This is a genomic window from Streptomyces durhamensis (assembly GCF_000725475.1).
Lineage (GTDB): Bacteria > Actinomycetota > Actinomycetes > Streptomycetales > Streptomycetaceae > Streptomyces > Streptomyces filipinensis.
The window spans coordinates 57,672-112,974 of record NZ_JNXR01000016.1; the positions used below are offsets into that span (position 1 = coordinate 57,672).

General features: G+C 72.3%; 52 protein-coding genes and 1 pseudogene (2 of these 53 only partly in view). 23 read left to right on the top strand and 30 right to left on the bottom strand.

Features of this window, described 5'->3' with window-relative positions:
* Positions 1–985 carry the start of a glycoside hydrolase gene (locus IO33_RS0124615; RefSeq protein WP_245235875.1) on the bottom strand. Its footprint begins 1,010 nt before the window's first position, so the window shows 985 of its 1,995 coding nt (coding positions 1–985); its start codon is at positions 983–985; the stop codon falls past the left edge of the window.
* A gap of 185 nt (positions 986–1,170) precedes the next feature.
* Between IO33_RS0124615 and IO33_RS0124620 the strand changes: the two genes are divergently transcribed.
* Complete coding sequence (locus tag IO33_RS0124620; protein ID WP_031168651.1) at positions 1,171–2,052, top strand: SDR family oxidoreductase; 882 nt, start codon at positions 1,171–1,173, stop codon at positions 2,050–2,052.
* A 50-nt stretch (positions 2,053–2,102) separates the two neighbouring features.
* Here IO33_RS0124620 and IO33_RS0124625 read toward each other — a convergent pair whose 3' ends face one another.
* Positions 2,103–2,528, bottom strand: coding sequence for a hypothetical protein (locus IO33_RS0124625; RefSeq protein WP_157857896.1), 426 nt, complete (start codon positions 2,526–2,528; stop codon positions 2,103–2,105).
* 436 nt (positions 2,529–2,964) lie between these two features.
* Here IO33_RS0124625 and IO33_RS0124630 point away from each other — a divergent pair, with 436 nt between their 5' ends.
* Positions 2,965–3,528, top strand: a complete 564-nt coding sequence (locus IO33_RS0124630) for a GNAT family N-acetyltransferase (RefSeq protein WP_031168655.1) — start codon at positions 2,965–2,967, stop codon at positions 3,526–3,528.
* A 61-nt stretch (positions 3,529–3,589) separates the two neighbouring features.
* On the opposite strand, the gene IO33_RS0124635 is transcribed toward IO33_RS0124630, so the two are convergent.
* The 3 genes from IO33_RS0124635 to IO33_RS0124645 form a co-directional block, all read right to left on the bottom strand.
* The gene (locus tag IO33_RS0124635) at positions 3,590–3,808 is read right to left on the bottom strand and encodes a hypothetical protein (protein ID WP_157857897.1); all 219 of its coding nucleotides are present in this window, start codon (positions 3,806–3,808) and stop codon (positions 3,590–3,592) included.
* Between the two features lie 368 nt (positions 3,809–4,176).
* Positions 4,177–5,001 (bottom strand): ABC transporter permease, encoded by an 825-nt coding sequence (locus IO33_RS0124640; protein ID WP_031168659.1) that lies wholly within the window; start codon positions 4,999–5,001, stop codon positions 4,177–4,179.
* Positions 4,998–5,918: an ABC transporter ATP-binding protein gene (locus IO33_RS0124645; protein ID WP_031168661.1), complete on the bottom strand. Its 921-nt coding sequence runs from the start codon at positions 5,916–5,918 to the stop codon at positions 4,998–5,000. The genes IO33_RS0124640 and IO33_RS0124645 overlap by 4 nt, the downstream gene beginning before the upstream one ends.
* Positions 5,919–6,126: 208 nt before the next feature.
* Between IO33_RS0124645 and IO33_RS0124650 the strand changes: the two genes are divergently transcribed.
* Both IO33_RS0124650 and IO33_RS0124655 read left to right on the top strand, forming a co-directional pair.
* Entirely contained in the window at positions 6,127–7,302 is a 1,176-nt protein-coding gene (locus IO33_RS0124650) for a sensor histidine kinase (RefSeq protein ID WP_031168663.1), read from the top strand.
* The gene (locus IO33_RS0124655; RefSeq protein ID WP_031168666.1) at positions 7,299–7,961 is read left to right on the top strand and encodes a response regulator; all 663 of its coding nucleotides are present in this window, start codon (positions 7,299–7,301) and stop codon (positions 7,959–7,961) included. Before IO33_RS0124650 ends, IO33_RS0124655 begins: the two co-directional genes overlap by 4 nt.
* Here IO33_RS0124655 and IO33_RS0124660 read toward each other — a convergent pair.
* Both IO33_RS0124660 and IO33_RS0124665 read right to left on the bottom strand, forming a co-directional pair.
* The gene (locus IO33_RS0124660; protein WP_051926959.1) at positions 7,928–9,187 is read right to left on the bottom strand and encodes a polysaccharide deacetylase family protein; all 1,260 of its coding nucleotides are present in this window, start codon (positions 9,185–9,187) and stop codon (positions 7,928–7,930) included. The two genes, IO33_RS0124655 and IO33_RS0124660, sit on opposite strands and share 34 nt — an antisense overlap.
* A 209-nt stretch (positions 9,188–9,396) precedes the next feature.
* On the bottom strand, positions 9,397–10,218 hold the full coding sequence (locus IO33_RS0124665; RefSeq protein WP_031168671.1) for an SDR family oxidoreductase: 822 nt from the start codon (positions 10,216–10,218) through the stop codon (positions 9,397–9,399).
* Positions 10,219–10,306: 88 nt separating this feature from the next.
* On the opposite strand from IO33_RS0124665, the gene IO33_RS0124670 reads away from it, so the two are divergent.
* Positions 10,307–10,930: a TetR/AcrR family transcriptional regulator gene (locus IO33_RS0124670; RefSeq protein ID WP_031168673.1), complete on the top strand. Its 624-nt coding sequence runs from the start codon at positions 10,307–10,309 to the stop codon at positions 10,928–10,930.
* 6 nt (positions 10,931–10,936) lie between these two features.
* Here IO33_RS0124670 and IO33_RS0124675 read toward each other — a convergent pair whose 3' ends face one another.
* The 8 genes from IO33_RS0124675 to IO33_RS0124710 all read right to left on the bottom strand — a co-directional run bounded on the left by IO33_RS0124675 (position 10,937) and on the right by IO33_RS0124710 (position 19,047).
* Positions 10,937–11,818 carry a DMT family transporter gene (locus IO33_RS0124675; RefSeq protein WP_031168675.1) on the bottom strand — a complete coding sequence of 294 codons (882 nt, stop codon included), beginning with the start codon at positions 11,816–11,818 and terminating at the stop codon, positions 10,937–10,939.
* Positions 11,819–12,017: 199 nt separating this feature from the next.
* Positions 12,018–13,766 carry a carbohydrate binding domain-containing protein gene (locus IO33_RS0124680; RefSeq protein ID WP_051926931.1) on the bottom strand — a complete coding sequence of 583 codons (1,749 nt, stop codon included), beginning with the start codon at positions 13,764–13,766 and terminating at the stop codon, positions 12,018–12,020.
* 158 nt (positions 13,767–13,924) lie between these two features.
* Positions 13,925–14,206 (bottom strand): hypothetical protein, encoded by a 282-nt coding sequence (locus IO33_RS0124685; protein ID WP_031168680.1) that lies wholly within the window; start codon positions 14,204–14,206, stop codon positions 13,925–13,927.
* Positions 14,207–14,307: 101 nt separating this feature from the next.
* On the bottom strand, positions 14,308–14,988 hold the full coding sequence (locus IO33_RS0124690; protein WP_051926932.1) for a maleylpyruvate isomerase N-terminal domain-containing protein: 681 nt from the start codon (positions 14,986–14,988) through the stop codon (positions 14,308–14,310).
* A gap of 29 nt (positions 14,989–15,017) precedes the next feature.
* Positions 15,018–15,833, bottom strand: coding sequence for an ABC transporter permease (locus IO33_RS0124695; RefSeq protein ID WP_031168683.1), 816 nt, complete (start codon positions 15,831–15,833; stop codon positions 15,018–15,020).
* Positions 15,834–15,871: 38 nt separating this feature from the next.
* Complete coding sequence (locus tag IO33_RS0124700; protein WP_031168685.1) at positions 15,872–16,765, bottom strand: ABC transporter permease; 894 nt, start codon at positions 16,763–16,765, stop codon at positions 15,872–15,874.
* 3 nt (positions 16,766–16,768) lie between these two features.
* Complete coding sequence (locus IO33_RS0124705; protein ID WP_209438909.1) at positions 16,769–17,977, bottom strand: ABC transporter substrate-binding protein; 1,209 nt, start codon at positions 17,975–17,977, stop codon at positions 16,769–16,771.
* Positions 17,978–18,015: 38 nt separating this feature from the next.
* The gene (locus IO33_RS0124710; RefSeq protein ID WP_031168690.1) at positions 18,016–19,047 is read right to left on the bottom strand and encodes an ABC transporter ATP-binding protein; all 1,032 of its coding nucleotides are present in this window, start codon (positions 19,045–19,047) and stop codon (positions 18,016–18,018) included.
* Between the two features lie 92 nt (positions 19,048–19,139).
* Between IO33_RS0124710 and IO33_RS0124715 the strand changes: the two genes are divergently transcribed.
* Both IO33_RS0124715 and IO33_RS0124720 read left to right on the top strand, forming a co-directional pair.
* On the top strand, positions 19,140–19,898 hold the full coding sequence (locus tag IO33_RS0124715; RefSeq protein ID WP_209438910.1) for a FadR/GntR family transcriptional regulator: 759 nt from the start codon (positions 19,140–19,142) through the stop codon (positions 19,896–19,898).
* A 37-nt stretch (positions 19,899–19,935) separates the two neighbouring features.
* On the top strand, positions 19,936–20,697 hold the full coding sequence (locus IO33_RS0124720; RefSeq protein ID WP_031168694.1) for a PDC sensor domain-containing protein: 762 nt from the start codon (positions 19,936–19,938) through the stop codon (positions 20,695–20,697).
* 13 nt (positions 20,698–20,710) lie between these two features.
* Here IO33_RS0124720 and IO33_RS0124725 read toward each other — a convergent pair whose 3' ends face one another.
* Positions 20,711–21,319, bottom strand: coding sequence for a flavin reductase family protein (locus tag IO33_RS0124725; protein ID WP_031168696.1), 609 nt, complete (start codon positions 21,317–21,319; stop codon positions 20,711–20,713).
* 270 nt (positions 21,320–21,589) lie between these two features.
* Here IO33_RS0124725 and IO33_RS0124730 point away from each other — a divergent pair, with 270 nt between their 5' ends.
* On the top strand, positions 21,590–22,363 hold the full coding sequence (locus IO33_RS0124730; RefSeq protein ID WP_245235877.1) for an EamA family transporter: 774 nt from the start codon (positions 21,590–21,592) through the stop codon (positions 22,361–22,363).
* 235 nt (positions 22,364–22,598) lie between these two features.
* On the opposite strand, the gene IO33_RS0124735 is transcribed toward IO33_RS0124730, so the two are convergent.
* Positions 22,599–23,387 carry a thioesterase family protein gene (locus IO33_RS0124735; RefSeq protein WP_031168700.1) on the bottom strand — a complete coding sequence of 263 codons (789 nt, stop codon included), beginning with the start codon at positions 23,385–23,387 and terminating at the stop codon, positions 22,599–22,601.
* Between the two features lie 183 nt (positions 23,388–23,570).
* A complete protein-coding gene (locus IO33_RS0124740) occupies positions 23,571–24,221 on the bottom strand; it encodes an FMN-dependent NADH-azoreductase (protein ID WP_031168702.1) in 651 nt (216 codons plus the stop codon).
* Between the two features lie 147 nt (positions 24,222–24,368).
* Here IO33_RS0124740 and IO33_RS0124745 point away from each other — a divergent pair, with 147 nt between their 5' ends.
* Positions 24,369–24,737, top strand: a complete 369-nt coding sequence (locus IO33_RS0124745) for a winged helix-turn-helix transcriptional regulator (protein ID WP_031168704.1) — start codon at positions 24,369–24,371, stop codon at positions 24,735–24,737.
* A gap of 156 nt (positions 24,738–24,893) precedes the next feature.
* A complete protein-coding gene (locus tag IO33_RS0124750) occupies positions 24,894–26,261 on the top strand; it encodes a S41 family peptidase (protein ID WP_031168706.1) in 1,368 nt (455 codons plus the stop codon).
* A gap of 6 nt (positions 26,262–26,267) precedes the next feature.
* Here the strand turns inward: IO33_RS0124750 and IO33_RS0124755 are convergent, their stop codons facing one another.
* Entirely contained in the window at positions 26,268–27,746 is a 1,479-nt protein-coding gene (locus tag IO33_RS0124755) for a glutamate-cysteine ligase family protein (RefSeq protein WP_031168708.1), read from the bottom strand.
* A gap of 197 nt (positions 27,747–27,943) precedes the next feature.
* Between IO33_RS0124755 and IO33_RS0124760 the strand changes: the two genes are divergently transcribed.
* The gene (locus IO33_RS0124760; protein WP_031168710.1) at positions 27,944–29,002 is read left to right on the top strand and encodes a substrate-binding domain-containing protein; all 1,059 of its coding nucleotides are present in this window, start codon (positions 27,944–27,946) and stop codon (positions 29,000–29,002) included.
* A gap of 133 nt (positions 29,003–29,135) precedes the next feature.
* On the opposite strand, the gene IO33_RS0124765 is transcribed toward IO33_RS0124760, so the two are convergent.
* The 4 genes from IO33_RS0124765 to IO33_RS0124780 all read right to left on the bottom strand — a co-directional run bounded on the left by IO33_RS0124765 (position 29,136) and on the right by IO33_RS0124780 (position 33,751).
* Positions 29,136–29,846, bottom strand: a complete 711-nt coding sequence (locus IO33_RS0124765; RefSeq protein ID WP_031168712.1) for a sulfite exporter TauE/SafE family protein — start codon at positions 29,844–29,846, stop codon at positions 29,136–29,138.
* Positions 29,843–31,372, bottom strand: a complete 1,530-nt coding sequence (locus tag IO33_RS0124770) for an amidohydrolase family protein (protein ID WP_078963879.1) — start codon at positions 31,370–31,372, stop codon at positions 29,843–29,845. Before IO33_RS0124770 ends, IO33_RS0124765 begins: the two co-directional genes overlap by 4 nt.
* 37 nt (positions 31,373–31,409) lie before the next feature.
* The gene (locus tag IO33_RS0124775) at positions 31,410–32,834 is read right to left on the bottom strand and encodes a uracil-xanthine permease family protein (RefSeq protein ID WP_245235878.1); all 1,425 of its coding nucleotides are present in this window, start codon (positions 32,832–32,834) and stop codon (positions 31,410–31,412) included.
* Positions 32,835–32,953: 119 nt separating this feature from the next.
* Positions 32,954–33,751, bottom strand: a complete 798-nt coding sequence (locus IO33_RS0124780) for an SAM-dependent methyltransferase (protein ID WP_031168718.1) — start codon at positions 33,749–33,751, stop codon at positions 32,954–32,956.
* Between the two features lie 379 nt (positions 33,752–34,130).
* On the opposite strand from IO33_RS0124780, the gene IO33_RS0124785 reads away from it, so the two are divergent.
* The 5 genes from IO33_RS0124785 to IO33_RS0124805 all read left to right on the top strand — a co-directional run bounded on the left by IO33_RS0124785 (position 34,131) and on the right by IO33_RS0124805 (position 41,205).
* Positions 34,131–34,835 (top strand): SDR family oxidoreductase, encoded by a 705-nt coding sequence (locus IO33_RS0124785; protein WP_031168720.1) that lies wholly within the window; start codon positions 34,131–34,133, stop codon positions 34,833–34,835.
* A gap of 268 nt (positions 34,836–35,103) precedes the next feature.
* Entirely contained in the window at positions 35,104–36,984 is a 1,881-nt protein-coding gene (locus tag IO33_RS0124790) for an ATP-binding cassette domain-containing protein (RefSeq protein ID WP_031168722.1), read from the top strand.
* A 198-nt stretch (positions 36,985–37,182) separates the two neighbouring features.
* Positions 37,183–38,169, top strand: a complete 987-nt coding sequence (locus IO33_RS0124795) for an aldo/keto reductase (protein ID WP_031168724.1) — start codon at positions 37,183–37,185, stop codon at positions 38,167–38,169.
* 156 nt (positions 38,170–38,325) lie between these two features.
* Complete coding sequence (locus tag IO33_RS0124800; RefSeq protein ID WP_031168725.1) at positions 38,326–39,297, top strand: threo-3-hydroxy-L-aspartate ammonia-lyase; 972 nt, start codon at positions 38,326–38,328, stop codon at positions 39,295–39,297.
* Positions 39,298–39,615: 318 nt separating this feature from the next.
* Positions 39,616–41,205, top strand: coding sequence for a multicopper oxidase family protein (locus IO33_RS0124805; protein WP_031168727.1), 1,590 nt, complete (start codon positions 39,616–39,618; stop codon positions 41,203–41,205).
* A gap of 69 nt (positions 41,206–41,274) precedes the next feature.
* On the opposite strand, the gene IO33_RS0124810 is transcribed toward IO33_RS0124805, so the two are convergent.
* Complete coding sequence (locus IO33_RS0124810; protein WP_031168729.1) at positions 41,275–42,060, bottom strand: SDR family NAD(P)-dependent oxidoreductase; 786 nt, start codon at positions 42,058–42,060, stop codon at positions 41,275–41,277.
* A 160-nt stretch (positions 42,061–42,220) separates the two neighbouring features.
* Between IO33_RS0124810 and IO33_RS0124815 the strand changes: the two genes are divergently transcribed.
* Both IO33_RS0124815 and IO33_RS0124820 read left to right on the top strand, forming a co-directional pair.
* A complete protein-coding gene (locus IO33_RS0124815) occupies positions 42,221–42,871 on the top strand; it encodes a TetR/AcrR family transcriptional regulator (protein WP_037685900.1) in 651 nt (216 codons plus the stop codon).
* A gap of 138 nt (positions 42,872–43,009) precedes the next feature.
* On the top strand, positions 43,010–44,461 hold the full coding sequence (locus tag IO33_RS0124820; RefSeq protein ID WP_031168733.1) for a WGR domain-containing protein: 1,452 nt from the start codon (positions 43,010–43,012) through the stop codon (positions 44,459–44,461).
* A gap of 475 nt (positions 44,462–44,936) precedes the next feature.
* Here IO33_RS0124820 and IO33_RS0124825 read toward each other — a convergent pair whose 3' ends face one another.
* Complete coding sequence (locus IO33_RS0124825) at positions 44,937–46,520, bottom strand: glycerol-3-phosphate dehydrogenase/oxidase (protein ID WP_031168735.1); 1,584 nt, start codon at positions 46,518–46,520, stop codon at positions 44,937–44,939.
* Positions 46,517–47,116 (bottom strand): TetR/AcrR family transcriptional regulator, encoded by a 600-nt coding sequence (locus IO33_RS0124830; protein WP_031168737.1) that lies wholly within the window; start codon positions 47,114–47,116, stop codon positions 46,517–46,519. The genes IO33_RS0124825 and IO33_RS0124830 overlap by 4 nt, the downstream gene beginning before the upstream one ends.
* Before the next feature lie 112 nt (positions 47,117–47,228).
* Here IO33_RS0124830 and IO33_RS0124835 point away from each other — a divergent pair, with 112 nt between their 5' ends.
* From IO33_RS0124835 to IO33_RS0124845, 3 genes are all read left to right on the top strand, one after another.
* A complete protein-coding gene (locus tag IO33_RS0124835; RefSeq protein ID WP_031168739.1) occupies positions 47,229–48,818 on the top strand; it encodes an FAD-binding oxidoreductase in 1,590 nt (529 codons plus the stop codon).
* Between the two features lie 70 nt (positions 48,819–48,888).
* Positions 48,889–49,770, top strand: coding sequence for a YegS/Rv2252/BmrU family lipid kinase (locus tag IO33_RS0124840; RefSeq protein ID WP_031168740.1), 882 nt, complete (start codon positions 48,889–48,891; stop codon positions 49,768–49,770).
* Positions 49,771–49,875: 105 nt separating this feature from the next.
* A complete protein-coding gene (locus IO33_RS0124845) occupies positions 49,876–50,253 on the top strand; it encodes an NUDIX domain-containing protein (protein WP_031168741.1) in 378 nt (125 codons plus the stop codon).
* A gap of 18 nt (positions 50,254–50,271) precedes the next feature.
* On the opposite strand, the gene IO33_RS0124850 is transcribed toward IO33_RS0124845, so the two are convergent.
* A complete protein-coding gene (locus IO33_RS0124850; RefSeq protein WP_031168742.1) occupies positions 50,272–50,643 on the bottom strand; it encodes a thioesterase family protein in 372 nt (123 codons plus the stop codon).
* Between the two features lie 190 nt (positions 50,644–50,833).
* On the opposite strand from IO33_RS0124850, the gene IO33_RS0124855 reads away from it, so the two are divergent.
* A complete protein-coding gene (locus IO33_RS0124855; RefSeq protein WP_031168743.1) occupies positions 50,834–53,323 on the top strand; it encodes an ATP-dependent Clp protease ATP-binding subunit in 2,490 nt (829 codons plus the stop codon).
* Here the strand turns inward: IO33_RS0124855 and IO33_RS0124860 are convergent.
* Positions 53,320–53,793 carry a GreA/GreB family elongation factor gene (locus IO33_RS0124860; RefSeq protein ID WP_031168745.1) on the bottom strand — a complete coding sequence of 158 codons (474 nt, stop codon included), beginning with the start codon at positions 53,791–53,793 and terminating at the stop codon, positions 53,320–53,322. The genes IO33_RS0124855 and IO33_RS0124860 overlap by 4 nt on opposite strands.
* 229 nt (positions 53,794–54,022) lie before the next feature.
* Here IO33_RS0124860 and IO33_RS54130 point away from each other — a divergent pair, with 229 nt between their 5' ends.
* A complete protein-coding gene (locus IO33_RS54130; protein ID WP_373305753.1) occupies positions 54,023–54,100 on the top strand; it encodes a 50S ribosomal protein bL37 in 78 nt (25 codons plus the stop codon).
* Between the two features lie 18 nt (positions 54,101–54,118).
* On the opposite strand, the gene IO33_RS0124865 is transcribed toward IO33_RS54130, so the two are convergent.
* The gene (locus IO33_RS0124865; protein WP_031168747.1) at positions 54,119–55,150 is read right to left on the bottom strand and encodes an aldo/keto reductase; all 1,032 of its coding nucleotides are present in this window, start codon (positions 55,148–55,150) and stop codon (positions 54,119–54,121) included.
* Positions 55,151–55,158: 8 nt separating this feature from the next.
* Positions 55,159–55,303: pseudogene (locus IO33_RS44455) on the bottom strand (MerR family transcriptional regulator); it runs 321 nt beyond the window's last position.

The following is a 55,303-nucleotide window of genomic DNA, read 5'->3' on the forward strand; positions in this document are numbered from 1 at the left end:
GGGCGAGGCGGGTGGCCTTCCGGTCCATGGGGGCGTCGTCGGCGTCGTAGCCCAGCCACATCCGGTCGATCCCCAGCTCGCGCAGCCGGCGCACGCCCTCGGCGGTCCGTGCCTTACCCCAGGCGTAGGCGTGGAACGCGCCCACCAGCTTGGCGACTTCGGGATTGCGCGCGATCTTCTGCCGCAGTGTCGTGATGCCACCGTGGCCCTGGAGCCAGGCGCGGTAGTCGCGCGCCGCCGCCACGGGGGATCCGTCGGTGAGGGCGAACGTCACCGTGTAGCTTCCCGTGGCTTGTCGTGCCGAGAACGCGTGCGCGGCCTCGGTGTGCAGACGACCGCCGGCGGAGACGAACCTGAGCGTCGTGCCGATGTCGGACTCGACGATGTAGCTCGTGCCGTGCCGCCCGGGCTGACTGGTGCCCCAGAACGGCATGGTCAGGCCGCCGGCCATGTCGGCCTCGGTTCCCGCGAGGCCGCCTGCGGCGGAGTTCCACCACCGGTCGGCGACCGGCACGGCCAGGCCCTCGCCACGCGGGACCTGCAGTTCCTGGGTCGTCCGGTCCGTGCCGGAGACCGGCCAGGTCAGGCTGGACCGTCGAGCCGAGCGTACGGTGACGGCCAGGCGCCCGTCCCGCGAGGACGCGGTGACGGCCAGGCCGCGGTCGCCGTAGCGCCAACTGGCCGTCCCACCGCGGACGGTGACCTTCCCGGGCGTGCCCAGACCGCCGGACGCGGGGGCCGAGAGCTGCCATGTGCGGCCGTCGGCCGCGTGGGCCCGCACCGCCAGGGACCTGATGTCCACCACGGCGCGGCCGCCGTCGACCGGTACGTCGAGCTGGTCGCCGTGCGCCTCGATGCGGCGGGCCTCCTGCGGGGCGGTGCCGAACGCGGCGGCCGTGCCGATCACACCGACCATCAGCAGGGCACCGCCCCCCGCGATGATCTTCGTCTGTGTCTTGGTCTTCTTGAGCTTCCTCGCCTTCACGGCCGTGACTCTGGCGACCGGACATAAGAGAGATGTGAGAGGCCGCCGGTGGGATCGGCTCGTCGGCCAACTGCGAGGGGGACGGCTCAGGTCTCACGGACGAATGTCGCGCAGTCCGGACAGTCGTCGAGGTTGACCATTGGCGCCTTGCCTTCATGTCGACCTGAACCCTTAGCGTCTCGGTCATGCCCGACACCACTGGCCCCGCGGGTACCCCTTGCCGTTCATCAATCCTGGTCACCGCCGCAGCCGGCAACCTCGGCCGTGAGGTCGTCGACCGTCTCCGAGCGCGCGGTGCGCTCGTACGATGCCTTGTGCGCGAGCAGACGGTTGCGCGCCCCGGAGTCGAGTGGGCGGTGGGCGACCTCACCGACGCCGCTGCGGTGCGCGCGGCGCTCGTGGGCATCGACGCCGTCTTTCTCCTCTGGCCACTGCTCGATTCGGCCCCCGCCCACGACCTGGTCGCGGAACTCGTCGCAGCGGCCCCCCGTGTCGTCTACCTGTCCTCGACAGCCATAGACGACGAGGCCGCCACCCAGAGTGATCCCATCGTTCAGGTGCACGCGGACATGGAAGCCCTGCTCCGCAATGCTGGTCTGCGCCCCCGGGTGCTGCGTAGCGACACATTGGCGTCCAACGCCCGGGGCTGGGCGTCGCAACTGCGGGCCGGCGACGTGGTGTCAGGCCCGGACATGGCTCGCACAGCCGTCGTCGACGAGCGTGATGTCGCCGGTGCGGCCGTAGCCGTGTTGCTCGGGCAGCACAACCAACTCGACCATGAACCACACCTGTTGACGGGCCCCGAGGTGCTGAGTCGCGCCGACCAGGTCGCCCTCCTCGGTGCCGCGCTCCGGCGCCGTCTGCGCTTCCAAGCGGTCACCGCTGACCTCGCACGGTCACGGATGCTCGCAGACGGGCGCCCCGAGCGGCTGGTGGAAGCGCTGGTCGCTGCCTCGAAGCGCCGGCCGGAGTCACACCGCACCACCGATCATATCGAGCGCCTCACCGGCCGACCGGCTGGCACCTTCGCGAGGTGGGCCGTCGACCATGCGGCCGAGTTCAGCTGATGGAACAACCGGTCCAACCCTGGCCGGCCCCGCCCACAACGCCTAGGCGGTCACCGCGTGTTGAGGTAGAGCTGCGGAGACCAGTTGGTGCACTTCGACCGCGAGAGGAACCCGCCGCGGTTGCACGCCTGGACCACGAGGTTGTAGTCGCCGTGGCGGGCAGGCCACGACCACAATCCCTTCCCTGCGTCCAGCTCGCCCTGCTCCCAAGGACCACCCGGCGCGACCCAGCGAACGTTGTAGTGCGTGGCGTTGTACCCGCCGTAGATGACATAGACGTACCCGTTGCACCGGTTGTACCGCGCTCCTATGTAAGGCGTGTTATCCCACTTATACCTGTTCGGGGACCCGCCTATGTTCGTGCCGCCACCAGGTGGGAAGGCGTCCACGTAGCACCCTTCCGCAGCGGCATCGGTGACCGCCGGCGCTATCACACCTCCTGCGGCAACGGCGCAGGAGGAGAGCACCATCGCCATCCGGCGCAGCATCGGTGCAGCCATTTTTCCCACCGTCCTTCCAGCTGAGCGGAGACTTGTCGGCCGCCGTGCCCGCCTGCGTCGGAGCGGTCCCACATCGGCGCCGGATTCAGATCTCGCGGTCTCACGCCATGAAGGGGCCTGCTGGTGACCTGGGTTTCATCGCACTGGTTCGCGGGCCTCAGGCCCAACGCGCCGGGCCACTATGTGACGGCCCTCGTGACTAGGTTCTCACTGTGGCATGTGTGTTGCATCTCGGAGGGTGTGACTGGGCTGGGCATGTAGGCCGACGCATACAGCGCGCCCCGCTGGCAGGATCCCATGCGCGAACGCCGGCCCCGGCTCAGCCGGCTCGGTCCATGCATGCGGCGGCGCGGCTGCTGGGCGGCCAGGGCGGTCGCGGCCCGTGCCATAGCTCATCAGGGATGATCGACTCGTGGATACCTACCCGGAGACCGACCGCCTGGCCCTGCGCCGGTTCACCGCCGAGGACGCGGACCTGCTGATCGAGCTGGACAGCGACCCGGCGGTGATGCGCTACCTGACCGGCGGCAGTCCGACCGCGCCGGAACTCGTCCGCGAGCGCCATCTGCCGAACATCCTCGCCGGCTGCGAGAAGTGGGGCGGCGACCTCGGACTGTTCGCCGCGCACGAGAAGGACGGCGGTGCGTTCATCGGCTGGTTCATCCTGCGTCCCGAGCCGGAGGTCCCGCTGGACGAGGTCGAACTCGGCTACCGGCTGCGGCAGGCGGCATGGGGGAGGGGTTATGCCACCGAGGGCTCGCGGGCCTTGCTGGGCAAGGCGTTCACGGAACTCGGTGTCCGCATGGTCTGGGCCGAGACGATGTCCGTGAACCACGGTTCGCACAACATCATGGAGAAGCTCCGGATGAGATCCGCGGACACCATCCCTGCTCCTCCCGACATGGAGATGATCGAGGGCTCCGAGTTCGGCGGCGTGCGGTACGAGATCACCAAGGACCAGTGGGAGCAGCAGTAGCCACCGTGTGCACGGCCGTTCGGGCAGTCGCTCGGGGTACTTCGAGGGTGCGGCCGTCCTGTCACTGGTCACGCTTGGCGTTCCAGACCAGGATGGCCACGACCACGACGATCAGGATGAGGACCCATACCCAGACGTCGGCGCCGCCGCCGGATCCGGAGCTCCCGTAGTGGTGGTAACCGCCGTGATAGCTGCTGTGGTAGCCGCTGCCCCGTCGGCCGCCCAGAGCGAGTACGTCGGTGGACGAGAAGGACCTTGGGGCAGTGACAGGCATGCTCATGACCGGGACCTTAGGTGAGCATTACATTGCGCGGGCACGCCCGTTGCCCGCCTGTGACGAAACCTCCGCTCCCTCGGCACAAGCGGCGTCAGTCCGCCCCGTATGCCGCTCGCCGCCGGAGGGGGTGTCGAGTCCGGCGAGACGCCGTTGGCGGCGGCACGAGTGACCTGGTCGAGGACACCGGGACGGAGCATTTCTTCGTCGCTCGGTTTGCCGACGAGCAGACATCCCTGGCGCGGACTGGCCTGCTCCCCGAAGAGCAGGCCAACCGGGACACGCATGCCTGGATCGCGTGGTCGGATCTGGACTCGCTGCCGGACCCGGTCGAGCCGCCGCAGTTGCTCACCGTGCTCGGCGATCAGACACGCTCACACATCGCGGTGCCTCACGACGAGCACGGCGAGTGCGACCGTGATCAGCGGCCAGAGCGTGTACACGATCCAGGAGCCAGGGACCGTGGCGGTGTAGCCCAGCGACGCGGGATCCGGCTCCCAGGTTTGGACCAGGCGATTCCACGCGGCAGCCACCAGCGCGTGTTTGACGTCCGCGGACCAGCGGTCGGTCTCCGAGAACATGGTGGGCAGCATCAGCAGTGTGAAGACGCTGGTGACCATGGTCCCGGCGGCATGCCGGAGCAGAACGCCGAGGCCCAGACCGACCAGGGCACAGACCGGAGCCAGCAACGCGGATGCCACCAGCGCCCGGAACACCCCCGGGTGGGTGATCGGAACGCCGGCATGGTGCCCGTCCAGGATGGCTTGGGAGAGCAGGAAGGAACCGGTGGAGGCGGCCGTGCCGACCGCGGCCCACAGCGCGCCGGTGATGGCCGCCTTGGCCAGCACGACCGAGCCGCGGGCGGGGACGGCCACGGTCGTGGTGCGGATCAGCCCGCTGTTGTATTCGCTCACGACGGTGAGGGCGCCCATGCTGCCGGCGACAAGCATCAGCGTCCAGTATCCGGCCGCCGGGTAGGCGTCGAAGGGCAGGAACTCGACGGGTCCGGAGCCTGCAGCCTTGTCCGCCAGCGTGGCCACGGCTGCGGACCCCACGACGAACAGGAGGGTGAGTCCGATCGCCCACGGGGTGGAACGCAGGGACCGTATCTTGATCCACTCGGAGGCGAGCAGGTCGCGGAAGCGGGCGGGCGGCCCGGCGACGGGAGGGGCCGGGGAGCCGGAGGCGAGTGCGGTCATCGGGACTCTCCTGCCTGGTATTCGACGCTGTCGGCGGTCAGTTCCATGAAGGCCGCCTCCAGTGAGGCGCTACGGGGCGTCAGCTCGTGCAACCGGATACCGTTCTCGAAGGCGAGCGCCCCGATCCGGTCCGCCGTGAGTCCGGTCACGGCGAGCTTCTCGGCGCCCGCCGAGCCCTCGGGCTCGACCGAGGCGCCCGCCGCGGTCAGCACGGCCGCCAGCTCAGCGGCCTGGGGTGTCGCGACCGCGACGCTGCGACGGGTGCCGCGGGCCGCGAAGTCCCGTAGTGGCTCGGCGGCGATGAGGCGGCCCCGGCCGATGACGACCAGCTGGTCGGCGGTGTTCTCCATCTCCGACATCAGGTGGCTGGAGAGGAAGACCGTGCGCCCCTCGGCGGCCAGGCGCCGGAAGAGCCGGCGTACCCAGAGCACGCCCTCCGGGTCCATCCCGTTGATCGGCTCGTCGAACATCAGCACGGGTGGGTCGCCGAGCAAGGCGGTGGCGATGCCCAGCCGCTGCTTCATGCCGAGCGAGAATCCGCCGATGCGGCGGTTCGCCACCTCGGCCAGCCCCACCTCCTGCAGCACCTCGCCCACCTGGCGCCGTGGGATGCCGTTGCTGCGGGCCAGAGCCCAGAGGTGGGCCGCGGCGCTGCGTCCGCCGTGGATCTGTCCGGCGTCGAGGAGGGCGCCGACGTGCCGCAGTCCGCGTGGGTGGCGGTGGAAGGGGACGCCGCTGACGGTGGCGGCGCCCGTGGTGGGCGCGTCCAGGCCGAGGATCATCCGCAAGGTGGTGGACTTGCCGGCGCCGTTGGGGCCGAGGAATCCGGTGACCTGGCCCGGCCGCACGGTGAAGGACAGATGGTCGACGGCCGTCTTGCCGCCGTAGCGCTTGGTGAGTTCGCTGACTTCGATCACGGCGCCCACACTGCCGAGAGGACCCCCGTCCGGGCATGGTGCCATGGGCGGCAATCGTGCGGCCGGGTCGGTCCGTGGGCGTACGTCCCCGGGCTGATGCCGCGCCGGCGGTGGCGGGTTAGTCTCGCGGCGTGAACCCCATGACGATCACGTCGTTGCCCGCGCGCGTCGCGCACCGCGGTGTCGTTCCCGGGAGGGAATGCCGCCGATGACGAGAACCAAGGCCGTGGCCTGGACGGGGGGTTCCTCCTACCTCCTTGTGGTGGGTCTGCTGGTGGGGGGTGCGCCACGGGCGTCGGGCACGGTCCACGGTGCCGGGGCACTGCTGGCTGTGAGCCTGCTCGGCGGCGTGGTGCGACGGGTGCCGCTGCTGGCTCTGGCCATGGCACTCTTCGGATCCACTGCTGTGGTGGTGGGCACTCCGAGTTCGGTCCACGAGAGCCTGGCGCCGTCGTACCAGGGCCAGTTCCTGTCGTATCTGGCGGTGGACCTCGTGCTGGGCTTCCTCGTCGGCACCTGCGCGCGGCGCGCTTCGATGGTTGCTGTGGCCGTGTCTGCCGCCGTGCAGCTCCTGGTGATCGGCGGCTTCGCGCACGGGGACAGCCTGACCGTCAACGCGGTGATCGCCCTCCTGGCGATGGGCGCGTCCTGCATGGCCGGTCTGCTGAGTCGCGAGCGCCGCGAGCACGCGGTTGCGCTGCGCGCACAGGAGGTGGCCGAGGCCGTGACCGCCGAACGGCTGCGGATCGCACGGGAGCTGCACGACATGGTCGCGCACAGCATCGGCATCATCGCCATCCAGGCCGGTGTGGGCAACCGGGTCATCCAGACCCAGCCGGCGGAGGCACGCAAAGCCCTGCACGCCATCGAGGCCACCAGCAGAGAGACCCTGTCGGGCCTTCGGCGCACGCTGGTGTCGCTCCGCCGGGCCGACCAGGACGCGACCACATCGCAGCAGGCACCGCTCGTACCCACGCCGGGGCTGGCGGAAGTCGAACGGCTCGCGGCAGCGACCGCGGACGCGGGGATACGCGTCGACGTGCGCTGCAGCGGGGAGCAGCGCCCTGTGCCGGCCGACATCGACCTGTCCGCCTACCGCATCGTGCAGGAGGCGCTGACCAACGTGGTCCGCCACGCAGGCGCCGGGCACTGCCGGGTGGCCATCGACTACGGAGACGAGGAACTGTCCGTGGAGGTGGTCGACGACGGGCGCGGCGCCACCGAGAACGGCTCGCCCCACGGCTTCGGCATCGTCGGCATGCGGGAGCGGGTCGGCCTGCTGGGCGGCCACCTCAGCACCGGACCCCGCCCCGAGGGCGGCTTCCGGGTGGCGGCCAGGCTGCCGCTGCCCGCACCTGTCGGAGTTACGGGGGAGAACCGATGACCGTCCGGGTGGTGCTCGCCGACGACCAGCCGCTGGTGCGGTCCGGCCTACGGGTGATCATGGCCGATCATCCCGACCTGGAGGTCGTCGGTGAGGCCGCCACCGGCGCCGAGGCCGTCCAACTGGTGAGGGATACCGGCCCCGACGTCGCGGTCATGGACATCAGGATGCCCGGCATGGACGGGATCGAGGCCACCCGCCTGATCACGGCCGGTCCGACAACCACGCGCGTCCTCGTCCTGACCACCTTCGACGAGGACGACCACGTCTACGGCGCACTCCGAGCCGGCGCGAGCGGCTTCGTGGTCAAGGACATGGAACTGGACGACATCCTCGCGGCGATCCGCGTGGTCGCCGCAGGCGACGCACTGATCGCCCCGGCTGTGACGCGCCGTCTGATCGCGGACTTCATCGGGCGCCCCGCGGCTGCCCCCGAGCGCTCCCCACGGCCGGTCGAGGGCATCACCGAGCGGGAACGGGAAGTGCTGACCCTGGTCGGACGCGGCAGGTCGAACACCGAGATCGCCGAGGACCTCTTCATCACGGTGGCCACCGCCAAGTCGCACGTTTCACGGCTGCTCACCAAACTGGGCGCCCGGGACCGGGTCCAGCTCGTCATCCATGCCTATGAGATGGGGCTCGTCGCACCGCCTCGCTGATGGCGTCCCTGGCCGCGCTTCTCCGGGCGCAGGAAGGCGCTCCAGCCGCCCTCCGGTTTCTCGCCCACCTGGAGGGTGCGCAGTTTCGCGAGGATCGCGGGGTCCTGGACGTCGAGCCAGTCGACGAACTGCCGGAAGGACACCAGGCGTACGTCGCTCCAGCCCGCGATCTGTCTGAGGGCCTCCTCGGCCGCGTCCATGTAGATGCCGCCGTTCCACTCCTCGAAGTGGTTGCCGACGAACAGCGGCGCCCGGTTCGTGTCGTACGCCCGCTGGAAGCCGGCCATGTACGCCTGGGCTGCCTGGGCGCGCCAGTAGGGGTAGTTGTAGGAGGGGCCCCGCGTCGTGTTCTTGGACTGGTTGGCCAGCATGTTGTAGTCCATGGACAGCACCTCGAACCGGTGCCCGGGAAACGGGATGCTCTGCAGCGGGAGGTCCCACACGCCTCCCCGCTTCCTCGGCCAGCACTGCAGCCCGCCGGGAGAGGAGGCGTCGTAGCGCCAGCCCAGTTCCCGGACGACCGGCAGCAGGTTCGACTGCCCGAGCAGGCAGGGGGTGCGGCCGCCCACGAGTTCCTTGTCGTAGTCGAACGGGAGCGGCGGATCGTCGTGCCAACCGGTGTGCGACCGCCAGGACTTGACGAACATCCGCGCCTGCTCGATCTCCGAACGCCAGTGCTCCGGAGTCCAGTTGGCGACCGATCCGGGACCCACACAGAAATGCCCGTTGAAGTGCGTACCGATCTCGTGGCCGTCGAGCCAGGCCTGGCGGACGTACTTCAGCGTCGCCTTGAGGTGTTCGTCGGTGAGGTAGCCGATGTCCGAGGCGCCGACCGGGTTGTTCGGCGGATCGTAGAGCCGCTTCTTGTCCTCCGGCAGGAGATAGAGACCGGACAGGAAGAACGTCATGTGTGCGCCGTGGGTGCGGGCCAGTTCCAGGAAGCGCGGGAACAGGCCGGTGCCCAGCTCGCCGGCGCCGTCCCAGGAGAACACCACGAACTGCGGCGGGGTCTGACCGGGTTCGAGGGGTTCGGGCGGCGCCGGCTGGTGGGGCTGCCGTCCGGTGTACGACGTCGAGCCGTCCCCGATCAGCCGGGGCGGCCCCTGCAGCGGCGCCGTGCCGTCCTCGTCCGAACCGCCTGCGCACCTGGCCAACGAGGCGGCGGCCACACCGATGCCGGCGCCGAGGCCGAGACGAGCCACACTCCGGCGGCTGATTCCGCTCATCGCCATCCCAACCCGCGCCCTGTCGCGATGCCTTGCGCGTCACCTCAGCCGACACTCTTGTCCGCTCGCACCATAGAGCTGATAAAGGGATAAAACGGTTAATTAGTGCGGTGTGGCGTGTGACGGCATGGCCGAGTGCCGCACACGTCACCCGGCCGGCCCTGCGGTGGCGGCCACCGGGCCGGCCGTGTGGGGCAACCCGTCGAGGCTCAGCGGAACGCCGCCGCGTTGCGTGCCGCCCACGCGGAGAACGGAGCGGCGGGCCGGCCGAGCAGACGCTCCACGTCGCCGGTGGCCGTCTGCTCCTCCGGGATCGGTGTGCCGAGGACGGCGAGCGTGGCCTCGGCGACGGCGGGCGGCATGAACCGGATCATCTCCGCGCGGGCCTCCTCGCGGCTCTGCTCCACGAACGTCACCGGCTCCCCGAGCGCGGCGGCGATGGCGGCCGCCCGCTGCCGCGGGGTGGTCGGCTCGGGACCGGTCAGCGTGAAGGTGGCGCCGTCGTGTCCGTCCTCGCGCAGCACGGCCGCCGCCACCGCGGCGACGTCCGCCGGGTCGACGAACGGCAGCGCCACGTCGGCGAAGGGTCCCGCCACGGTGCGATGCCGGCGCACCGGCTCGGCCCAGGCCAGCGCGTTCGAGGCCAGCCCGCCCGAGCGCAGCACGGTGAACGGCAGCCCCGACCCGGCCACGGCCGCCTCGAAGCGCGCCGCGTGCGCATACGCCTGTGGCCGGGTGCCCGCGCCCTGCGAGGACAGCAGCACCACCTTCGCCACACCGGCCGCGGCGACCCGGCGCAGGAGGCCGGCCGGATCCTCGCCGGCCACCAGCAGGAACAGTGCCTTGGCGCCCTCGAGTGCGGGAGCGAGGCTCTGTGGGTCGCCGAGATCGGCGGCGACGGCCCGGACTCCCGTCGGTACGTCATCCGTCCCGACGTGCCGGGCGACGGCCGTCACCGTCTCCCCGGCCTCGGTCAGCCGCCTGACCAGAGCCCGTCCCACATTCCCTGTGGCGCCCGTGACGACGATCATGGCTATGCCCCTCTCGATGGAGTTAGTTAGTTGACTAACTAAGAAGCGACATTAGTCGGCGGGCCGCTGGTTGTCTATCCTCAGTCAGGTGACTGACTCAGAATCCACGGCCACGGGCCGGGCCGCGTTCCCCGGGCGTTCCGGCCGGGGCGGCAAACGTGAGCGCCTGGTGAGGGCGGCTGTCCAGGTCTTCCATGAGCAGGGCGTGGAGAAGACCACCCTCGGCGACATCGCCCGTGCGGCCGAGGTGCCGCTCGGCAACGTCTATTACTACTTCAAGACCAAGGACCAGCTGGTCGAAGCCGCGGTGGACGACCACTGCGCGCAACTCGACGCCCTCACCGACCGCCTGGACGCCCTCCCGGACCCGGCCGCCCGGCTGAAGGCGCTCGTCGCCGGCTGGGTCGATCAGCGTGAGACCGCCGCCCGCTTCGGCTGCCCCTTCGGAACCCTCGCGACCGAGCTCGACAAGCGCGACGACGGCCTGGACCGGGCCGCGGCGAAGGTGATGCGGGCCCTGCTCGACTGGGTGGAGTCCCAGTTCACCCAGCTGGGCCGCGCCGACGCGGACGCCCTCGCGGTCGAACTCGTCGCTGCCTACCAGGGCCTGTCCGTGCTCACCAACACCCTGCGCGACCCCGGCCTGATGGCCACCCACGGCGATCGGCTGCACGCCTGGATCGACGGGATCGCGCGGAGCCGGGCCGGCTAGAGCCGCTCACGTCGCGGGGTGCCGCTGCCCGGCCGCGACCGGCGCCACGGTGATGTGCTGGACCGCCCGGCTGAGCACCACCACGCCCACGACGATCAGCAGGGCGCCGCCCGCCTCAGGCAGGAGCCACCAGCCGGTGCGCACCCGCTCGTCGAACAGGGTCATGCCGAGCGTCAGGCTCACCACCGCGTCGCCGATGGTCAGCGCGGGCTGCGCCGCGGCCAGCGGCCCGGCCTGCAGCGCGTTCTCCAGCAGGATCACGGCCACGGCACCGGTGAGCGCGAAGCCGTACGTCTGCCAGGACCGCAGGAACGCCGTGAAGCCGTGGTCGGCGAACGTGCCGGAGGCCGACTTCAGCAGGGCGGCGGTCAGCGCGTTGCCCGTGGCGGAGGCCGCCGCGAGGAGCGCGGCGCGGCGGGCCGGCGAGTGGCTCCGCCGGGAGAGCAGGACGGCCGCGGCCATGGCGCCGAGGCACAGGCACAGGGCCGGGAGCCAGCGGGTGAGCGGCGCGTGGTCGGTGGCGCCGTGCGGGGCCGCGGCGATCAGCAGGACGGCGAGGCCCGCCACGCAGCCGCCGACACCCCACCAGCCGGAGCGGGGCAGCCGCTTGTGCATCAGCGGGGCGGCGACGAGCAGCGCGAAGGGCAGCTCCAGGATGAACAGCGGCTGGACCAGTGCGAGCGGGCCGTTGACCAGGGCCAGGCTCTGGAACAGTGCGGCGCAGACCACACCGCACATGCCGACCACCCAGAAGGGCCGGCGGACCAGCTCCGCGAGCAGCCGCAACCCGCCACGGCTGCTGGCGGACGCGGCCTTGCGCTGGAAGGCGGTGCCCACGGCGTTGCTCGCGGCTCCCGCGACGGCGAACACCGCGGCCAGTTCGATCACGACCGTCTCCTGCCTGCGCGAGGCCTCCGCAAGGAGCTTCGGTCCCTTCAGCCTACGGACGGCGGTGGCCGGACGCCTGATCACGGCGCCGGTCAGCCGGGCCGGGGACGGGTGACGGGAGGCGTCCCGTGGCCCCGGAGGCCGACGGCCGGACGACCCCGCCCGTTGATCGGCGAGCGGGGCCGCAGAAAGGGGTGGATCAGCTCAGGGCCAGGTCGTCGGCGTGCACCGCGCCCTGGCCGTACCAGCCGTGCACGTACACCGTGACCGCGCCCGAGTCGCCGGTGGTGAAGGGCACCGTCAGCTTCGACCACGAGGAGGACGGGGTCCAGGAACTGGCCGTCGCACCGCCGCTGACGCCCAGGTAGGCGTACGGGCCCTGCGCCCAGCCGCTCAGGGTGTAAGAGGTGTGGGGTTTCAGGGCCAGGGTCTGCGCGCACTGACCGGTCTGCGAGGCGGAGGGCGTGGTCTTCAGCGCGTGCGCGCCGCCGTGCACCGGGGAGGAGACCACCGCGGCCCCGCTGTCGCATGTCCAAGGCGTGAGCGAACCGGTCTCGAAGTCACCGTTGCCGAGGACGGCCGTGCCGCCGGATCCCTTGACCGTCAGGGTGAGCGTGGAGCTGTGCCGGGTCGGGCCCGCGGTGCCGGTGACGGTCAGCGTGTAGGTGCCGGGTGCCGTGGTGGTGCCGGTCTTCACGGTGAGGGTGGAGGTGTTGCCCGCGGTGACCGAGGACGGGCTGAGGGAGGCGGTCGTCCCGCTCGGGGCGCCGCTCACCGTCAGGCCGACCGTCTGCGCGCTGCCGGAGGTCACCGAGGTCCGCACCGTCGCGGTCGCGGCCCCGCCGGGGTCGACGGTGGCGGTGGTGGGGGAGAGGGCGAGGGAGAAGTCATCGGCCGGCGGGGTCGTCGTACCGCCGGTGAAGGGTGCGAAGGTGTGGGTGAAGTACCAGGTGTCCTGGGCGATGCCGGAGCAGGTGTCGGAGGCGCCGGAGCCGGGGCAGCCGCCGTTGTCGCGCTGGAGGGCCCAGAAGGAGAGGGTGTTGATGCCCTTGGCGACCGCCCAGTCGTACACCGTGGTGGCGTCGGCGGTGGTGAAGGTCTCCGCCGGGCCGTAGTCGTCGACACCCGGCATCTCGGTGACGCCGACCATGCTCCACAGCTGGGTGTCCGACAGGTTCGGGTACAGCTCGGCCAGCTGGTCGTGCAGTCCGCTCGCGGCCGTCTCGGTGTCGGTGGCCATGTGGTGGGTGGCGCCGTCGTAGTAGTCGAACGTCATGAGGTTGACGACGTCGATCCTGGCGCCCGCGCTCTTCGCGCTGCGCAGCACGGCGAGGCCGCTGTCGGCGAGCCCGGTCGTCGTGGTCGGCAGGGTGTACGAGAACTGCACCGTGCGGCCGTTCGCGGCGGCCCAGTCCTGGACCTTCTTGATGGCCTGGTTGCGGCGGTCGATGCCGGCGGTGTTCGTGAGGGAGTTGTCCTCGACGTCCAGGTCGAGCCGGGAGACGTCGTAGGTGGTGATGATCTTCTCGTAGGCGGCGGCGACGGAGTCGACGTTCGTGCAGCTGTCGGCGATCTCGGTGCCGCCGTTGTCGGCCGCGTAGCCGCCGAGGGAGGGGATCACGTCGCCGCCGCGCGAGCGGATGGTGGTGAAGTCGGAGCCGAAGACGGAGGAGCTGACGGGCGTGGCGGTGTCGCCGTTCCAGTACGGGGTGCAGGAGCCCTTCTTGTCGGTCTGCAGGAAGGCCATGGTGAGGTACTTCGCGCCGGAGGCCTGGGCGAGCGCGGCGGGGCTGTCGCCGTTGTAGGCCTCGAAGTAGGGCGCGAAGACGTGCGCGGGCAGCGGGGTCGCCGCGTGCGCGGTGCCCTGGGCCCCCAGGGCGAGCCCCGCGGATGCGGCCAGGGTGGCCAGGCCGGCGAGCAGGGCGCGTACGGGTCTCGGACGGGTCATCGGGTACTCCCGGATAGCGAACGACGCGGTGCGGCCCGGCCGGGGCTATTGGTCTAGGCCATGATTGGTCTGGACCAGGCGGCGGTCAAGGTGTGGGAGCTTCCTTTTGCGTGTTCATGGGACAAGTCAACCGCCGCGACAGCTACGGGAGTTGCCGGTCAGGTGGCGCGCGTGCCGCCTCCGCGGCGGATGCGGCCCAGCAGGTCACGGTGGTACGCCGCGAGACGGCCGGCGGGCACCGGGGCGGGACTGCCGGCGAGGGTGTACCAGGTGTCGCTGCCGGAGTGCTGGACGGCGACGCGCACGCTGCGGCCGTCGGACAGCAGGATGGTCGCGACGGTCAGGTCGCCGGTGATGACGCCGACCTCGTCGGTCAGCGCGCCGCCGGGGCCGGCCGTGACGCGGTCCACGTACCCGTCGATGCTGGGCGGCTTGTTCATGGCCGCAGAGTTCCATCTACCCGGCCGGCGGGCTCCGCGCCGCGCAGGGGTCGTCGGCGTGTGTCCCCTGTTGGGCGGGTGTCCCGAGCGCCGGCCGGGGCTCAGCCGAACAGGGGGAACCGGTCCGCCACCGTGCCCAGGGCGGCCCGTTCGGCCTCGGTGAGCGCGGCCCGCCCGGTGCCCACGCGCGCGTAGTGCTCGTCGGACCAGTCCGGCAGGCCCGGCCGTCCGAGCAGGCCGTCCAGCGTGGTGCGCACCGCCGCCAGCCCCTGCGCGGTCGGGCCCGGTGCGTGCGGGAGGTGGACGGTCAGGTCCAGGTGATGGACGGTCGCCTCCACCGCGAGGGTGATCAGCAGGTCCCCCGCCGTCAGTACGTGCCCCTGTGTGGCGACCGGCTGTGCGGGGTCGGCCGCCTCCGCCGCGTGCACGGCCGCCGCCAGCGTCTCCAGATACAGGCCCTGGAGCTGACGGAAGTCCAGGAACATGCTGCCGTTCACCCGCACCCAGCGCCGGCCGTTCGCCGCACCGGCAGTGTCCGGCCGCCAGTCCCGCCAGTAGGTCACCGCGTCCCGGTCCACCGGCTCGCGCGCCGGCGTGTGCAAGGCCACGAGCGCGCGCTGGGCGTCGGTCACACAGTGGAAGACGAGGTCACGGACCGCCCAGCCGGTGCAGCCGGTCGGCAGCCAGGACTCCTCGTCGCTCAGGCCCGCGACGGCGGCGCGGGCCGCCTCGTACGCCGCGCGCACCGCCCGCGCCGGGCCGGCGCCGTCCCCCGCGCTCATGCGTCCCCCTCCCTCGGCTTCCCAGGCTCTCACACCCGGCTCGACGTCGCCGTGTCCGCGGACAGCCGCTGGGCGACGTAGATCGGGATCACCGACAGCAGCACCAGCACCGCGGCCACGACGTTGACGACCGGGGCCTGCTGAGGCCGCGTCATGTTCTCGAAGATCCAGATGGGCAGGGTCTCGATGCCGGGTCCCGCGGTGAACGTGGTGACCACGATCTCGTCGAAGGAGAGGGCGAAGGCGAGCAGGGCCCCCGCCAGCAGTGCGGAGCGGACGAGCGGGAAGGTGACGTCGGCGAAGGCGCGGAAGGTTGTCGCGCCGAGGTCCATGGCCGCCTCCTCGTACGAGGCGGCCGTACGGCGCAGCCGCGCGACGACGTTGTTGAACACCACCACGATGCAGAACGTGGCGTGTCCGACGATCACGGTGAACAGCCCGAGCCCCACGCCGAGCGGCTCCAGCACCGTGCTGAAGGCCGAGTTGAGGGCGATGCCGGTGACGATGCCGGGCAGCGCGATCGGCAGGACCACGATGAACGACACGGTGTCGCGGCCGAAGAAGCGGTGCCGGGCCACGGCGAAGGCGATGAGCGTGCCGAGCACGAGCGCGATCGCGGTGGCCCCGAGTCCCGCCTTCACGGAGACCCACAGCGCCTGCCGGGCACCGGAGTTGTGTGCGGCCACCGACCACCAGTGCCAGGTCAGTCCCGGCGGTGGCCAGCTCGCGCTGCGGTCGGGGTTGAGGGAGTTGACGAGGACGAGCAGCAGCGGGACGTAGATCACCGCGAAACCGAGCCCGGCGCCGGTGCGCAGGGCGATGCGCGCGGTGCGGCTGAGATGCATGGCGCTCTTTCCTCCGGGGTGTTCCGGCGTACGGACGGCTACAGGCTGTGCAGGGCGCCGGTGCGACGGATCGCCAGCAGGTACAGGACGATCACGACGACCGGTACGGTGCCGAGCGCGGCGGCCATGGGCAGGTTGAGTTCGATGTTGGAGTACACGAGGTTGCCGATCAGCTGTGTCTTGCCGCCGACGATCTGCACGGTGATGTAGTCACCGAGGCTCAGCGAGAAGGTGAACACCGAGCCGGCCGCGACCGACGGCAGCACCATCGGCAGGACCACCGAGCGGAAGGTCCGCCCGGCCCGCGCCCCGAGGTCGGCCGAGGCGTCGAGCAAGTCGGCCGGAAGCTGTTCCAGGGCCGTGTGGATCGGCAGGATCATGTACGGCAGCCACAGGTAGGTCAGGGTGAGGACGGTGGCCGGCAGCCCGAAGCCGGGACCGCTCAGCCCGAACGGCGCGAGCGTCCAGTCGGCGAGGCCGCCCTGGGACAGGATGAGCCGCCAGGCGTACACCTTGACCAGGTAACTCGCCCACAGCGGGGTGAGGATGGCCACCACGAGCAGCGGGCGCCACCTGGGCCGGGCCACACGCGCGGTGTAGAACGCCACCGGGAAGGCGATCAGCGCGCACAGCACGGTCACCGCGAGCGCCACGCCGGCACTGCGCAGGATGACCTGCCGGAAGACGGGCGTGGTCAGCAGCTCGTGGAAGTTGTCCGTCGACCAGACCTTCACCACCTGGGAGGTGAAGGAGTTCGTCGTCCAGAACGCGGAGACGAACAGCACCGCCAGCGAGCCGAGGTAGAGGACGGCCAGCCACAGCAGGGGGGCGGTGAGCAGCAGGGTCAGCCGCAGCCGGGGCCTGCGGTGCAGGGTTGCGGCCAGCCGCCGGACGGTACCCCGGCCGGCGGCGGTCGTCGCGTCGGTCGTCACGGCTCAGCCCTTGATCTCGGTCCAGGCCTGCACCCACTTCGCGTACGGCACACACCGGACGTCCTTGCGGCCGTCCAGGCACTGCTCGATGGGTGTGTTCCAGAAGGCGATCCTCTTCCAGTAGCGCTCGTCGGCGGCGTGGTACACCGTGCAGAAGTTCTTGTCACCGGTCTCGGCGCAGGCCCTGGAGTTGGCCGGTGCCTCGCCGAAGTACTCGGCGACCTGGGCGTTGACCTTGGGTGAGACGATCCAGTCGAGCCACCTGTAGGCGCAGTTGGGGTGTTTGGCCTTGCTGGAGACCATCCAGGTGTCGGACCAGCCGGTCGAACCCTCCTTCGGCACCAGCGCCTTGACCTTCGCGCCCTCGGACGCGGCGAGGCTGGCGATGACCTGCCAGGTGGTGCCGACCACCGAGTCACCGCTCTTGAAGGCGGAGACCTCCTTGAGGTAGTCGCTCCAGTACTCGCCCACGTCGGCGTTCTGCCGCTTCAGCAGGGCCACGGCCGCGTCGAACTGCTTCTGGTCGAGCGCGTACGGGTCCTTGATCTTCAGCTCCGGCCTGGTGGCCTTGAGGTAGAGGGCCGCGTCGGCGATGTAGATCGGCGAGTCGTAGGCGGTGACATGCCCCTTGTACCTGGCGGCGCCCTCGAAGACGGCCGACCAGGAGGTGGGCGCCGGCTTGACCTTCTCGGTGTTGTACATCAGCAGGTTGGCGCCGCGGCCGTGCGGGATGCCGTACATCTGGCCCTTCACCGAGTTCCAGGCGCCGTTCTTCAGCCCGCTGAAGACGTCCTTGTAGTGGGGTACGAGGGCGGTGTTGACGGGGGCGGCGTCGCCGGAGGCGATCAGGCGCAGGGAGGCGTCGCCGGAGGCGGAGACCGCGTCGTACTCACCGGTCTTCATCAGCTTGACCATCTCGTCCGAGCTGGCGGCGACCTTGGAGTGGACCTGACAGCCCGTCCGCTTCTCGAAGTCGCTGACCCAGTCCACCTTGGGGTCGTTGGAGCCGTCCTCGACATAGCCGGCCCAGGCGATCAGGTTGACCTGGCCCTCCGTCCTGCCGAGCTTGGCCGGGGCCCTGAGGTCGGGCGGGTTGAGCCCGGTGGCGGACGAACCGCCCGAGCCGGAGGAGTCGCAGGCGGCGGCGAGCAGCAGCGCGGCGGCTGCGGCGGCGGCTCGGGGGATGCGGTTGAGGCGCACGACGTACTCCATGGGGACGTGGAGGGCGGGGGAGATGCCGGGGGGAGAGGTCAGGAGGGCAGTCGGACGGCGTGCCGGCGGTGCCATGTCAGGCGCGCCCGGGTGCCGCGGTAGGCCGCGACGTCCTCGGAGGAGGTCTCCAGGTTCTGCTGGAGCGCGGTGAGCCGGCCGCCGCCGTCGAGGTCGACCAGGAAGCGGGTGGCGTCGCCGAGGTAGACGACCTCGGCGACCGTGCCGGTCACGGAGGTGTGGTCCGGCTGGTCGGCCTCGGCGGACTCCTTCAGGACGCGGATCTTCTCCGGCCGGATGTTGTAGGTGCCCGGGGTGCCGACGATCCGGTGGGCCGTCTCCCCGTCGAGCAGGTTCGAGGTGCCGACGAAGAAGGCGACGAAGGGGGTCGCGGGGCGCTCGTATATCTCCGCGGGCGTGCCGACCTGGGCGATGCGGCCCTGCTCGAAGACGGCGATGCGGTCGCTCATCGTCAGGGCCTCCTCCTGGTCGTGGGTGACGAAGACGAAGGTGATGCCGACCTCCCGCTGGATCGCCTTCAGCTCCACCTGCATCTGCTCGCGCAGCTTCAGGTCGAGGGCGCCGAGGGGTTCGTCCAGGAGCAGCACCCGGGGCCGGCCGACGAGCGCGCGGGCGAGGGCGACGCGCTGGCGCTGTCCGCCGGAGAGCTGGGCCGGGCGCCGTTGGCCGTAGCCCTCCAGGCGGACCTCGGCGAGGGCCTTGCGGGCGCGGACGAGCCGTTCGGCCTTCGGTACCTTGCGGACCTTGAGGGCGTAGGCGACGTTCTGCTCGACCGTCATGTGCGGGAAGAGGGCGTAGTCCTGGAAGACCGTGTGCACGTCCCGCTCGAACGGGGCGAGGCCGGTGACCTCCTGACCGGCGAGTTCGATCCGGCCCCGGTCCGGTGTCTCGAACCCGGCGAGGAGCCGGAGGATGGTCGTCTTGCCCGAGCCGGAGGGCCCCAGCATCGAGAAGAACTCCCCGTCCCGGATCTCCAGGTCGACGCCGGCTACCGCGGTCGTCTCGCCGAACGACTTCCGCAGGTCCTGCAGCCGGATCGCAATTCCCTCCATACGGGAACCTTTCTGGCGCGCTGTACGTTGACAGCAAACATATGAAGTCATAGTTCTAAGCTCAAGGTCCCCTTAAGGTAAAGCTTGAGTCAATGCGCGAGGTGGTGACCGTGATACAGCAGGAGAGCGAGGGGACGGCCCGTAAGGCCGTCTTCAGCCCGGTGGACAACCGGGCCCGCGTGGACGCGGTCGTCCGCCGCCTCGGCGACGCCATAGAACTCGGCCTCCTCGCCGACGGCGAGCAGCTCCCCGGCGAGAGCGAGCTGGCCGCACGCCTCGGCGTCTCCACCGTGACCCTGCGCGAAGCGCTCATGGCCCTGCGGCAACAGGGCCTGGTCACCACCCGCCGGGGCCGCGGCGGCGGCAGCTTCGTCTCCCTCCCCGAGGTCCCCGCCGACGACCGGCTGCGGGCCCGGCTGCGCGGCTGGAGCACCGAGGAACTGCGCGACCTGGGCGACCACTGGGCCGCCCTGTCCGGCGCCGCCGCCCGGCTCGCCGCGCAGCGCACCGAACCCGAGGACCTCCGACAACTCCGCCGCACCACCGAGGAGTTGGCCCAGTCCCGGGACGCGGCCGCACGCAGCCGGCTGTACGGCCGCTTCCACGTCGAACTCGCGGCAGCCGCCCAGTCCGCCCGGCTCACCCGCGAACAGGTCGCCCTGCAGAGCGAGATCGGCGCACTGCTGTGCCTCGTCCTGGCCGATGGCGCATATCGTGAAGAAGTTGCGGACCGTCACCGCTCCGTCATCTCCGCCGTGCAGGATGGGGCCCACGAAACGGCCGGCACGCTGGCCGAGCGATGCGTCAGGGAGTCGACGGCGCGGCTCGTCGCCGTACGCCTCACCCTCTGACCGCACCGCGTCCGGTTCCCGTCCGCTGGAGGACACCATGGCCGTCAGGCCCGGGCTCGCCACCCTCGGCGCGGAGCCGGAGACATGGGTGGCCGCGCAGGTCGGCGGTGCGCTGGAAGCCGTCTTCGAGACCGTCGCCGCCACCCGCGCCGACACCGAGGCCCTGCTGCACCGGGGGGCCTTTCAGGGCCGGCGGCCCGCCAGCGCCGACCTCGCCGCCCTGCGCCCCGGACTGCATCTGCACCTGACCCGTGCGGAACTGGTCTCCGGCGTCGGTTTCGTCGCGGCCCCCGGCCTGCTCACCGACGTGCCCGCCTGGCTGGAGTGGTGGCAGTCGGGCGCCGACGGTGACGTACGCCCGCTCCTGCTCGATCTCGACCCGGGCCAGTCGGCGTACTCCGACTACACGCACTGGGACTGGTTCGCGCTGCCCCGCGACACCGGGCGCCGGGCGGTGGCCGGACCGTACGTCGACTACCTCTGCTCCGACGAGTACAGCCTGACCCTGTCCGAACCCGTCCGGTTCCAGGGCCGGTTCGCCGGAGTGGCCGCCGCCGACGTCTACCTGCGGCACTTCGAGACGGCCGTCCTCCCGCTGCTGCGGCGGCTGTCCCGCCCCGCGCATCTGGTCAACGCCCGGGGCCGGGTCGCCGCCTCGGCCGACCCCGCCCATCTGGCCGGCTCCCTCACCAAGGGCCCGGACTTCGGTGCACTCCTCAGCGCGGCACGGCCCGGCGTGTACGGCGGCATGCGCCTGGTGCCGTGCCGGGGCGTGCCCCTCGTGCTGGTGCTCGCCTGACGCGGCGGGCGGCTCAGCCGTGCTCCGGGTCCCGGTACGGCACCCGGGCCAGCTCCCGGACCTCGCCGACCGTGCCCCACTCGGCGCCGCCCAGCCGGGACAGCGGCCGCAGCCGCCCGATGTCGGGCCGGCCGTCCACCAGCACGTCCTCGCGGACCGCGGCGTGCACGACCCGGCCGAACACCACCGTCGAATCGCCCAGGCGCAGCGTCGAGTGCAGCGTGCATTCCAGGGCGACCGGGGACGCGGCCACCCGCGGCGGCCGCACCCGCAGGGACGGCTCCCGCTCGATGCCCACGGCGTCGAACTCGCCCCGGTCGCGGGGGAAGTCGGTGGCCGTCGCGTTGATCTCGGAGAAGAGCGGCTCGGGGGCGAAGTTCACGACGAACTCGCCGGTGTCCTCGGCATTGCGCAGCGAGTCCTTCCGGCCCACCGACGTGAACTGGACGACCGGTGGATCGGTGCAGGCCACGGTGAAGAACGAGTGAGGGGCGAGGTTCGCCGTCTCGCCGTCCGGAGCCAGGGTCGAGACCCAGGCGATCGGCCGGGGGACGACGACGGCCGTGAGCAGACGGTAGAACGCCCCGGCGCCCATGGCCTCGGGTGAGTAGTCGACGCGCATGACAGCACGCTAGGCGGTGGCGCGGACAAGCGTGCCACCCGCCCCACTGTTGATCACCGACCGGCCCGCCGTCTAGGGTGCGAGGCCGGCCGCACAAGGAGCCCGATACCCATCAGCCCCCGCCCCACCCTTCGCGCACGCATCGCACCGGCCCTCGTCCGGGGACTGGGCACCGTACCCGCCCCGGGGCTCGTCCTCGGCGGAATCCTCGGCCTGCAGGGCGGCGCCGCGCTGACGACCCGTCTCTACTCCGCCGTGGGACCGGCCGGCGTGGTGACCCTGCGGCTGGCCGTCGCCGCGCTCGTCCTCACCACCCTGTGGCGGCCCCGGATCCGCGGCGACCGGGCCGGCCTGGGCATCGCGGTGGCGGCCGGAACGCTGCTCGCCGTGCACCATCTCGCGTACTACGAGGCGGTCGCCCGGCTGCCGCTGGGCGCCGCCACCACCCTGGAGTTCCTCGGCCCGTTCGCCCTCGCCCTGTGCGGCTCGCGCCGCGCTCCCGACCTCATGTGGGCAGGCCTCGCCGCCACGGGCGTGCTCCTGCTCAGCGGCTCCGGTACGGCCCTGGACCCCACCGGCGTCGCCTGCGCCACCCTGGCCGGTTGCTGCTGGGGCGGATACATCCTGGTCGGCAGACGGCTGGCCCTGCGCGTCCCCGACGGCGGCGGCCTCGCGCTGGCCGTCACCTGGGGAGCGCTGCTCAGCCTCCCCTACGGCATCACACAGGCAGGCGTCCGCCTTCTGGACCCGGGCACACTCACGCTGGCCGCGGCGGTCGCCCTCCTCTCCAGCGTCGTGCCCTACACGTTCCAGATGGAAGCCCTGCGCCGCCTCACGCCGCGCGCCTTCGGCGTGCTCACCAGCCTGGAACCGGGGGTCGGTGCCCTGGTCGGCCTGCTCTTCCTCGGCCAGCACCTCGCAGTGACCCAGTGGGCGGGAGTGGCGGCGGTGGGGCTCGCCTCGCTGGGGGCGACGCGCGGGGAGAGGCGGGAAGACGTGGCGCGTGCCGCCGCCCACGCCGAGGCCGGCGCCCGGGAGGGGTAGGGCACGCCTGATCGGCCCAGCGGTCCACCGGGACGCGATGACGCCGAGGCCGCCGAGCGCGTGAGGGCCGCGGTCCGGCGGGCGGGGCACCGGCAGGCGAAAGGGCAGTGGGCCGCGCCCCGCACCGGTGCGGAGCCGGCCCGCCCCCGCACCTTCGTCCTCGGCGGGGACGGTGTGGGTCCCGCCACCGGTCCCGCAACGGCCTTCCCGCGCGGTGGAACACCGGCCCCTGGCGTCACCGGCCGGGCAGCGGGCGTACCGTGAGGATCTGCTGGGCCTGGCCGACCGGGCCGTGGACGTCGTGCAGGACGCTGCTGGTGAGGCCCTGGCCGGTGGGGCCGAAGACGACCGTGGTGTCCAGGCCGACCCAGCGGCCCTCCGGCTGCCGGTGCAGATGGATCGTCAGGTCGACGTTGGGGAACATCCACTCGGCCGGCGGACGGCGCACGGCGATGCCGTTGGCCGTGTCGACGAGGGCGACATAGGACGCGAGAGGGCTGCTCGGCTCGCCGGCGACGAGATCGAGATCCGTGGCGAGCCAGGCCGTGGCGCGGCCCGGCTCCGGGGTGCCGACCGGCCGTATGTCGACGGACGCGCAGTGGCCGCCGGGCCAGACGGAGGTCAGGGACCGGCCGGGCAGGCCGTCCGGCGAGGGCAGGCGGGCGTCGGCGCCGCCGGCCACCGCGCCGGTGTCCGCCTCGGTGAGCAGCCAGGCCCGGGCCCGCACCACCGGCCGGTCCCCGATGTGTACGACCGCTTCGAGGAGCTCGATGGTGCGGCCGGGCCGGATCGACTCCACCCGGACCTCGCACTCGTCCAGGGCGAGGCGGCCCAGGATGTCGAAGCTGATCCGCGACAGGAGCAGCCCGCTCGGCGGGCGTTCGGCGCGGTACTGGTCGATCGCGTGGACCACGAGTCCGGCCAGCGGGCTCACGTGCTGCTCGTCCGGGTCCCACGCGCCGCTCGCGTGCGGGGTGGGCTTGTAGCGATGCCGGTCGATGCGCTCGAAGTAGCTGGCGGTCAACGCGTGCCTCTCCTCACCGGTGTCCTCACGCCCAGGGCGCCGAGCAGATCGTTGCACGGTACATCCTTGACGGTGTGCGGGGCACCGGTTCTCTTGACCTTCTTCGTGCTGCGCCCGCAGAGCCGGCTCGGTGACCCGGACGCCGTCCCCCTGGGTGGCGGCGCCCGGGCGGGAGCGGGCGGATCAGGCCGCGAAGCGCTCCGCGAGCTGCTTGGCCTTCGTGGCGGCCTCCTCCAGGGCGCGGTCGCGGGAGGCCTCGTACAGCGGGACCAGCTCGGCCATCGCCGGGTTCTGCGGGGCCATGGTCAGCTCCGGGACGATGAAGTCGACGTCCAGGCCGAGGGCGTCGCCGAGGACGGCCGAGAGGTAGTTCTGCACGTACTCGTACCCCTCGCGCGGGGTGCCCGGCGCGTACGAGCCGCCCCGGCTGGCCACCACGGTCACCGGGGTGCCCTTGGCGGACGGGGCCTCGCCCGCGGTACGGCCGATGAGGATGACGTTGTCCAGCCACGCCTTCAGGGTCGAGGGGATCGAGAAGTTGTACATCGGGGCGCCGATCAGCACGGCGTCCGCCTGTTCCAGCTCCTCGATCAGCCGGACGCGCTCGGCGAAGGCCGCGGCCTGTCCGGGTGTGTGCGACGCGGGGTCGGCGAAGCCGGCGGTGTGCGCGTCGGCGGTGATGTGCGGGACGGGCTGGGCCGACAGGTCGCGGTAGACGACCGTGCCGTCGGGGTGCTGCTCCTGCCAGTGCGCGCGGAAGGCCGCCGCCACGGCGCGCGAGGCGGAGGCCTCGGCCGGGGACACGGACGAGTCGATGTGCAGCAGGGTGGCCATGGTGACTCCGAAAAAGGGGTGAAAAGGAAATATGGGGGTGAGGTAGCCCGCCGCCTGGCGGAGGGGCTGAACTTTCGTACAGAACTATCTGTAGCACAGGGACTTACTTTTTTTCATCCCCCTACGGCAAGGTAGTACCCTGAGCGCATGGCGGCGGACATGACCCACGACAGCGCGGCGTGCAAGCGGGTGGACGATGGCATCACCCGTGTCTTCCAGCTGCTCGGAAAACGCTGGAGCGGCCCCATCGTGGCCGTCCTGGTGGAACAGCCCGCACACTTCGCCGACCTGCGCCGGGCCGTCCCCGGCATCAGCGAGCGCATGCTGTCCGACCGGCTCGCGGAACTGGGCGCGGCCGGACTCGTACTACGCGAGGTCGACGCGGGTCCGCCGCTGCGGGTGTCCTACCGGCTGACCGAGGCGGGGGCCGCCCTGGAGCCCGCGCTGCGGGAACTGGCCGAGTGGGCGAAGTCCCACCTCCCGGACGCGCCCACCTGCCCCGGCATGACGCGCTGACGCCGGCCGAACCCCGCGTCACGACGTCTTTGCACCTGCCCGGGTGACGGTACGGGGGCTGTCCCCCCTCCCGGCCCACCGGACTGCCGGATGGTGCGGGCCCGGGCGGGTCGGCGACGGTGGTCCTTCCCGCACTGACGTCGGAAGGACATGCTCGTGCGCACCCTCACGGCCACCGCCGCCACCCTGCTCCTCGCCGCCGGAGCCTTACCGGCCGCGGCCGCCGCACGACCGGGGCCGCCCGGCACCGACGGGGTGTGGCGCATGGACGGCTACGGCACCGTCCTCGTCCTCGGCGGCGGAGTGCTGCAGGAGTACCAGACGACATCCGTCAGCTGTCTCAAGGGAGACACGTCCCCGCAGACCGGCCCATGGACCTACGCGGCCCCGGACGGGTCGGTGCTCACCGTGCGGACCGTGCACGACCGCGACCACGCGCTGCTCGCCGCGGACAGCTCGGTCGGCCACCGGAAGCTGCGCCGCCTGAGCGCCGTGCCCGCCCACTGCACCCGCCCGGCCGCCGCCGACCCGCGCACCGCCTTCGACATCTTCTGGCACACCTTCGAGGAGAACTACCCCTTCTTCGCCCGGAAGGGCATCGACTGGCACGCCGTCCGCGACCGGTACCGGCCGCTGGTGCACAAGGACACCACCAAGGACGAACTCTTCGGCATCCTCAGCCGGATGGTGCGTCCGCTGTACGACGCCCACGTCACGGTGATGGACGGCAACCGCATCTTCGGCCAGGTCCGCCCCGGCACGCAGAACCCGGGCCCGCAGCTGGACGCCAAGGTCAAGAAGTTCGTCGTGGCCCGCGACCTCAAGGACGTGCCGTACCGCCAGGACTTCGCCGCCGGCCGGATCACCTACGCCGACCTGCCCGCCGGCGCCGGCTATCTGCGCATCTCCGGGTTCGGCGGATACGCCGGCGAGAACGCGCCGTTCACCGCCGAACAGGCCGAACTCGACCGGGCGTTGGACACCGTGCTCACCCCGGCCCGCATCGCGCGGCTCAAGGGGCTCGTCATCGACCTGCGGATCAACGGCGGCGGCTCCGACCGCCTCGGCATCCGCATCGCCCGGCGGCTGACCGACACGCCGTACACCGCGTACGCGAAGCGGGCCCGCAACGACCCGGCCGACCCCACCCGGCACACCCGCCCCGAACCCGTGCACGTCGTCCCGGCCGACGCGCCCCGCTACACCGGCCCGGTCGCCGTCCTCACCGGCGGCTCGACGGTCAGCGCGGGCGAGACCTTCACCCAGGCCCTCATGGACCGGCCCGGGCGGACCGTGCGGATCGGACAGCCCACCCAGGGCGTCTTCTCGGACGTGATGGTGCGGTCCCTGCCCGACGGACTGCTCTTCGGCCTGCCGAACGAGGAGTTCCTGACCCGCACCGGCCGCACCTTCGACGGCACGGGCATCCCGCCGCAGCTGACCGAACCGGTCTTCACCAAGGAGGAGTTCGCCAAGAACCGTGACTCGGCCTTCGATCGCGCCGTCAACCTCCTGAGGCGCTGAGCCGGCTCAGTCCACCGGCCAGGTGTGGGCCGGGGCGTTGAGGTGCATGTAGTCGATGTACAGCTGGGTCATCCGGCGCAACGCCTCGTGCCGGCCGGCGTGCTCGGTGGCGTCGAGGTGGTGGAACATCTCCTTCTGCCACACGGCGCCGTTGCGTGCCGTCACGCAGCGCTGCTCGATGATGCCGAGCAGCGGCTCCCGCCACGCGTCGTCCATGCCGGACAGCTCCAGGCCCCGGTGGGCCAGCGGCAGCAGCCGCCGCAGGACCAGTTCCGGCACGGGCACCTCGCCCATCCCGGGCCAGTACAGCAGGGCGTCGATGCCGTGCCGGGCGGCGGTGTGCAGATTGTCCTCGGCGGCCGCGAACGACATCCGCGACCACACCGGCCGGTCCTCCTCCACCAGGGCGCGGGTGAGCCCGTAGTAGAAGGCGCCGTTGGCGAGGGTGTCGGCGACGGTCGGCCCGGCGGGCAGCACCCGGTTCTCCACCCGGATGTGCGGGAGGTCGTGCGAGACGGCGTACACCGGGCGGTTCCAGCGGTAGATCGTGCCGTTGTGCAGGGTCAGCTCGCCCAGCTCGGGGACGTCTCCGCGGTCCAGCGTCTCCACCGGGTCCTGCTCGTCGCACAGCGGGAGGAGCGCCGGGAAGTAGCGCAGATTCTCCTCGAAGAGGTCGAAGACGCTGTTGATCCACCGCTCCCCGAACCACACCCGGGGCCGTACGCCCTGCACCTTGATCTCCTCCGGCCGGGTGTCCGTGGCCTGTTCGAACAGCGGGATACGCGTCTCGTGCCACAGCTCCTTGCCGAACAGGAACGGCGAGTTCGCCGCCAGGGCGACCTGGACCCCGGCGATGGCCTGTGCCGCGTTCCAGTAGCCGGCGAACTCCTCGGGCGACACCTGGAGATGGAACTGCGTGCTCGTGCACGCGGCCTCCGGGGTGATGGTGTCCGCGTAGGTGCGCAGCCGGTCCACGCCGTCCACCTCGATGCGCAGGTCCTCACCCCGGGCCGCGAAGATCTGGTCGTTGAGCAACTGGTAGCGCGGGTTCTCCGACAGGGTCTCCTCGCCGATGTCCTCCTGGCGCAGGGTGGGCAGGATCCCGATGATGATCAGCCGGGTGCCGATCGACCGGGCCCGCTCGTCGGCGTGGTTCAGGGCGGCGCGGATCTCCGACTCCCACGCGTCGGGACCGCCCGCCGTCAGCCGCCGGGGCGGGACGTTGATCTCCAGGTTGAACCGGCCCAGCTCGGTGGACCAGGCCGGGTCGGAGATCGCCTTCAGCGCATCGGTGTTGCGCATCGCGGGCTCGGCCTCGTCGCCCACCAGGTTCAGCTCTATCTCCAGGCCGACCTGCGGCCGCTCCGACTCGAACCGTGACTCGCGCAGCATCTGCGCCAGCGCGTCGAGGCACTCGTGCATCTTGATCCGGTACCGGCGGCGGTCCTCGCGGGTGAAGACGAGCGCCGGGACGTCACGTCCCATCGGCCCTCCAGGAATGCCCTCGTCGCAGACCTCTCCACCCAGAGTCGCACCATCACGCGAGCCTCACCAAGCGCAGCCCCACTCCCGGTCCGCCCCCCGCCTTCACACCGATGAGAGACATCCCCCTTCCTGCGCCCGTGCCGACCGGCGGTCAGGGGGAGGTGGCTCCGCGCAGCGGAGATTGCGAAGATGAGCCCATGACCCCCTCGCACGGCGCTCGCCGGCCCACGATCGCCGACGTCGCCGCGGCGGCGTCGGTGTCGCGGACCACGGTGTCCCACGCCCTCAACGGCATCGGCAAGGTCGACCCGCGGACCCGCGAACGCATCAGGAAGATCGCCGCCGAGCTGGGATACCGGCCCAACCTGCGCGCCCAGCGGCTGCGCCGGGGCCAGGCCAAGGCCATCGCGCTGGCGTCCTCGATGCCGTTCGCGGTCGCCGGCGGCCCCTCGCGGCTCGGCTTCTACATGGAGGTGGCCGCCGCCGCGGCCGAGCGGGCCCTCGTCCACGGCTACGCCCTGGTGCTGATCCCGCCCGTGCAGTCCGAATCAGCGCTGTACTCCGTCGACATCGACGGCGCGATCGTCGTCGAGCCCGAGGCGGAGGACGCGGCCGCGGCCCAACTGCGCGAGCGCGGACTGCCGTACGTCGCCCTGGGCCGGCCCACCGCGCCCGGCGACGACGCCCCCTACGTGGACCTGCACGGCGGCAGGGTGGTCGAACTGCTCCTGGACCACCTGCGCGACCAGGGCGCCCGCAGCCCGGCACTCGTCGTCGGCGCGGGCACCCGTCACTCCTCGGTGGACGCCCGCGCGGCCTACGAACGGACCGCCGCCGCACACGGCTGGCCGCCGATCGTCGCCACCGCCCCGGAGGACGGCGGCGAGCAGGCGGGGTACGACCGATGCGCCGCGCTGCTCGCGGAACACCCCGGCATCGACGCGCTGTGCGTGCTGGTCGACGCCTTCGCCGTCGGGGCCGTACGGGCACTGCGGGAGGCTGGACGCCGGGTCCCCGACGACGTCATGGTCGTCACCCGCTACGACGGGCTGCGCGCCCGCACCTGTGAACCGCCGCTCACCGCGGTCGACCTGCGGCTGGACCGGGCCGCCGCGGACGCGGTGGAACTGCTGCTCGCCCGGCTGGGAACGCGACCGGCCACCGGCACGGCCGGACCCGACGCACCCGCCGCCGAGCCCCGGCTCGTGGCGCGCGCCTCCTCGCTGCGCCGCCCGCCACCCGCCGAGCACGTCTGACGGACCCCACCCGGCACGGCGGGGGGCGGCCGGCTCGCGGCCCTGCGGGCTCCCGCGGCGAGCGCGGGCAGCAGCAGGGAGCCCGCCCGGTGTCCGCCGGACGTCCGGGCCCGTACGGCAGGGGCTGGTCGGTTCACGTTGTCGTCATCAGTGCTATTCCGGACACCAGGGCGAAGACGAGGACGAAGGCGCGCATGCGGCGGGCGTCGACACGGTGGTGCACGAGGCGGCTCAGCCAGGCTCCTGCGGCGAGTGCGGGCAGCAGCAGGAGCGCCCAGCCCATGTCCGCCGGACGTCCGCGACCGGTGACGAACAGCAGGAGGAGCGAGGCGACTTCGCCCACCAGGAAGCAGGCGGCGACCGTCGCCCGCAGCTCGCCCGGCGGCCGGTGCTGGTAGACGAGGGCCAGGGGCGGGCCGCCCACGCCGGTCGCGGTCTCGGTCAGTCCGGTGACGACACCGGCGCCCACATAGGCGCCGCGCCCGGGCACGAACGACGGCACGACGAGGCTCACCACCGCCGCCAGTACCGTGGCCGCGCCGACGACGGCTCCGAGGGCGCCCGCCGGGATCGCCCACAGCAGCGCCAGCCCCGCCGGTGTCGCCGTCAGCCGTGCCGCGGTGATCCACCGGGCGCCGCGCAGGTCGAGGCTGTGCCGCTCGCGCCAGGCGACGTACAGGTTCAGCGGGATCATCGCGGTCAGCACGAACACGGGCAGCAGTGCCGGATCGAGCAGGCCGGCGACCGGCGCGACGATCAGTGCGAACCCGAGGCCGCTGGTCCCCTGCACGAACGCGGCTGCGGCCACGGTCAAGGCGAGCACCGCCAGCGTGCCGGCGCTCACCGCCGGCCGCCGGGACAGGGCAGGGCCGGGGAAGGGACAGCGGGCCCGGCGGGAGGCGGGGCGGGGACCACCGAGCCGTGCGGGGGCGGGACCGCGGGCGTGGTGTGCGGGGCCGCGGAGGCGTCCGGCGTCGCCGCACGTCGCCGTGCCGTCACCGATGTCGGATGGGCCCGTGTCACCCCGGCCCGCCGTACCACACGGGGGCCCAGCTCGGCGGCCCGCCGGACCAGCGCCGGTCCGTCCCAGTCCGGCGGCCAGCCGTGCCACAGGCGCAGCCGCCCGGCGACGAACACGGCGGTGAGCTGGTCCCGGTTGCCGCGCCGGACCAGCTCCCACGGCAGGTCCCAGGACGGCTGCATCTCCGGCCCCGTGACGTCCACCAGGAGGAAGTCGGCGGCGGCGCCCGGCACCACCCGTCCCGTGCGCCGGCCGAGTCCGACCGCGTCCGCGCCGCCCGCCGTGGCCCGCTCCCACCAGGTCCAGCCGGCGCCGCAGGACGAGTCGCCGCTGGCCAGGCCGTAGGTGAGCCGCTGCGCGAACTCCGCCGCGTCCGCCAGCCGGAAGCCGTCCCCGCGGGTCCCGTCGGTGCCGAGCCCGAACCGGATGCCGCGCTCGGCGAAGGTGGTCGCGGGGGCGACGGCGTTGCCCTTCCACGCGCTGGCGACCGGGTTGTAGCTCACCGCCGCGCCGCTGTCGGCGAGCAGCGTGACCTCGGCCGGGGTGAGCAGCGTGGCGTGCGCGGCCAGCAACTGCGGGCCCAGCGCACCCACATGGTGCAGATACTCCAGAGGCCGCAGCCCGTGCCGGACCAGGGAGCGCTCGACGGCTACCAGGTGTTCGTTGACATGGATCTGTACGACCGTGCCCGCCTCGGCGGCGAGCCGCGCCGTCGCGGCCAGCGTGGGCGCGGTCGCGGCCTCCGGCACGGACACGGCGAGCGAGGGGTGGACCAGGCCGTCGGCGCCGTAGCGCGCGAGGTGCCGCTCGGCAGCGGTGAAAACGGCCCGGGGGTCCGCGTCGTCGGCGGCGCCGTCCGCGGCGTCGTTGCAGACGAGCCCCAGGACACAGCGGATGCCCGCGTCGCGTGCGGCCGAGGCCACCACGTCCACGTCCACCGTGGCCCGGGTCCCCGCCTCGGCGACCGTCGTGAAACCGCCCCGCAGGGCCTCCAGCGCGGCCAGTTTCGCGGCGACGTACGCCGACTCCTCGTCCAGGGCGCGCTCCAGCGGCACCCACACCCGGCGGAAGATCTCCGACGGCTCCCCGAAGGCGAGGGCGCCGCCGAAGCTCTGCGTCAGATGGTGGTGGGCGTCGACGAAGCCCGGCATCAGGACATGCCCGGGCAGCCGGACGGGGGTCAGGGACGGGTGCGTACGGACGATCCGCTCGACCGGGCCCACGTCGCGGAACACGCCGTCCCGCACGACCACCGCGTGCAGCTCCAGCGGGCCCTCGGGGGTCAGCGTCACATCGGGGACCAGCAGCAGCGCGTCACGGCGGAGCCGGTCGGGGGTCAGGCCGGTCATGCTGCTCCGTTGTTCGAGAGGGGGGAGGCGCGGAAGGTCAGACACGGGCGGCCGGACCGGGCGCATCGGCCGGCACGACGGTGGCGGTGTCCGCGGTGTGCCGCGCCGGATGATGGAAGACGACGTTGAGGACGGCGGCGACGAGGGCGCCCACGGCGACCCCGCTCTCCAGCAGGATCCGCACGCCCGGGGGGAAGCCGGAGTACACACCGGGGACCAGGATCGGCAGCAGCCCCAGCGCGAGCGCCACCGCACAGGTCACCGTGGCCGTGTGGTCCTGGAGCCGGGCCCGGCCCAGCATCTGCACGCCGAGGACGGTGATCACCGCGAAGACGACCATCGCGGCGCCTCCGACCACCGCCGGCGGCATCACGCTGACCGCCCGCGCCACGGGGGTCACGAAGCCGAGGACGACGAGGACGACGCCCGCGGCGGCCGTGACGTAGCGGCTGCGTACGCCGGTGACCCGGACGATGCCGATGTTCTCGCCGCTGGTCACCATCAACGGCAGCCCGAAGCAGCCGCCGAGCAGCGAGGTCAGGGCGTCCCCGCGGACGGTACGCGGCACGTCGGTCCGTACGTCGATGTCCTTGCCGACCGCCTCCGCGTTGATGACGGTCTGCCCGGTCGCCTCCGCCATGGACGCGAGCGTGTACAGCAGCAGCGGCAGCGCCGCGAGCAGGTCGAAGACGGGGGCGCCGAACGGGAACGGCCTGGGCAGGCCCACCAGGCGGCCCGACAGAGCGGAGCCCGGGTGGACCTGGCCGAGGGCGAAGGCGAGGGCCGTGCCGGCCGCGAGTCCGAGCAGCACGGCGAGTTGCCGCAGCACCCCGCGCAGCAGCCGGGTGAAGACGACGATCAGCGCGATGGTGGCGAAGGCCAGCCCGAGGCGGGCCGGATCGGCGAAGCGCGGCGTTCCGGGCTGCCCGGTGACCAGCAGCGCGCCGACCTTCACCAGGTTGACCCCGACGATCACGATCATCGTGCCGATGACCAGGGGCGGGAAGAACCTCAGCAGGCGCGAGAACAGCGGCAGCACCAGGAAGGTGAAGGCGGCGGTGAGCAGCACCGCGCCGGTCGCCGTGCGCAGCCCGTGCTGCTGCGCGATCGACAGGAACAGGATCAGTGGCGCACCGCCCGGCAGCATCACGAGCGGCAGCCGTGGCCCGAACTTCCAGGGGCCGAGGGACTGCACGAGCGAGCCGATCCCGGACAGCAGCAGGGCCGCCGAGAGCAGATCCACGGTGGTGCCCGGGCTGAGCCGGAGGGTGGCGCTCATCAGGAAGATCGCGGAGATCGGTGTCGCCGCCATGACGAGGACGTGCTGCACGCCGAAGAGCAGGATCCGCCCACGGGGCCGGGACTCGTCCACGGGGTGCACGGCACCCGCGCCGTCCGCGGGTGCGGCGGGGGCGCCGGGAGGTACGGGAGTGGGGTCGACGGGATGTACGGGACTGGACACGCGCGGGCTCCGTTCGCTCGCTCGGTTCAGGCCTCGACGATCCGGCCGTGGACGGCGGCCAGTATGGAGCCCCCGACGGGGGGTCGGTCAAGGGGCTGGACCGGGGTCTCGCTTCCGGTTCAGGCGTTCTTCCGGGCCACGCCGCCGTAGAAGCCGATCTCGTCGGAGCGGGGCGGGGGAGTGCTGTCCGGGCGCCAGAACGGGACCTGGGCCAGGCCCGGCTCGACCAGCTCGAAGCCGTCGAAGAACCGCTCGATCTCGGCGCGCGGGCGCAGGTTCAGGGTGGCGGTCGCCTTGTTGTAGACGGCCTGGGCGGCGGTGCGGTCGGCGAAGTCGCCCGTGGCGTGCGAGAGCACCAGGCAGCTGCCGGCCGGCAGCGCGTCGCGCAGGGTGGCGACGATCTCGCCGGGGCGCTCCGCGTCCGTGAGGAAGTGGAGGACGGCCACGAGGAGCACGGCGACCGGCCGCTCGAAGTCGATCACCTCGCGGACATGGGGGTGCTCCAGCACGGCCTGCGGGTCGCGGAGGTCGCCGAGGACGATGCTGGTCGTGCCGGAGCGGCTGAGCAGGGCGTTGCCGTGTGCGGCCACGATCGGGTCGTTGTCGACGTAGGCGACGCGTACGTCCGGGGCCACCTCCTGGGCCACCTCGTGCACGTTCGGCGAGGTGGGCAGTCCGGTGCCGATGTCCAGGATCTGCCGCACCCCGCTGCCGACGGCGTGACGGACGGCGCGGTGCAGGAAGGCGCGGTTCGCCCGTACGCCGATGCGCGCCTCGGGTGCGGCGGCGGCCAGCTCTTCGCCGGCCCGCTGGTCCACCTCGTAGTTGTCCTTGCCGCCCAGGAGGTAGTCGTAGATCCGCGCGGGATGCGGCTTGCTGGTGTCGATGTGCACGGCCTGGACGCCGTCCTGTGTCACGCTGTGCTCCTCTCGGCGGCCGTCACGGCCTCGGCTCCGCAGACGGCTGGCCAAAGCTTCCCATATCAACTACCGGGTGCGCGCCCGTAGTTCCCGGGGCGTCACCCGGGCGGCCCGGCTCCGGTGGCCCGCGGGCGGCCGGCGTCGCAGGGTGGGCAACGAGATCGGTGAGTCGAACCATCGTCGGACCGGTCGCCGAGTCGTCCCTCCGTGTCCGTGACGAGGCGGGTCGACGCGTTCCGGGGCGGGGAACGGTGAATCCATGCGCTCAGGTCGTTCCCCGCCCTTCCGTCCTTCCCCGCACGGCACGCGCTTGCGCTCGGAAACCGATCGGTTTACGGTGCAGGAAACCGATCGGTTTCCCGTGGGAGGGGTGAACATGACGTCGATCAAGAACTCGGTCGCACTCGTCACCGGCGGCAGCCGGGGTCTGGGCAAGGCGCTGGTCGAGGAGCTGTACGCGCGCGGAGCCGCCAAGGTGTACGCCACGGCCCGCGACCCGCACACCGTGACCCACCCCGACGCCGAGCCGCTCGCCCTGGAGGTCACCGACCCCTCGTCGGTCGAGGCCGCGGCGGCGCGGGCCCGGGACGTCACGATCCTGGTCAACAACGCGGGCGTCTCGCTCGGCGCGAGGTCCTTCCTCGACGCCCCCCTCGACGACGTACGCCGCGAATTCGAGATCAACTTCTACGGACCGCTGCTGGTCACCCGGTCCTTCGTCCCGGTCGTCGAGCGCAACGGCGGCGGACACCTCCTCAACGTCCACTCCGTGCTCTCCTGGCTCGGCGTCGCCGGCTCCTACAGCGCCACCAAGGCCGCCCTGTGGTCCCAGACCAACTCCCTGCGCCTGGAGCTGCGTTCACGGGGCATCGCCGTCACCGGGCTGCACGTCGGCTACATCGACACCGACATGGCCTCGGACATCGACGCCCCCAAGTCCGCTCCGGGCGCCGTCGCCGCCCTGGCGCTGGACGGTGTGGAGGCCGGGGCGTACGAGGTGCTGGCCGACGATCTCACCCGGAGCGTGAAGGCGGGGCTGTCCGAGGACCTGACGGCCCTCTATCCGCAGCTCTCCGCGTAGCGAAACCTCGTCAGAAATCCCTCGGTCACAGCACCTCGTCGACCGCGGAACCTCATCGGCCGCAGCCGTCACAAGCACCGGCGTTTCGGTCACCTGCCGCCGCCGCGGAGGCCTTGGGGCGCTGTGACCGCGCGTTCGACGCCCCGGATTCACGGGGCCCCTACTCGTCCGGAATCGCGTGCGTTCGATTCGCCCGCGCCCTCGTTGAGCCTGGCACCGCCGGACCACCCAGGTGCGGTGCCGACCCGATGGAGGGATGCAGGTGACCATGACCGACGCCTCGACAGAAGACGCCCCACCGCCCCCTCCACCGCCGGCCGCGATCAACTACGAGGGCAAGTTCGGCAAGAACCCCCTGGAAGAAGCCAGTTTCCGGGGGATGTGCGGGCGTCTGCCGTCCGTGCTGCGCCACACTGCGGGCATGGCCTGGTCCGTCGACCGGACCGGGGTCGTCCTCCTCCTCGGCTGCCAGCTCCTCACCGGCCTCGCGGCTGCCGTGGTCCTCGGCTGCACCGCACAGGCCATGCGGCACATCCTCGGCACGGGCCCTGTGTCCGAACGTCTGCACGGGGCCCTGCCCGCCCTCGTGGTCGTCACCGCCGCGGCGGCGGTCGGCCGGATCAGCCGGGCCCTGGCGGCCTACGCCGACGGCCGGATCACCCCGCGGCTGGTGACCGAGGCCGACGTGGCCCTCGTCTCCGCCGTCTGCCGGGTGGAGGCCGCAGCCCAGGGCGAGGACGGGTTCGCCGACCGGCAGGAGGCCGCCGAGGTCGGCGTGACCCGCACCACCACGATGGTCAAGGACGCGCAGCAGTTCCTGGCCTCGCTCATCCGCATGACCGCCGCCGGCGCGGTCATCACGGCGCTGCACTGGCTGATGCTCCCGCTGTTGCTGCTGGCCGTCCTGCCCGCGGGCCTCGGGGCTGTGCTGTCCGCCCGCGTCGACTACGAGACGCACTACGCCAACGTCGGCGACCGCAACGTACGGGGCATGATGCGCTGGTGGGCCACCTTTTCGCGGCACGGCGACGAGGTCCGCGCCAACGGCATGACCGACTACCTCGTCTACTGGTACCGCGCGCTGTCCGAGCGGATCGACCGGCGCACCCTGACCGCCGCGCCCCGCATGCTCCGGATCGTCCTGGCGACCTCCGCCCTCGGCGGCGCGTTCCTGCTCATCACCTGGGCCGCGCTCGCGTGGCTCGCGATGACCGGGCGGGTCGCCCTGCCCGTCGCCGCGACAGCGGTGGTCGCCGTACAGACCACGCTCGCCGCGCTCTCCCAGTTCGTGCAGTACGGCGCCGCCCTGTTCCACACCTCCCTCTATCTCGCCGACATGCGCTCCTTCCTCGACATGGCCGCCGCACGGGCCCCGAAACGCGGGGAGTCGACGGTCCCGGAACAGGTCGAGGAGATCCGGCTGGAGGAGGTCGTCCACCAGTACCCCGGCAAGGACGAGCCCGCCGTGGACGGCGTCTCCCTCACCCTGCGGCGCGGTGAGATCCTCGCGATCGTCGGTGAGAACGGCTCCGGCAAGTCCACGCTGACCAAGCTCATCACCGGCATCCTCCTCGCGGACAAGGGCCGTGTCCTGTGGGACGGCGTCGACATCGCGCGCGCCCGGCCCGACTCCGTCTGGGGCCGGACCGCGCTGGTCCCGCAGAACTTCGCCTGCTGGCCGTTGCGCGTCCGGGAGAACATCACGCTCGGCCAGCCGCGCACCCATGACGACGGGCCGGTGTGGGACGCCGTCGACGCGGTCGGCATGCGGGAGGCGGTCGAGCGGCTTCCGCACGGGCTCGACACCCTGCTCGCACGCGAGATCTTCGGCGGCGCCGAGCTGTCCGGCGGACAGTGGCAGCGCCTGGCCTGCGGCCGCGCGCTGTACCGCCGTACCCCGCTGCTCATCCTGGACGAGCCGACGTCCCAGATGGACCCGCGTGGCGAGCACCAGATCTTCCTGGAGATCAAGCGCATCGCCGCGCGGCGCATCACCATCGTGGTCACCCACCAGCTGGAGAACACCCGCCTCGCCGACCGGATCGTCGTCCTGCGGAACGGCCGTGTCATCGAGCAGGGCGGTTACGACGACCTCGTCCACGCCGGCGGCCTCTTCGCCGAACTCGTCGCCCTGGCCAAGGACCGGTGACGCGGCTGACCAACCCGGGGGCGGGGCCGGACGACGCGGGCATGGCCCGAACCTGCGGAAGCGTGGCCCGGACCGTCGCGGCGGCGGCCGGGCCCGCGCCGATACGATCATGATCACGTTGACGGAGCAGTCCCGTCCGGCCCCGCCCCGGGGCTGTGGCGCGCCCGGCGGGACCACACCGACGAGGGGAAACGCACCATGGAGTACGTCAAGCTCGGCACGAGCGGCCTGGAGGTCTCCCGGCTGGCGCTGGGCTGCATGAGCTACGGCGTTCCGGACCGGGGGCCGCACCCGTGGACCCTGGACGAGGACGCTGCCCGCCCGCTCATCCGCCAGGCCCTGGACGCGGGCATCACGTTCTTCGACACGGCCAACAGCTATTCGGCCGGCACCAGCGAGGAGATCGTCGGCAGGGCGCTCGGGGAGATGACCCGGCGCGAGGACGTCGTGATCGCCACCAAGGTCTACTTCGCGGTGGAGAACGGCGCGGCCCGCAGCGACCGCCCCAACCGTTCGGGGCTGTCCCGCAAGGCGATCATGACCGAGATCGACCACAGCCTGCGCCGGCTCGGCACCGACTACGTCGACCTCTACCAGATCCACCGCTTCGACCCGCACACCCCGGTCGAGGAGACGATGGAGGCGCTGCACGACGTGGTCCGGGCGGGCAAGGCGCGTTACATCGGGGCGAGTTCGATGTACGCCTGGCAGTTCGCCAAGCTGCAGCACACCGCCGAGCTGCACGGCTGGACGAAGTTCGTGTCCATGCAGGACCACTACAACCTCCTCTACCGGGAGGAGGAACGCGAGATGCTGCCGCTCTGCGCAGACCAGGGCGTCGGCGTGATCCCGTGGAGCCCGCTCGCCCGCGGCCGGCTCACCCGCGACTGGGACGCCGCCAGCGTCCGGAGCGAGACGGACGCCTACGGCCGGACCCTGTACCAGCCGGAGGACAAGCGGATCGTCGACGCCGTCGCCGCGATCGCCGCGCGCCGTGGCGTCCCGCGCGCCCAGGTGGCCCTGGCCTGGGTCGCCGCCCGCCCCGGGGTGACCGCACCCATCGTCGGTGCCACCAAGGCCCACCACATCCCGGACGCGCTCGCCGCGCTCGACCTGCGGCTCACCGACGACGAGGTCCGGGAACTCGAGGAGCCGTACACGCCCCGGGGGATCAGCGGTCACTGAGGCCCGCCGCACGTCATGCCGTCACCCGGCGCCCGTCCCGCCGCCCCCTGGACAGGCGGGCGCCGGGCTACCTAGAGTTCCTGTCCAGGAATGGAAAATCAGTCCAAGTGTCCGGCGGCCAGGTCCGCGGACGCTGGGCAGGCAGAGGAGACCGCCATGGCCGCCGCCGCTTCAGGCGTAACGTTCGACGACGTCCGTGCGGCCGCCGCACGCATCGAAGGCGTCGCCCACCGCACCCCCGTCCTCACCTCGCGCACCCTGAACGCCCTCGTCGGCGCCGAGGTGTTCATCAAGTGCGAGAACTTCCAGCGCGCGGGTGCCTTCAAGTTCCGCGGCGCCTACAACGCGGCCGCCCAGCTCTCCCCGGAACAGCTGGCCAAGGGCATCGCCGCCTACTCCTCCGGCAACCACGCCCAGGCCACCGCCCTGGCCGCCCGCGAACTCGGCACCACCGCCGTCATCCTGATGCCCGAGGACGCCCCGCGCTCCAAGCGCGAGGCGACCGCCGGATACGGCGCCGAGATCGTCACCTACGACCGCTACACCGAGGACCGCACCGCGCTCGGTACGGCGCTGGCCGAGAACCGCGGCCTGGCCCTCATCCCTCCTTACGACCATCCCCATGTCATCGCCGGACAGGGCACCGCGACGCTCGAACTCCTCGACGAGACCGGCCCGCTGGACGCCCTGGTCGTACCCGTCGGGGGCGGCGGCCTGATCGCCGGAAGCGCCACCGCCGCCAAAGCCCTGCACCCCGGCATCCGGGTCGTCGGCGTGGAGCCGGAAGCGGGGGACGACACCAGGCGCTCCCTGGAGAGCGGATCCCGTGTCACGCTGCCCGTGCCCCGTACCATCGCCGACGGACAGGCCCTGCCCACGCCCGGCGAGATCACCTTCGAGATCAACCGGCATCTCGTCGACGCCATCTCCCTGGTCAGCGACGCGGACATCGTGCACGCCATGCGCTTCGCCTTCGAACGACTGAAGATCGTCCTGGAGCCCAGCGGTGCCACCGGCCTGGCCGCACTCCTGGCGGGCCGCGTCGACGACCTCCCGCCCCGCATCGGCGTCATCGCCTCCGGCGGCAATGTCGACACCCGCCGGTTCACCGAACTCGTCGGCGGATGAAGGGGGTTGCGGCGCGGTGCGATCAGTGCCGCGCAACGCCCGGGCCGTGCGCGCGGCCCTCGGTCCAGGGCCGCCCCGGACCGCGTCGGTGACCGGTCGCCGTCCGCCGGCCGGCCGGCGTCACCGGCGTCAAGGCGGCGCCGATCGCCCCGGATCCACGGTTCCTGACGCCGTCCGGGAGGCGGCGGACCCCGGGAGCTCCGGTTCCCCGGTGTGGCCTCAGGCGCCGCCCGCCGACCGGGTCACCGGAGCCCGACATCACCGACGCACGCGCCGCATTTCCCCCTATCGCGCCGCAATTTGTGTCTTATTACAGCCATGCACACACCTTCGCGGCGTACTCTGCTCCGTGCCCCGCTCGCTGCCGCAGGCGCGGGACTCCTGCCCGTCCGGCCCGACGTCGTTCCCCGCTCCCCCCACAGCCCCGAGAGGGCCGTGCGCGGCGAATCCGTCCTCGGTCCGTCGGGCACCGGTCAATATGTCGACCCCTCGGGTCCGGAGGTCCTGGCCGCCGAGCGCAGACGCCGTCCCGGCCCCGTGCGCAGCCTCGCCTTCACGGCCCGCCCGGCCACGCTGGACCTGGGCGGGCGGACCGTCCGGAGCTGGGCCTACGACGACACCCTGCCCGGTCCCGTGGTGCGCGTCACCGCGGGTGACGTCCTCAGCCTCACCCTCGCCAACCGGCTGCCGGCCGCCACCACCCTGCACGCGCACGGAGTTCGGCTGCGCTGCGACATGGACGGCGTCCCGGACGTGACGCAGCACGCCATCCGTCCGGGGACCGACTTCACCTACCGCTTCACCGTCTCCCACCCGGGCACCTACCTCCTGCACTCCCATGTCGGAGTCCAGCCCGACCGGGCGCTGTACGCCCCGCTCATCGTCGACGACCCCAGGGAACCCCTGTCCTACGACAAGGAATGGGTCGTCGTCCTCGACGACTGGCTCGACGGCGTCGACGGCTCCACCCCGGACCGGGTGCTCGACCAGCTCAAGCCCGGCGCGGGTATGTCCATGGGGCGAGGAGGCATGGCGATGGGGCCCGCCCGCGGTGGCCTGCCGACCGGCCCCTCCCGGGTGCTGCGCACCTCGTACAGCCGCATGCTCGACAGTCCCGGGGGCAGCGTGGCCTATCCGTACTACCTCGTCAACGGCCGGCTGCCCGCCGATCCGGCGGTGTTCCGGTGCCGCCCCGGGGACCGCGTCCGGCTGCGCATCATCAACGCGGGCTCCGAGACCGCCTTCCGGGTGGCACTGGGCGGCCACACCATGACCGTCACGCACACCGACGGCTATCCCGTGGAACACGAGGAGACCGACGCCCTCCTCATCGGCATGGCGGAGCGGTACGACGTCCTGGTCACCGCCGAGGACGGTGTCTTCCCCCTGGTCGCACGCGCCGAGGGCAAGCCGGGCCAGGCCCTCGCCGTGCTGCGCACCGACGGGGGAAGGAGCATTCCGGGCCGCAACGTCCGCCCTGACGAGCTGGACGGGAGGGTCGTACCGGCGCGTCGACTCGTACCCGACGAGTCCGTGGCGCTGGAGGACCGCGACCCCGACCGAGAGCTGCGCATCAGGCTCACCGGCGGCATGCGGAGGTTCGACTGGGGCTTCGACCACCAACCCTACGACCCCCGCAGGCGCCACCCGGTGCGCGCCGGCGAACGGGTACGGCTCACCCTCATCAACGCCACCGACATGTGGCACCCGTTGCACCTGCACGGTCACACCTTCGCCGTCACCGGCCTCGACGGGGTCGGCACGCGCAAGGACACCGCGCTGGTGCTGCCCCACCGCAAGCTCGTCGTCGACTTCGACGCCGACAACCCGGGCCTGTGGATGCTCCACTGCCACAACCAGTACCACTCGGAGAGCGGCATGATGACCATCCTGGGATACCTCAAGTGACCGGCTGATCCGGAAGACCGCTGGTCCGCCGTCGGGCACGGCCCGGTTCCCGTGCCCGGCGGCACGCCGTCAGAAGTGGGTGCCGCCGTCGACGCGGACCTCCGTTCCGGTGATGAACCTCCCGTCCTGCGAGGCGAGCATGGCGACGACCGACGCCACCGCCTCGGGGGCGGCGAAGCCCTGCCCGAGTGCCGGGGACAGCTTGGCGAAGAGGGACATGTCGGCGTCCTCGGGCAGCCCCGGCCCGGTGCTCTGCCCGCTGGCGCCACTGCCGTCGGTCATCCCGGAGGAGATGGAGCCGGGCTGGACGGCGGTGAACCGGATGCCCTGCTTGGCGTATTCGGCGGCCAGGGCGTGCGTCATCGACTGGATGCCGCCCTTGCTCGCCGCGTACGCGGCCATGTAAGGGTGCGCGAACTCGGCCGAGGTGGAGCTGAAGTTGACGACCGCCGCGTCCCGGCCCGCCCGCAGCGCGGGTATGCACGCGCGGATCACGAGAAAGGTGCCCACGAGGTTGACCTGCAGGACGCGGGTGAACTCCTGGAGGCTCGTCTCGTGGGTGTGCGAGGAGCGCAGGATCCCGGCCGCGTTGACCAGCACGTCCAGTCCGCCGAGCGCGGCGCTCGCGGCGGCGACGCCCTCGCGCACCGAGGCCTCGTCGGCGACGTCCACGACGACCGTGGTGAGCCGGTCCGCGTGCGCACCGGCCTTGCCGACCGTGTCCTTCAGCCCCCGCTCGCTCACATCAGCGGCCACCACGGTGCCGCCCTCGGTGAGGAGGCGCAGCGCGGTGGCCTGGCCGATGCCCGAGCCGGCCCCGGTGATCAGCGCGCGGCGGCCTTCGTAGCGGTTCATGTTCTCTCCTGCCCGCCCTGCCGGTGTGCGGCGGGGCCTTCCGTGACGCCGGATCGCTTGACTGCAGACGTGCTCGGCGCTTCACGTTACGCCGGACTGGCACGTTTTGCCATCTCGACATTGAATGCCACTATGCGGTGTGGGGCCGTACCCTTCTGGGGTGAGCACCAAGCCGCCCTCCTCCTTGAACGAGCGCCGCAAGGCCGCCACCCAACTCGAGATCGCGCACGCGGCGGCGGAGCTGTTCGCCACTCAGGGCCCGCACGCGACCACCGCCGAGGAGATCGCCCGGCACGCGGGCGTCGCGCTGCGGACCTTCTACCGCTACTTCCGCTCGAAGCAGGACGCGGTGAGCCCGCTGCTCGCCGACGGGGCCGACCGGTGGCGGGCCCTGCTGGAGGCGGCGGAGCCGGGCGCGGACGTGTCCCGGGCGCTGGAGACGGCGGTGGAGCAGTCCCTGGCGGCACCGGACGCGCAGGCCGCCCGGGCGCTGCTGCGGACCCGCGGGCTGCTGCGGGCGGCGGCGGGCGATCCGGCGCTGCGCGCGGTGTGGTACCGCGTCAACCAGGAGTCGGAGGAACGGCTCGTCCCGGTCGTCGCCCGGCTCGCGGACGGACGTCTGCGGACGGTGCAGGTACGCCTCGTCGCTGCGGCGGCGACGGATGCGATCCGGATCGCGCTGGAGACCTGGGCCGCCACGGAGGCCGGAGTCACCGGTGAGGCCTCACCGGCCGCGCTGGCGGTCGACTGTCTACGTCAACTGGTCGGTGGAATGAGCGCGTTGACGCCGGACGGCGCCGGGGAGGGCTAGCCGGCGGGTGCCTGCCTGTCCGCCGGGCAGAGGCCGCCTCCGCCCCGGTGCGGGGGCGTTGTCAGTGGTCGCCCTTACGGTTCGATCAGTGAGGGCCTGCCGGAACGGCCGCGGGTCCGTCCTGGGGAGGGGTCTGCCATGACCACGGCTGCCGCGGTGTCGACGACGTACCTGGAGCTGTCACAGGAGGGCGGCGGCGCCCACAAGTTCTACGAAGTGACCGTCGACGGCCAGGTGGTGACGGTTCGGTACGGAAGGATCGGCGCCGCGGGGCAGACCCAGACGACGACCTTCCCGACCGCCGAGAAGGCCAGGGCGGCGGCCGCGAAGAAGGTGGGGGAGAAGGTCCGCAAGGGCTATGCCCCGGCCGTCCGGGGGCAGCGTGCGCCCCGCGCGGTGACCCGGCGTCAGGTCAGCTCGGCCCCGTCCACCGCCCGTGCGGCGGCGCCCGTCCTGTGGCGGTTGAGCACCGGCTCCGCCGCGTTCGGCATCCACGTCGACGACGAGCACTGCTGGGTCGGCAACCAGGCGGGTGACGTCTACACCCTCGGCCACGACGGCTCCGTCCTGGCCCGTTTCAGCCTGCCGGACGGAGTGAAGTGCCTGGTGGCCGACGACTTCTGGATCTACGCGGGCTGCGACGACGGCAAGGTCTACGACCTCTCCTCCAAACTGCCGTTCGCCGCGTACGACATCGCCGCCGACGTCGACATCTTCTGGCTGGACATCCACGAGGGCATCCTGAACGTCTCGGACCGCGCCGGCCGGCTCACCGTCATCGACCACGAGGACGAACACCAGTGGGCCCGCCGCAGCCAGGGCGAACACGCCTGGATGGTCCGCGCCGACGACCGGGCCGTCTACCACGGCCATCTCACGGGCGTCACCGCCTACGCGCCCGACGGCAGTGGCGAGTTGTGGCACACGGCCACCAAGGGCAGCGTGCTGTTCGGCTGGCAGGAGGACGACGCCGTGTACGCGGGCACGGGGCACCGCGTGGTCCAGCGGCTGTCGAAGGCGACCGGCGCGATCGAGGCGACGTACCTCTGCGACGGCGCGGTGTACTCGTGTGCCACGTCGCCGGGCGGGCGGTTCGTCTTCGCCGGGGACGCCGCGTCGTCCGTCTACTGCTTCGACCGGGACGGCACGCGCCTGTGGAAGCTCGGCACGGGTGGCGGCTCGGCGTTGTCGATGCAGTACCGCGACGAGCGGCTGTACCTGGTGACCACCGACGGCTCGCTGGTGTGCGTCGACGCGAGCGAGGCGGCGATCTCCGCGGCCCAGCAGGGCACGGTGCCGGTGGCACGGGACGTCAAGCTCGCCGCCGCCCTGCCCACCTACGCACCCGCCACCGCCGTGGCCGCGGTGGCCACCGTCGACCGGGCCCCCTCCGGGGCCGTGGTGGTCGAGTGTGTGCAGGAGGGCGGCCGGCTGCGGGTGCACGTGGTGTCCGAGGGCTACGACGCCTCCTGGAACGTCCAGTTCCCGCGCGCGATACGCCAGCCGGGCGCCCGCTACGTCGTGGACGCCCTGCACCCGGCGGCGAGCGGCTTCTACCGCGTCCGCGGAGACATCCGCCGCCTGCTGTGACAGGTCTCGTGACGGCGGAGTGCGGCCCTCGTCGGCCGTCGGCCCGTCGGGTTGGGGCTTCGTGGCTGTGGGGGCGCGGGTCGCGCTGCGGTCGGCCTGGCCGGGTGTGCGGGTCGCGCTGCGGTCGGTCCGCTGGTGTGCGGTGTCGCGGCCGCGGGCGTGCGGCTCGCGCTGCCGTCGTCCTGTCGCCGCCTGCGGACCGGCGGTGGCCGGGGCAGGGGACCAGCAGTGGCGGAGCAGGAGGCCGACGGCAGCGGAACCGCACGTCTGCAGCGGCGAAGCGGCGGCAGCACGACCCGCACCGCCCGGTGTCGGCACATGGCCCCTCGCCGCAGGCCGGCGGCTCCGTCAGCGTCTCCCCGCCGACCGCCGACCGCCGACCGCCGACCGCCGACCGCCGACCGCCGACCGCCGACCGCCGCCCTGCCAGCGGCGGTCTGCGGCTCCCGTTGCCGTCGGCCGGTGGCCGGGGGATTCAGGGACGTGGAGTCGCCGCCTCCGTCAGTGCCTCCCGTGCAGCGGCGTGTGCCTCGGCGCGGTCCTCCGGTACCAGCCCGATGCGGGTGCGGCGGTCCAGGAGGTCCGACTCGTCCAGTGCGCCCTCGTGCCGGACCGCCCACAGCAGTTCCGCGCGGGTCACCGGGTGGCCCGGCAGCACCGGCTCGGCCAGGGCGGGGTCCTGCACCGTGAGGGCGTGGACGGCCGCGGCTTCGGTGCCGTAGCGGCGGACCAGGCGGCGGGGTGCCGACAGGGTGCGCAGCCGTGCTGGTGCGGCCGCGCCGACCAGGGGCAGTGCGGCGGTGGGGGAGGGGCCGGCGGGAAGGCCCCGGGCGGCGGTCGCGGCGTCCACGGCGTCCTGTGCCATCCGCCGGTAGGTGGTGAGCTTGCCGCCGACGATCGTGGTGACCCCGTCGGCGGACGTCAGTACCGCGTGCCGGCGGGAGATGTCGGAGGTGCGGGCGGGCGCGCCGGCGCGGCCGTCGTCCGCGGCCGTGTCCAGCAGGGGGCGCAGTCCGGCGAAGGCGCCGACGACCTCCTCCCGGGCCACCGGCACGTCCAGGGCCGATCCGAGCACGTCCAGCAGGAAGCCGATGTCCGTCTCGGGCACCTCGGGGACGTCCGGGATCCCGCCCTCGACCGGCTCGTCGGTGAGGCCGACGTACACCCGCCCGTCGCCCTGCGGGAGGACGAGGACGAAGCGGTTGGTCTCGCCGGGGATCGGGATGTGCAGGCCCGCCGGCAGCGCGCCGAGCCGCTCCGAGCGCAGGACCAGGTGGGTGCCCCGGGACGGCCGGATCCGGATGCCCTCGACGAGGTCACCCGCCCACACCCCGGTCGCGTTGATGACGGCGCGGGCCCTGATCTCGCCCTCCTCGCCGGTGAGTTCGTCGCGGATCCGGGCGCCCGTGCCGGTCAGCTCCACCACCCTGACCCGCGTCAGCACCCGCGCGCCCTGTGCGGCGGCGGTCCTGGCCAGGGCGGTGACCAGCCGGGCGTCGTCGGTCACCTTGCCGTCCCAGGACAGCAGTCCGCCGCGCAGCCCGGCCGCGCGTACCGAGGGGGCCAGGTGCCGGGCCTCCGTGGCCGACAGCCGGCGCGGTGCGGGCAGCGCCTGGCGGGGGGTCCGGGCGGCCAGCCGCAGCATGTCCCCGGCCCGGAAGCCGGCCCAGGCCAGCGAGGCCTGGGCCTTGGAGACCAGCGGGGTCAGCGGGAGGACGAACGGCTGGGCGGCCACCAGGTGCGGGGCGGTCCGGGTCATCAGCACCCCCCGTTCGACCGCGCTCTCGTGCGCGACGTCGAACTGCGCGGAGGCCAGGTAGCGCAGCCCGCCGTGGATCAGCTTCGAGCTCCAGCGGGAGGTGCCGAAGGCGAGGTCGTGGGCGTCCACCGCGACGACGTCCAGTCCCCGTGCCGCCGCGTCCAGTGCGGCTCCGGCGCCCGTGGCGCCGAGCCCGACGACCAGTACGTCGGCGACCCTGCCGTCGGCTGCCTCGGCCAGTTCCCGCCCGCGGCGGTGGGCGCTGAGGGACGAGCCGTGGTGGGACCTGGTGTGACTCATGGCGTGAGGGTCCTCTCCAGGAGGGAGCGCAACTCGCCGAGGAAGGCCGCGGAGTCCAGCTCCGGATCATCCTCGTCGGTCATCGTGCGCAGGGACAGGGTGAAGGACTGCACGGTCAGCAGCAGGGCGCGGGACTGCCGTTCGACATGGCCGTGACGCACCGACCCGTCCGCGTGGCCCGCGCGCACCGCGTCGGCCAGCAGGGTCAGCAGCGCCTCCTGACTGGCTCCGCGCCGGTCCAGTACATACGGCAGCAACAGTTCCGGATCGACGTCGATGATCTTGCGGAAGAGCGGGTGCGCCCGAAACGCCTCGACGCCCCTCACCAGTCCGTCCACGATCCGGGTGCGGGTGTCCGTGCCGGCCGTGGGATCGGGGATCGCCCGGGTGGCCACGTCGATCCACTCCCGGGTCATCAGATCGCCGACCAGGGTCCGCAGGTCCGGCCAGCGGCGGTACAGCGTCATCCGGGAGACGCCGGCGCGGCGGGCCACGTCGGCGAGGGTGGTGCGGCGGACTCCGACGGCCAGTACGCAGTCGCGCACCGCGTCGAGCACATGATCGTTGTCCGAGCCGTTGTGACGAATAGGCGTCATGTGTCACAGTGTAACGCCCCGGGCCGGGCGGAAGCAGGACACCGTCGTTCCGGGCACGGCCGCCGGGCCGTCGCGCGAACCGAGCACACCGACCTGTGAGGACGACCGTTCAATGGACATGCTGTGGAACGGCTGGGGCGACCCGGCCAAGGCGGCACCGCTGCCCGACTCGGTGACCGCACTGCTGCGCGACCTGCTCGGCGTCAAGCCCCGCACCACCCCCGCCGTCTCGCTGGAGGACATCCGGCTGCCCGGCAGCACGGCGGAGCCGGCCGCGCTGAAGGCCCTCACCGAGGCCGTCGGCGGCGACCACGTCCGCACCGACAGCGAGAGCCGCATCCGTCACACCCGCGGCAAGTCCACGCCCGACCTGCTGCGCATCCGCACCGGGGACTTCTGCGACGTCCCGCAGGCCGTGGTCCTGCCCGCCTCCCACGACGAGGTGCTCGCCGTCCTGCGTGCCTGCGCCGCGCACGGCCTCGCCGTCGTCCCCTTCGGCGGCGGCACCTCAGTCGTCGGCGGACTCGCCCCCCAGCGGACCGCGTTCATCGCGCTGGACCTGCGCCGCATGGACGGCCTGCTCGACCTGGACCCCGTCTCGCGCACCGCCGTACTCCAGCCCGGCCTGCGCGCCCCCGAGGCCGAGGCGCTGCTCGCCGGACACGGCTTCACCCTCGGTCACTTCCCGCAGTCCTTCGAATGGGCCACCATCGGCGGCTTCGCCGCGGCCCGCTCCAGCGGACAGGCCTCCGCCGGATACGGCCGCTTCGACGAGATGGTCCTCGGCCTGACCCTGGCCACGCCCGAGGGCACACTCGAGACGGGCCGTGCCCCGCGCTCCGCCGCCGGACCGGACCTGCGCCAGCTCGTCCTCGGCTCGGAAGGCGCCTTCGGCGTCATCACCTCCGTCACCGTACGGATCCGCCCCGTGCCGCAGGAACGGATCTACGAGGGCTGGCGGTTCGCCTCGTTCGAGGAGGGAGCCGCCGCCCTGCGCCGGCTCGCCCAGGACGGACCCCGGCCCACCGTGCTGCGCCTGTCCGACGAGACCGAGACGCTCATCGGCCTGGCGCAGCCCGACGCCATCGGCGGCGACCTGACGCAGAGCGCGGCCGGCTGCCTCGCCATCACCGGCTACGAGGGCACGGCCGAGGACACCGCGCTGCGCCGGGAGCAGGCGGCGGCCGTCCTCACCGCCTGCGGCGGCACCCTCGTCGGCGCCGAACCGGGCGAGCGCTGGGCCCACGGCCGCTACTCGGCGCCGTACCTGCGCGACGCCCTCCTCGACGTCGGCGCCTTCGCCGAGACGCTGGAGACCGCCGCCTTCTGGTCCCGCATCCCCGACCTCTACCAGGCCGTACGCGCCGCGCTCACCGACACCCTCACCGAGGCCGGCACCCCGCCCCTGGTGATGTGCCACATCTCCCACGTGTACGAGAACGGCGCATCCCTGTACTTCACCGTCGTCAGCGCCCAGGGCGAGGACCCGGTGGCCCACTGGACCCCCGCCAAGCACGCGGCCAACGAGGCCGTACTGGCGGCCGGCGGCACCATCTCGCACCATCACGGGGTCGGCACCGACCACCGCGACTGGTACGTCCGCGAGGCCGGACCGCTCGGCATCGCGGCCCTGCGTGCCGTCAAGGGCCGCCTGGACCCCGAGGGCCTGCTCAACCCCGGCGTCCTGCTCCCCACCGACTGACGCTCCCACCGACGTCCGTCCCACCAGATCCGGCCGACCCACCCGATCCGCCTGCTTCGGAGGCACACCGATGCGACAGTTCACCGCCGTCGTCAACCCCACCGCGGGCGGCTCCACCGGGGCGGCGACACTGCTGCACCTGGCCCGGCTGCTGCGCGAGGCAGGAGCCGAGCTGGAGACGGAGTACAGCCACAGCCTCGCCCACGCCCAGGATCTCGCACGCCGTGCGGGCGAGCGCGGCCGGATCGTGCTGGCCGTCGGCGGCGACGGGATCGCCGGCGGCATCGGCGGCGCGCTCAGCGGTACCGGTACCGTCCTGGGGCTGGTGCCCGCGGGACGCGGCAACGACTTCGCCCGCGCCCTGAAACTGCCCGCCGACCCCGCCGCACTCGCCGACCTGCTGCTGCACGCCGAGCCCCGGCCCGTCGACACCATCGAGGTGGAGTCGGCCGTCCACCCGCGCACCGTGGTCCTGGGCAGCGTCTACGCCGGCGTGGACGCCGTGGCCAACCGGCACGCCAACCACGCCCGGCTGCTGCGCGGCGCCGCCTCCTACTACGCGGGCGGTCTGCGCGCCGTCACCACCTGGCGCGCGGCCGACTACCGGATCACCGTCGACGGCGAGGAACACATGCACCGCGGCTACACCGTGGTCGCCGCGAACTCCCCCTACTACGGCTCCGGCCGGCTCATCGCCCCCGACGCGCGCGTCGACGACGGACTGCTGGACGTGGTGATGATCCGCGACGCACCGCGCAGGCTGTTCTTCGCCCTCATGAACGAGCTGAAGACAGGCGCCCACATCCACCGCCCCGAGGTGCGCGTCCTGCGCGGCAGGGAACTGCGCATCGAGGCGGACCGGCCCGTCCCCTACGGCGCCGACGGCGAGGTCGACGCCACGCTGCCCGTGACGGTGCGGGTACGGCCCAAAGACCTGCCGGTGCTGTACTGACCGCCCGCGCGGGAGAACTGACACCGCTTCGGTGCAGGACGGGCCGGCCCTGGGTAGGGGAGGAGGACGCGGCAGGGCGTGCCGGGGGACGAAGGGTGGTCGGTCATGAGTCTGGAGCCTGCCCAGGGCGTGGTGCAGGCGGTCGTCCTCTACGACGGACGGCTGCTGCTGGTGGTGGACGGCGACCGGTGGACCCTGCCGTCGGGCACTGCGCAGCCGGCCGAGCCGGCCGAGGCCACCGCGGCCCGCGTCGTCTACGAACTCACCGGCTACCTCGTCGACGGCACCGAGCCCCTGGCCCCGCACGACCAGGCCCCGGCCGACGAGCCGTCGGCGGTGGTGTGCCAGCTGCTGAGCGAGTCCCCGTCGGACGGGGCCGCCCTCGCGCCGGAGCAGGTGCGCTGGACGCCGATCCCCGAGACGGCCGGCGCCGCGCTCCCGGCGGCCGTACGCGCGTACCTGCGGGGTCACACACCCGCGTGAGCCCTGCCGGGCCCGCGGTCAGCGCTCCGCCGCCGGATCCGGCACGCGCGCCAGAAACCGCTCCCGGTCGACGATCGCGCGGTCGATCTCGCCCGTCGCGACCAGCTGCCCCGAGGCGTCGACGGCCCGGACCGCGAACGTGAGCCGCCCGCCCTCCCCGGAGCCGGCGACTTCGGCGCTCACCTCCACCCGACCGCCGACGGGCGTGGCCCGCAGATGCCGGACCCGCACCTGTGTTCCGACGCTGGTCCGGCCCGGCTCGACAAGGGGTGCGGCGGCCTCCACGGTGGCCGCCTCCATCCACGCGATCAGCCGCGGACTGGCGAGCACGGGCACGTCACCGCTGCCCATGGCCGCCGCGGTGTCGGCATCGGTCACGTCGTGGCGCATGCCACCACGCTAGCGTCGGCCAATCCGGCACGCCGTACCACCCGCCGGGCCGCGCCGGCCCCCGCGCATGTCGTGTCTTCCGTTTGCGGCGCTGTCCACAGCGCGTTTCAGTGATTACGGACCCCCGCAACAACCGGACCCTCCGGAACAACGATCCCGCGGAGTGCCGGCCCCGCGCCCAGGAGCTGCCATGTCGATGTCCTTCGGTGCACCGTTCGGTTCGTCGGACCCCTTCAGCGAACTCTTCAACCGCTTCTTCGGGATGTCCCCGGCGTCGTCGCCTCCCGCGGTCCAGCGGGTGCCCATAGGCCGCCTGCTGACGGAGTCGTCGCAGGAACTGCTGAACCTGGCCGCACAGCGGGCGGTCGAGGACGGAACGTCCGACCTGGACACCGAACACCTGCTGTGGGCGGCCACGAAGGTCGAGCCGTCCCGCAGGCTGCTCTCCCAGGTGGGCATCGATCCCGACGCACTGGCCGACGAGCTCGGCAAGATCCTCCCCCGGGAGTCCGGCGAACCCTCCTCGCAGCCGGGCCTCACCCCCGCGGCCAAGCGCACGCTCGGTGCCGCCTTCGCCCAGTCGCAGGCGGCCGGAGTGTCCTACATCGGCCCCGAGCACATCCTGGGCGCGCTGCTGGGCGACACCGACACCGGAGCGGCCAAGCTGCTGCGCGCCGAGGGCAGGGACACGAAGAAGCTGACGGATCTGACCGAACAGGCCGCGCGCGGCGACGGACTTCCCACGGAACGGAAGAAGACACCGGCGACGACGTTGGACGAGTACGGCCGGGACCTGACGGAGGAGGCCAGGGCGGGGAGACTGGATCCGGTGGTGGGGCGGGGGGAGGAGATCGAGCAGACGGTCGAGATCCTCTCGCGGCGGTCGAAGAACAACCCCGTGCTGATCGGTGAGCCGGGAGTGGGCAAGACCGCGATCGTGGAGGGACTCGCGCAGCGGATCGTGGCGGGCGAGGTGCCCGACAGCCTGAAGGACAAGAGGGTCGTCGCGCTCGACCTGTCGGGCATGGTGGCGGGGGCGCAGTACCGGGGTCAGTTCGAGGAGCGGCTGAAGAAGGTCATCGAGGACGTCCAGGCTTCCAAGGGGCGGATCATCCTGTTCATCGACGAGCTGCACACCGTCGTCGGCGCCGGCGCGACGGGGGAGGGCTCGATGGACGCGGGCAACATGCTCAAGCCCGCGCTCGCGCGCGGCGAACTCCACGTCGTCGGGGCCACGACGATCGCCGAGTACCGCAAGTACGTGGAGAAGGACGCGGCGTTGGAGCGCCGGTTCCAGCCGGTGATGGTGCCGGAGCCGACCGTGGAGGAGACCGTGCAGATCCTGGAGGGGCTGCGGGACTCCTACGAGGCGCACCACCAGGTCCGGTTCGACGACGCGGCCCTGGTCGCGGCCGCGGAGCTGTCCGACCGCTATGTCACCGACCGGTTCCTCCCCGACAAGGCCATCGACGTGATGGACCAGGCCGGTGCGCGGGTACGGCTGCGCAGCGCGGGGCGTTCGACGGAGATCGTCAGCCGTGAGGACCGTATCGCGAGTCTGCGCCGCGAACTCGAACAGGCCGTCACCGTCGAGGACTTCGAGAAGGCCTCCGAGGTGAAGCGGGAGATCGCCGAGGCCGAGGGCGAACTCGCCGGCATCGAGGAACGCCGCGAGGGAGTCGTCTCCGTCACGGCCGCGGACATCGCCGACGTCGTCTCGCGCCGCACGGGAATCCCGGTGTCACAGCTGACGGCGAGCGAGAGGGAGAAGCTGCTCCGGCTGGAGGAGGAGATGCACGCCCGGATCGTCGGCCAGGACGAGGCGGTCACGGCCGTGTCCCAGGCGGTGCGCCGCAACCGTGCCGGTATGGGCGATCCGAACCGGCCGGTGGGTTCCTTCCTCTTCCTCGGCCCCACCGGTGTGGGCAAGACCGAACTCGCCAAGACCCTCGCGGCACTGCTGTTCGGTGACGAGGACCGGATGATCCGCTTCGACATGAGCGAGTTCCAGGAGAAGCACACCGTCGCCAGGCTCGTCGGCGCCCCTCCGGGATACGTGGGGTACGAGGAGGCGGGCCAGCTGACCGAGAAGGTACGCCGCCAGCCCTACAGTGTGGTGCTGTTCGACGAGGTGGAGAAGGCGCACCCGGATGTCTTCAACACGCTGTTGCAGATCCTGGACGACGGCCGGCTGACCGACGCCCAGGGCCGCACCGTCGACTTCCGGCACTGCGTCATCATCATGACGTCCAACATCGGCGCGTACCGGATCCTGGACCACAAGGGTGATGTGTCCGAGCTGAAGGACGAGTTGATGGAGGATCTGCGCGGGAGGTTCCTGCCGGAGTTCCTCAACCGGATCGACGACATCATCATCTTCCACGGGCTGACCGAGGACGACCTCGGCAAGATCGTGGACCACCTGCTGGACCAGAGCAAGCGCCGTGTCCGCGCCCAGGGCATGACGCTGGAGGTCACCGAGGCGGCGAAGAAACTGCTCATCGCGCACGGTCACCAGCCGGAGTTCGGCGCCCGGCCGCTGCGCCGCACGATCCAGGCGGAACTCGACAACCGCATCGCCACCCTCCTGCTCGGCGGCGAGGCCGGACCCGGCGACACCATCGTCGCCGACGTACAGCACGACTCACTGCACTGCACGGTGCGCAAGGGCGGCGACTAGGCGGACTGCACGTCCCCGATCGACACGACCTCCGCGCTCGACGGGCCGTCCGGTGTGTCGAAGCGCACCGAGTCCCCGGCGTGACGCCCGAGCAGGGCACGGCCGAGCGGGCTGTCCGAGGTGACCAGGTTCTGGTCGAAGGCCTCGGCGGCCTCGCCGATCTGGAGCGTCTCCTGCACGCCGTCCGGGAAGCGGAGGGTGACCGTGCTGCCCACGCCGACCACGTCCGTCGAGGGCGGCCCGGCCACCTCCGCCTGACGCAGCCGCTCGGTGATGTCCCGGATACGGCGGTCCAGCCGGTCGAGCTGATCGGCGCGCCGCAACTCGTCGGCCTGGTCGGCCTGATCGCCCACATCGGTGGCGTCCTGCAGGGTTCCGGCGACGAGCCGGCGCTCGTCGCGCAGATCGGCCAGCTCCTGCTCCAGCGCGTGCCGGGCCGCGGCGCTGATCGGCTTCGGGCCACCGGCCATTCCGGCTCCTCCGGTCCAGAGGGGAATCCTGGGGAATTCTTACATGTCGGACATTTTTCGCATCGTACCAACGAGGTCCGGCAGGTGTGCGGTCCCGAACCGCGCGGCGAGGACGGAGGAGTGCCCGGTCTGCGGTGGAGGGGTGGCACATCCGGATATACCGTGATTACGGTGACATCCGGGTATATCCGGATGTCCGCATCGTTTTCCTCGCCCCCAGGAGGTTCCCATGTCCTCTAAGCGACGCCGGAAGAAGAAGTCGCGCCGCGGCCATGCCGCCAACCACGGGAAGCGGCCCCAGTGCTGACGACCCGGACGGCTCACCTCACGCCTGGGGCTCCCTGGCCGCCGACGTGAGGGACATGTCCGCATAACGGTCACCCGCCACCTGTCCGGCGACCGGCTCCAGCACGGCCAGCTCGTCGGCGCTCAGCGTGATCCGGGTGGCCCCGGCGTTCTCCAGCAGGCGGTCGCGCTTGCGGGTTCCGGGGATCGGCACGACGGTCAGACCGTGCACCTCGGACCGCTGCTGCACCCAGGCCAGCGCGATCTGCGCGGTGGTCGCCCCGTGATCGGCGGCGATCTTGTGCAGGGGAGCGAGGAGCGCGGCGTTCGCCCTGGCGTTGTCACCGGTGTAGCGCGGCAGCAGCTTGCGGAAGTCGCTGCCGGACAGTTCCTTGTCCGCGTCGGAGAAGGAGCCGGTCAGGAAGCCCCGGCCGAGCGGCGAGTACGGTACGAAGGCGACACCGAGCTCGGCCGCCACGCCCACCACGCTGTGCTCCACGTCCCTGCTGAACAGCGACCACTCCGTCTGGACGGCGGCGATGGGGTGCACGCCGTGCGCCTCTCGCAGTTCGGCACCCGTCACCTCGCTCAGGCCGAGGTGCTTGACCTTGCCCTCCCGTACCAGCTCGGCCATGGCGCCGACCGATTCGGCGAGCGGGATCCCGGGGTCGCGGCGGTGCATGTAGTAGAGGTCGATGACCTCGACGCCCAGGCGGCGCAGGCTCGCCTCGACGGCCTGCCTGATGTAACCGGGGTCGTTGCGGATGGCCCGGTAGCCCGGGTCGTCCGCACGGTATTCGATGCCGAACTTGGTGGCCAGCGTGATCTCGTCGCGGTGTGCGGCCACGAACGGCGCGAGGAACTCCTCGTTGGCGCCGACGCCGTACATGTCGGCGGTGTCGATGAGGGTGACGCCCGCCGCGACGGTCGCCTCCAGCGTCTCGCGGGCGGCGGCGTCGTCGGTCCGCCCGTAGGCGGCGCTGATGCCCATGGCGCCGAAGCCCTGGACGCCGACCAGCGGGCCGCCGGTGCCCAGTTCGACCTTGCGGATCTGTTCGATGGTGTTGCCCATGACGGCGCTCAGGCCCCTTCCGACGCCCGGTGGGCGTCCGCATAAAAGTCGATCTTGGTGTCCAGCAGGGTGAGGGTGTCGTGCAACTCGGCGATCCGTGCGAGGACAGCACACCGGGTCTGCTCCAGCATCCGCTGCCGTTCCCCGTAGGAC

What these genes read in the sequence shown, in the direction of transcription:
- IO33_RS0124785 (WP_031168720.1), top strand. Translation starts at nt 34,131, where the DNA reads ATGACGTCGATCAAGAACTCGGTCGCACTCGTCACCGGCGGCAGCCGG.
- IO33_RS0124860 (WP_031168745.1), bottom strand. Translation starts at nt 53,793, where the DNA reads ATGGCCGGTGGCCCGAAGCCGATCAGCGCCGCGGCCCGGCACGCGCTG.
- IO33_RS0124795 (WP_031168724.1), top strand. Translation starts at nt 37,183, where the DNA reads ATGGAGTACGTCAAGCTCGGCACGAGCGGCCTGGAGGTCTCCCGGCTG.
- IO33_RS0124760 (WP_031168710.1), top strand. Translation starts at nt 27,944, where the DNA reads ATGACCCCCTCGCACGGCGCTCGCCGGCCCACGATCGCCGACGTCGCC.
- IO33_RS0124770 (WP_078963879.1), bottom strand. Translation starts at nt 31,372, where the DNA reads ATGACCGGCCTGACCCCCGACCGGCTCCGCCGTGACGCGCTGCTGCTG.
- IO33_RS0124820 (WP_031168733.1), top strand. Translation starts at nt 43,010, where the DNA reads ATGACCACGGCTGCCGCGGTGTCGACGACGTACCTGGAGCTGTCACAG.
- IO33_RS0124650 (WP_031168663.1), top strand. Translation starts at nt 6,127, where the DNA reads ATGACGAGAACCAAGGCCGTGGCCTGGACGGGGGGTTCCTCCTACCTC.
- IO33_RS0124625 (WP_157857896.1), bottom strand. Translation starts at nt 2,528, where the DNA reads ATGGCGATGGTGCTCTCCTCCTGCGCCGTTGCCGCAGGAGGTGTGATA.
- IO33_RS0124830 (WP_031168737.1), bottom strand. Translation starts at nt 47,116, where the DNA reads ATGACGCCTATTCGTCACAACGGCTCGGACAACGATCATGTGCTCGAC.
- IO33_RS0124695 (WP_031168683.1), bottom strand. Translation starts at nt 15,833, where the DNA reads ATGCATCTCAGCCGCACCGCGCGCATCGCCCTGCGCACCGGCGCCGGG.
- IO33_RS54130 (WP_373305753.1), top strand. Translation starts at nt 54,023, where the DNA reads ATGTCCTCTAAGCGACGCCGGAAGAAGAAGTCGCGCCGCGGCCATGCC.
- IO33_RS0124655 (WP_031168666.1), top strand. Translation starts at nt 7,299, where the DNA reads ATGACCGTCCGGGTGGTGCTCGCCGACGACCAGCCGCTGGTGCGGTCC.
- IO33_RS0124660 (WP_051926959.1), bottom strand. Translation starts at nt 9,187, where the DNA reads ATGAGCGGAATCAGCCGCCGGAGTGTGGCTCGTCTCGGCCTCGGCGCC.
- IO33_RS0124790 (WP_031168722.1), top strand. Translation starts at nt 35,104, where the DNA reads ATGACCGACGCCTCGACAGAAGACGCCCCACCGCCCCCTCCACCGCCG.
- IO33_RS0124800 (WP_031168725.1), top strand. Translation starts at nt 38,326, where the DNA reads ATGGCCGCCGCCGCTTCAGGCGTAACGTTCGACGACGTCCGTGCGGCC.
- IO33_RS0124805 (WP_031168727.1), top strand. Translation starts at nt 39,616, where the DNA reads ATGCACACACCTTCGCGGCGTACTCTGCTCCGTGCCCCGCTCGCTGCC.
- IO33_RS0124710 (WP_031168690.1), bottom strand. Translation starts at nt 19,047, where the DNA reads ATGGAGGGAATTGCGATCCGGCTGCAGGACCTGCGGAAGTCGTTCGGC.
- IO33_RS0124665 (WP_031168671.1), bottom strand. Translation starts at nt 10,218, where the DNA reads ATGATCGTCGTCACGGGCGCCACAGGGAATGTGGGACGGGCTCTGGTC.
- IO33_RS0124740 (WP_031168702.1), bottom strand. Translation starts at nt 24,221, where the DNA reads ATGGCCACCCTGCTGCACATCGACTCGTCCGTGTCCCCGGCCGAGGCC.
- IO33_RS0124685 (WP_031168680.1), bottom strand. Translation starts at nt 14,206, where the DNA reads ATGAACAAGCCGCCCAGCATCGACGGGTACGTGGACCGCGTCACGGCC.
- IO33_RS0124635 (WP_157857897.1), bottom strand. Translation starts at nt 3,808, where the DNA reads ATGAGCATGCCTGTCACTGCCCCAAGGTCCTTCTCGTCCACCGACGTA.
- IO33_RS0124725 (WP_031168696.1), bottom strand. Translation starts at nt 21,319, where the DNA reads ATGCGCGTCGACTACTCACCCGAGGCCATGGGCGCCGGGGCGTTCTAC.
- IO33_RS0124745 (WP_031168704.1), top strand. Translation starts at nt 24,369, where the DNA reads ATGGCGGCGGACATGACCCACGACAGCGCGGCGTGCAAGCGGGTGGAC.
- IO33_RS0124865 (WP_031168747.1), bottom strand. Translation starts at nt 55,150, where the DNA reads ATGGGCAACACCATCGAACAGATCCGCAAGGTCGAACTGGGCACCGGC.
- IO33_RS0124715 (WP_209438910.1), top strand. Translation starts at nt 19,140, where the DNA reads ATGCGCGAGGTGGTGACCGTGATACAGCAGGAGAGCGAGGGGACGGCC.
- IO33_RS0124810 (WP_031168729.1), bottom strand. Translation starts at nt 42,060, where the DNA reads ATGAACCGCTACGAAGGCCGCCGCGCGCTGATCACCGGGGCCGGCTCG.
- IO33_RS0124690 (WP_051926932.1), bottom strand. Translation starts at nt 14,988, where the DNA reads ATGAGCGCGGGGGACGGCGCCGGCCCGGCGCGGGCGGTGCGCGCGGCG.
- IO33_RS0124840 (WP_031168740.1), top strand. Translation starts at nt 48,889, where the DNA reads ATGCGACAGTTCACCGCCGTCGTCAACCCCACCGCGGGCGGCTCCACC.
- IO33_RS0124855 (WP_031168743.1), top strand. Translation starts at nt 50,834, where the DNA reads ATGTCGATGTCCTTCGGTGCACCGTTCGGTTCGTCGGACCCCTTCAGC.
- IO33_RS0124845 (WP_031168741.1), top strand. Translation starts at nt 49,876, where the DNA reads ATGAGTCTGGAGCCTGCCCAGGGCGTGGTGCAGGCGGTCGTCCTCTAC.
- IO33_RS0124720 (WP_031168694.1), top strand. Translation starts at nt 19,936, where the DNA reads ATGGCCGTCAGGCCCGGGCTCGCCACCCTCGGCGCGGAGCCGGAGACA.
- IO33_RS0124825 (WP_031168735.1), bottom strand. Translation starts at nt 46,520, where the DNA reads ATGAGTCACACCAGGTCCCACCACGGCTCGTCCCTCAGCGCCCACCGC.
- IO33_RS0124680 (WP_051926931.1), bottom strand. Translation starts at nt 13,766, where the DNA reads ATGACCCGTCCGAGACCCGTACGCGCCCTGCTCGCCGGCCTGGCCACC.
- IO33_RS0124850 (WP_031168742.1), bottom strand. Translation starts at nt 50,643, where the DNA reads ATGCGCCACGACGTGACCGATGCCGACACCGCGGCGGCCATGGGCAGC.
- IO33_RS0124620 (WP_031168651.1), top strand. Translation starts at nt 1,171, where the DNA reads ATGCCCGACACCACTGGCCCCGCGGGTACCCCTTGCCGTTCATCAATC.
- IO33_RS0124835 (WP_031168739.1), top strand. Translation starts at nt 47,229, where the DNA reads ATGGACATGCTGTGGAACGGCTGGGGCGACCCGGCCAAGGCGGCACCG.
- IO33_RS0124755 (WP_031168708.1), bottom strand. Translation starts at nt 27,746, where the DNA reads ATGGGACGTGACGTCCCGGCGCTCGTCTTCACCCGCGAGGACCGCCGC.
- IO33_RS0124705 (WP_209438909.1), bottom strand. Translation starts at nt 17,977, where the DNA reads ATGGAGTACGTCGTGCGCCTCAACCGCATCCCCCGAGCCGCCGCCGCA.
- IO33_RS0124640 (WP_031168659.1), bottom strand. Translation starts at nt 5,001, where the DNA reads ATGACCGCACTCGCCTCCGGCTCCCCGGCCCCTCCCGTCGCCGGGCCG.